The 55,009-nt window shown below is 71.7% G+C and carries 57 protein-coding genes (1 of these 57 only partly in view); 30 read left to right on the forward strand and 27 right to left on the reverse strand.

The annotated features are described in order from the left end of the window. Positions 1–204: 204 nt before the first annotated feature. From pstB to mshD, 11 genes are all read right to left on the reverse strand, one after another. On the reverse strand, positions 205–981 hold the full coding sequence (gene pstB / locus ACWF79_RS02460) for a phosphate ABC transporter ATP-binding protein PstB (protein ID WP_362007802.1): 777 nt from the start codon (positions 979–981) through the stop codon (positions 205–207). 27 nt (positions 982–1,008) lie between these two features. Next, on the reverse strand, positions 1,009–2,088 hold the full coding sequence (pstA, locus tag ACWF79_RS02465) for a phosphate ABC transporter permease PstA (RefSeq protein ID WP_453726195.1): 1,080 nt from the start codon (positions 2,086–2,088) through the stop codon (positions 1,009–1,011). After that, positions 2,085–3,062: a phosphate ABC transporter permease subunit PstC gene (gene pstC / locus ACWF79_RS02470; protein ID WP_453726196.1), complete on the reverse strand. Its 978-nt coding sequence runs from the start codon at positions 3,060–3,062 to the stop codon at positions 2,085–2,087. Before pstC ends, pstA begins: the two co-directional genes overlap by 4 nt. Positions 3,063–3,173: 111 nt before the next feature. Next, a complete protein-coding gene (gene pstS, locus ACWF79_RS02475) occupies positions 3,174–4,310 on the reverse strand; it encodes a phosphate ABC transporter substrate-binding protein PstS (RefSeq protein ID WP_453726197.1) in 1,137 nt (378 codons plus the stop codon). Between the two features lie 210 nt (positions 4,311–4,520). Next, positions 4,521–4,925, reverse strand: a complete 405-nt coding sequence (locus tag ACWF79_RS02480; RefSeq protein ID WP_453726198.1) for an NUDIX hydrolase — start codon at positions 4,923–4,925, stop codon at positions 4,521–4,523. Next, positions 4,922–5,914 (reverse strand): CHAD domain-containing protein, encoded by a 993-nt coding sequence (locus tag ACWF79_RS02485; protein WP_453726199.1) that lies wholly within the window; start codon positions 5,912–5,914, stop codon positions 4,922–4,924. Before ACWF79_RS02485 ends, ACWF79_RS02480 begins: the two co-directional genes overlap by 4 nt. Next, complete coding sequence (locus tag ACWF79_RS02490; protein WP_453726200.1) at positions 5,901–8,234, reverse strand: RNA degradosome polyphosphate kinase; 2,334 nt, start codon at positions 8,232–8,234, stop codon at positions 5,901–5,903. Before ACWF79_RS02490 ends, ACWF79_RS02485 begins: the two co-directional genes overlap by 14 nt. A 280-nt stretch (positions 8,235–8,514) precedes the next feature. Beyond that, positions 8,515–9,483: a hypothetical protein gene (locus ACWF79_RS02495; protein WP_453726201.1), complete on the reverse strand. Its 969-nt coding sequence runs from the start codon at positions 9,481–9,483 to the stop codon at positions 8,515–8,517. Beyond that, positions 9,480–10,334: an ABC transporter ATP-binding protein gene (locus ACWF79_RS02500; RefSeq protein WP_453726202.1), complete on the reverse strand. Its 855-nt coding sequence runs from the start codon at positions 10,332–10,334 to the stop codon at positions 9,480–9,482. The genes ACWF79_RS02495 and ACWF79_RS02500 overlap by 4 nt, the downstream gene beginning before the upstream one ends. Beyond that, complete coding sequence (locus ACWF79_RS02505; protein ID WP_453726574.1) at positions 10,331–10,714, reverse strand: GntR family transcriptional regulator; 384 nt, start codon at positions 10,712–10,714, stop codon at positions 10,331–10,333. Before ACWF79_RS02505 ends, ACWF79_RS02500 begins: the two co-directional genes overlap by 4 nt. 127 nt (positions 10,715–10,841) lie before the next feature. Continuing rightward, positions 10,842–11,768 carry a mycothiol synthase gene (gene mshD, locus ACWF79_RS02510; RefSeq protein WP_453726203.1) on the reverse strand — a complete coding sequence of 309 codons (927 nt, stop codon included), beginning with the start codon at positions 11,766–11,768 and terminating at the stop codon, positions 10,842–10,844. 146 nt (positions 11,769–11,914) lie between these two features. Here mshD and ACWF79_RS02515 point away from each other — a divergent pair, with 146 nt between their 5' ends. Both ACWF79_RS02515 and ACWF79_RS02520 read left to right on the forward strand, forming a co-directional pair. Next, positions 11,915–13,738: a bifunctional metallophosphatase/5'-nucleotidase gene (locus ACWF79_RS02515; protein ID WP_453726204.1), complete on the forward strand. Its 1,824-nt coding sequence runs from the start codon at positions 11,915–11,917 to the stop codon at positions 13,736–13,738. 115 nt (positions 13,739–13,853) lie between these two features. After that, the gene (locus ACWF79_RS02520) at positions 13,854–14,705 is read left to right on the forward strand and encodes a phosphatidylinositol-specific phospholipase C (RefSeq protein ID WP_453726205.1); all 852 of its coding nucleotides are present in this window, start codon (positions 13,854–13,856) and stop codon (positions 14,703–14,705) included. Here ACWF79_RS02520 and ACWF79_RS02525 read toward each other — a convergent pair. From ACWF79_RS02525 to ACWF79_RS02545, 5 genes are all read right to left on the reverse strand, one after another. Beyond that, on the reverse strand, positions 14,670–16,094 hold the full coding sequence (locus ACWF79_RS02525) for a sensor histidine kinase (protein ID WP_453726206.1): 1,425 nt from the start codon (positions 16,092–16,094) through the stop codon (positions 14,670–14,672). The genes ACWF79_RS02520 and ACWF79_RS02525 overlap by 36 nt on opposite strands. Beyond that, positions 16,091–16,819, reverse strand: a complete 729-nt coding sequence (locus ACWF79_RS02530) for a response regulator transcription factor (protein ID WP_453726207.1) — start codon at positions 16,817–16,819, stop codon at positions 16,091–16,093. The genes ACWF79_RS02525 and ACWF79_RS02530 overlap by 4 nt, the downstream gene beginning before the upstream one ends. Before the next feature lie 20 nt (positions 16,820–16,839). Beyond that, on the reverse strand, positions 16,840–17,877 hold the full coding sequence (locus tag ACWF79_RS02535; RefSeq protein WP_453726208.1) for a S1C family serine protease: 1,038 nt from the start codon (positions 17,875–17,877) through the stop codon (positions 16,840–16,842). 116 nt (positions 17,878–17,993) lie between these two features. Beyond that, positions 17,994–19,022 carry a LacI family DNA-binding transcriptional regulator gene (locus ACWF79_RS02540; protein WP_453726209.1) on the reverse strand — a complete coding sequence of 343 codons (1,029 nt, stop codon included), beginning with the start codon at positions 19,020–19,022 and terminating at the stop codon, positions 17,994–17,996. Positions 19,023–19,046: 24 nt separating this feature from the next. Next, positions 19,047–19,844, reverse strand: a complete 798-nt coding sequence (locus tag ACWF79_RS02545; RefSeq protein ID WP_453726210.1) for a response regulator transcription factor — start codon at positions 19,842–19,844, stop codon at positions 19,047–19,049. Between the two features lie 260 nt (positions 19,845–20,104). On the opposite strand from ACWF79_RS02545, the gene ACWF79_RS02550 reads away from it, so the two are divergent. From ACWF79_RS02550 to ACWF79_RS02585, 8 genes are all read left to right on the forward strand, one after another. Further along, positions 20,105–20,908 carry an alpha/beta hydrolase gene (locus ACWF79_RS02550; protein ID WP_453726211.1) on the forward strand — a complete coding sequence of 268 codons (804 nt, stop codon included), beginning with the start codon at positions 20,105–20,107 and terminating at the stop codon, positions 20,906–20,908. A 45-nt stretch (positions 20,909–20,953) separates the two neighbouring features. Then, entirely contained in the window at positions 20,954–21,208 is a 255-nt protein-coding gene (locus ACWF79_RS02555) for a MoaD/ThiS family protein (protein ID WP_453726212.1), read from the forward strand. Positions 21,209–21,218: 10 nt separating this feature from the next. Beyond that, entirely contained in the window at positions 21,219–22,322 is a 1,104-nt protein-coding gene (locus ACWF79_RS02560; protein ID WP_453726213.1) for a hypothetical protein, read from the forward strand. A 97-nt stretch (positions 22,323–22,419) separates the two neighbouring features. Further along, complete coding sequence (locus tag ACWF79_RS02565) at positions 22,420–23,109, forward strand: LmeA family phospholipid-binding protein (protein ID WP_453726575.1); 690 nt, start codon at positions 22,420–22,422, stop codon at positions 23,107–23,109. Positions 23,110–23,745: 636 nt separating this feature from the next. Then, positions 23,746–24,585: a sulfurtransferase gene (locus ACWF79_RS02570; RefSeq protein ID WP_453726214.1), complete on the forward strand. Its 840-nt coding sequence runs from the start codon at positions 23,746–23,748 to the stop codon at positions 24,583–24,585. Between the two features lie 40 nt (positions 24,586–24,625). Further along, entirely contained in the window at positions 24,626–24,913 is a 288-nt protein-coding gene (locus ACWF79_RS02575; RefSeq protein ID WP_356607213.1) for a DUF1416 domain-containing protein, read from the forward strand. Between the two features lie 345 nt (positions 24,914–25,258). Continuing rightward, positions 25,259–26,899 (forward strand): IS200/IS605 family accessory protein TnpB-related protein, encoded by a 1,641-nt coding sequence (locus ACWF79_RS02580; protein ID WP_453726215.1) that lies wholly within the window; start codon positions 25,259–25,261, stop codon positions 26,897–26,899. A 68-nt stretch (positions 26,900–26,967) separates the two neighbouring features. Continuing rightward, positions 26,968–27,234: a DUF3099 domain-containing protein gene (locus ACWF79_RS02585; RefSeq protein WP_453726216.1), complete on the forward strand. Its 267-nt coding sequence runs from the start codon at positions 26,968–26,970 to the stop codon at positions 27,232–27,234. A gap of 3 nt (positions 27,235–27,237) precedes the next feature. On the opposite strand, the gene ACWF79_RS02590 is transcribed toward ACWF79_RS02585, so the two are convergent. Beyond that, positions 27,238–27,600: a DsrE family protein gene (locus ACWF79_RS02590; RefSeq protein WP_453726217.1), complete on the reverse strand. Its 363-nt coding sequence runs from the start codon at positions 27,598–27,600 to the stop codon at positions 27,238–27,240. A 152-nt stretch (positions 27,601–27,752) separates the two neighbouring features. Between ACWF79_RS02590 and ACWF79_RS02595 the strand changes: the two genes are divergently transcribed. The 6 genes from ACWF79_RS02595 to ygfZ all read left to right on the forward strand — a co-directional run bounded on the left by ACWF79_RS02595 (position 27,753) and on the right by ygfZ (position 32,602). Continuing rightward, positions 27,753–28,454: a hypothetical protein gene (locus tag ACWF79_RS02595; RefSeq protein WP_453726218.1), complete on the forward strand. Its 702-nt coding sequence runs from the start codon at positions 27,753–27,755 to the stop codon at positions 28,452–28,454. Positions 28,455–28,462: 8 nt separating this feature from the next. Then, entirely contained in the window at positions 28,463–29,299 is an 837-nt protein-coding gene (locus ACWF79_RS02600; protein WP_453726576.1) for a hypothetical protein, read from the forward strand. After that, complete coding sequence (locus ACWF79_RS02605) at positions 29,296–30,333, forward strand: hypothetical protein (RefSeq protein WP_453726219.1); 1,038 nt, start codon at positions 29,296–29,298, stop codon at positions 30,331–30,333. Before ACWF79_RS02600 ends, ACWF79_RS02605 begins: the two co-directional genes overlap by 4 nt. A 243-nt stretch (positions 30,334–30,576) precedes the next feature. After that, entirely contained in the window at positions 30,577–31,149 is a 573-nt protein-coding gene (locus ACWF79_RS02610) for an FABP family protein (protein ID WP_453726220.1), read from the forward strand. Between the two features lie 39 nt (positions 31,150–31,188). Further along, on the forward strand, positions 31,189–31,626 hold the full coding sequence (locus ACWF79_RS02615) for a Fur family transcriptional regulator (protein WP_453726221.1): 438 nt from the start codon (positions 31,189–31,191) through the stop codon (positions 31,624–31,626). 10 nt (positions 31,627–31,636) lie between these two features. Beyond that, positions 31,637–32,602 (forward strand): CAF17-like 4Fe-4S cluster assembly/insertion protein YgfZ, encoded by a 966-nt coding sequence (gene ygfZ, locus ACWF79_RS02620; protein ID WP_453726222.1) that lies wholly within the window; start codon positions 31,637–31,639, stop codon positions 32,600–32,602. 24 nt (positions 32,603–32,626) lie between these two features. Here the strand turns inward: ygfZ and dtd are convergent, their stop codons facing one another. Further along, on the reverse strand, positions 32,627–33,052 hold the full coding sequence (dtd, locus tag ACWF79_RS02625) for a D-aminoacyl-tRNA deacylase (RefSeq protein ID WP_453726223.1): 426 nt from the start codon (positions 33,050–33,052) through the stop codon (positions 32,627–32,629). A gap of 126 nt (positions 33,053–33,178) precedes the next feature. Here dtd and ACWF79_RS02630 point away from each other — a divergent pair, with 126 nt between their 5' ends. Both ACWF79_RS02630 and ACWF79_RS02635 read left to right on the forward strand, forming a co-directional pair. Then, positions 33,179–33,760 carry an RsiG family protein gene (locus tag ACWF79_RS02630; RefSeq protein ID WP_453726224.1) on the forward strand — a complete coding sequence of 194 codons (582 nt, stop codon included), beginning with the start codon at positions 33,179–33,181 and terminating at the stop codon, positions 33,758–33,760. Between the two features lie 201 nt (positions 33,761–33,961). Continuing rightward, the gene (locus ACWF79_RS02635) at positions 33,962–35,206 is read left to right on the forward strand and encodes a GNAT family N-acetyltransferase (RefSeq protein WP_453726225.1); all 1,245 of its coding nucleotides are present in this window, start codon (positions 33,962–33,964) and stop codon (positions 35,204–35,206) included. Between the two features lie 16 nt (positions 35,207–35,222). Here the strand turns inward: ACWF79_RS02635 and ACWF79_RS02640 are convergent, their stop codons facing one another. Both ACWF79_RS02640 and ACWF79_RS02645 read right to left on the reverse strand, forming a co-directional pair. Then, on the reverse strand, positions 35,223–35,948 hold the full coding sequence (locus ACWF79_RS02640; RefSeq protein WP_453726577.1) for an ABC transporter permease: 726 nt from the start codon (positions 35,946–35,948) through the stop codon (positions 35,223–35,225). A 10-nt stretch (positions 35,949–35,958) separates the two neighbouring features. Next, a complete protein-coding gene (locus ACWF79_RS02645) occupies positions 35,959–36,918 on the reverse strand; it encodes an ATP-binding cassette domain-containing protein (RefSeq protein ID WP_453726226.1) in 960 nt (319 codons plus the stop codon). Positions 36,919–37,029: 111 nt separating this feature from the next. On the opposite strand from ACWF79_RS02645, the gene ACWF79_RS02650 reads away from it, so the two are divergent. Further along, complete coding sequence (locus ACWF79_RS02650; protein ID WP_453726227.1) at positions 37,030–37,797, forward strand: TetR/AcrR family transcriptional regulator; 768 nt, start codon at positions 37,030–37,032, stop codon at positions 37,795–37,797. Positions 37,798–37,918: 121 nt separating this feature from the next. After that, positions 37,919–38,563 carry a GNAT family N-acetyltransferase gene (locus tag ACWF79_RS02655; protein ID WP_453726228.1) on the forward strand — a complete coding sequence of 215 codons (645 nt, stop codon included), beginning with the start codon at positions 37,919–37,921 and terminating at the stop codon, positions 38,561–38,563. Here the strand turns inward: ACWF79_RS02655 and ACWF79_RS02660 are convergent. Beyond that, positions 38,542–39,420, reverse strand: coding sequence for a LysR family transcriptional regulator (locus ACWF79_RS02660; protein WP_453726229.1), 879 nt, complete (start codon positions 39,418–39,420; stop codon positions 38,542–38,544). The genes ACWF79_RS02655 and ACWF79_RS02660 overlap by 22 nt on opposite strands. Positions 39,421–39,492: 72 nt before the next feature. Here ACWF79_RS02660 and ACWF79_RS02665 point away from each other — a divergent pair, with 72 nt between their 5' ends. Further along, positions 39,493–40,422, forward strand: a complete 930-nt coding sequence (locus ACWF79_RS02665; RefSeq protein WP_453726230.1) for a DMT family transporter — start codon at positions 39,493–39,495, stop codon at positions 40,420–40,422. On the opposite strand, the gene ACWF79_RS02670 is transcribed toward ACWF79_RS02665, so the two are convergent. Next, the gene (locus ACWF79_RS02670; protein ID WP_453726231.1) at positions 40,340–40,717 is read right to left on the reverse strand and encodes a hypothetical protein; all 378 of its coding nucleotides are present in this window, start codon (positions 40,715–40,717) and stop codon (positions 40,340–40,342) included. The genes ACWF79_RS02665 and ACWF79_RS02670 overlap by 83 nt on opposite strands. After that, entirely contained in the window at positions 40,714–41,613 is a 900-nt protein-coding gene (locus ACWF79_RS02675; protein WP_453726232.1) for an NAD(P)-dependent oxidoreductase, read from the reverse strand. Before ACWF79_RS02675 ends, ACWF79_RS02670 begins: the two co-directional genes overlap by 4 nt. A 50-nt stretch (positions 41,614–41,663) precedes the next feature. Here ACWF79_RS02675 and ACWF79_RS02680 point away from each other — a divergent pair, with 50 nt between their 5' ends. From ACWF79_RS02680 to ACWF79_RS02700, 5 genes are all read left to right on the forward strand, one after another. Next, positions 41,664–42,017 (forward strand): winged helix-turn-helix transcriptional regulator, encoded by a 354-nt coding sequence (locus tag ACWF79_RS02680; RefSeq protein WP_453726233.1) that lies wholly within the window; start codon positions 41,664–41,666, stop codon positions 42,015–42,017. A 189-nt stretch (positions 42,018–42,206) separates the two neighbouring features. Continuing rightward, the gene (gene rox / locus ACWF79_RS02685) at positions 42,207–43,634 is read left to right on the forward strand and encodes a rifampin monooxygenase (protein WP_453726234.1); all 1,428 of its coding nucleotides are present in this window, start codon (positions 42,207–42,209) and stop codon (positions 43,632–43,634) included. Between the two features lie 149 nt (positions 43,635–43,783). Further along, the gene (locus ACWF79_RS02690) at positions 43,784–44,200 is read left to right on the forward strand and encodes a helix-turn-helix domain-containing protein (RefSeq protein WP_453726235.1); all 417 of its coding nucleotides are present in this window, start codon (positions 43,784–43,786) and stop codon (positions 44,198–44,200) included. A 28-nt stretch (positions 44,201–44,228) separates the two neighbouring features. After that, positions 44,229–44,807 carry a hypothetical protein gene (locus tag ACWF79_RS02695; protein ID WP_453726236.1) on the forward strand — a complete coding sequence of 193 codons (579 nt, stop codon included), beginning with the start codon at positions 44,229–44,231 and terminating at the stop codon, positions 44,805–44,807. Between the two features lie 85 nt (positions 44,808–44,892). Further along, positions 44,893–45,237 (forward strand): DUF2516 family protein, encoded by a 345-nt coding sequence (locus tag ACWF79_RS02700; RefSeq protein WP_453726237.1) that lies wholly within the window; start codon positions 44,893–44,895, stop codon positions 45,235–45,237. Positions 45,238–45,277: 40 nt separating this feature from the next. On the opposite strand, the gene ACWF79_RS02705 is transcribed toward ACWF79_RS02700, so the two are convergent. The 3 genes from ACWF79_RS02705 to ACWF79_RS02715 all read right to left on the reverse strand — a co-directional run bounded on the left by ACWF79_RS02705 (position 45,278) and on the right by ACWF79_RS02715 (position 49,018). Further along, positions 45,278–46,537 (reverse strand): PP2C family protein-serine/threonine phosphatase, encoded by a 1,260-nt coding sequence (locus ACWF79_RS02705; RefSeq protein ID WP_453726238.1) that lies wholly within the window; start codon positions 46,535–46,537, stop codon positions 45,278–45,280. 280 nt (positions 46,538–46,817) lie between these two features. Beyond that, positions 46,818–47,921, reverse strand: coding sequence for an NlpC/P60 family protein (locus ACWF79_RS02710; RefSeq protein ID WP_453726239.1), 1,104 nt, complete (start codon positions 47,919–47,921; stop codon positions 46,818–46,820). 287 nt (positions 47,922–48,208) lie between these two features. Beyond that, complete coding sequence (locus tag ACWF79_RS02715; protein ID WP_453726240.1) at positions 48,209–49,018, reverse strand: class I SAM-dependent methyltransferase; 810 nt, start codon at positions 49,016–49,018, stop codon at positions 48,209–48,211. Positions 49,019–49,306: 288 nt separating this feature from the next. Here ACWF79_RS02715 and mshA point away from each other — a divergent pair, with 288 nt between their 5' ends. From mshA to ACWF79_RS02735, 4 genes are all read left to right on the forward strand, one after another. Further along, positions 49,307–50,650: a D-inositol-3-phosphate glycosyltransferase gene (mshA, locus tag ACWF79_RS02720; RefSeq protein WP_453726241.1), complete on the forward strand. Its 1,344-nt coding sequence runs from the start codon at positions 49,307–49,309 to the stop codon at positions 50,648–50,650. Beyond that, entirely contained in the window at positions 50,643–51,149 is a 507-nt protein-coding gene (locus ACWF79_RS02725) for a YbjN domain-containing protein (RefSeq protein WP_453726242.1), read from the forward strand. Before mshA ends, ACWF79_RS02725 begins: the two co-directional genes overlap by 8 nt. Before the next feature lie 150 nt (positions 51,150–51,299). Beyond that, positions 51,300–52,940, forward strand: coding sequence for a glycosyl hydrolase family 28-related protein (locus ACWF79_RS02730; protein ID WP_453726243.1), 1,641 nt, complete (start codon positions 51,300–51,302; stop codon positions 52,938–52,940). Between the two features lie 36 nt (positions 52,941–52,976). Further along, on the forward strand, positions 52,977–53,765 hold the full coding sequence (locus tag ACWF79_RS02735; RefSeq protein ID WP_453726244.1) for an alpha/beta fold hydrolase: 789 nt from the start codon (positions 52,977–52,979) through the stop codon (positions 53,763–53,765). A 28-nt stretch (positions 53,766–53,793) separates the two neighbouring features. Here ACWF79_RS02735 and ACWF79_RS02740 read toward each other — a convergent pair whose 3' ends face one another. Continuing rightward, positions 53,794–55,009, reverse strand: the 3' portion of a protein-coding gene (locus tag ACWF79_RS02740) for an MDR family MFS transporter (RefSeq protein ID WP_453726245.1). 92 nt of this gene lie beyond the right edge of the window; 1,216 of the gene's 1,308 nt are visible here — the last part of the coding sequence; its start codon lies off the right edge, out of view — the gene reads right to left on this strand; its stop codon occupies positions 53,794–53,796.

Here is a 55,009-nt window from a genome sequence, read left to right on the forward strand (position 1 = left end):
CGCGTTGGTGGTTGCCCCTGGTGGTGGGTTCACACGGGCCGGACGTGTTACCCGGAGCCGTGGTGACCCTGTGCCGGGGGCGTTGGTGGTTGCCCCTGGTGGTGGGTTCACACGGGCCGGACGTGTTACCCGGAGCCGTGGTGACCCTGTGCCGGGGGCGTTGGTGGTTGCCCCCGGTGGTGGGTTCACACGGGCCGGAGTTGTTTATCCGAAGCGGCCGGAGATGTAGTCCTCGGTCGCCTGGACGCTCGGGTTGGAGAAGATGCGCTCCGTGTCGTCCAGCTCGATGAGCTTGCCCGGCTGGCCCACGGCCGCCAGGTTGAAGAACGCCGTGCGGTCCGAGACACGGGCGGCCTGCTGCATGTTGTGCGTCACGATGACGATCGTGAAGCGCTCCTTCAGCTCGCCGATCAGGTCCTCGATCGCGAGCGTCGAGATCGGGTCGAGGGCCGAGCAGGGCTCGTCCATCAGCAGGACGTCGGGCTCGACCGCGATCGCGCGGGCGATGCACAGACGCTGCTGCTGACCGCCGGAGAGGCCGGAGCCCGGCTTGTTCAGGCGGTCCTTGACCTCGTTCCAGAGGTTCGCGCCCTTGAGGGAGCGCTCGACGATCTCGTTGAGCTCGCTCTTCTTGTAGCTGCCGTTCAGCCGCAGGCCCGCCGCCACGTTGTCGAAGATCGACATGGTGGGGAACGGGTTCGGGCGCTGGAACACCATGCCGACCGTGCGGCGCACGGCGACCGGGTCGACCCCGGCGCCGTACAGGTCCTGGTCGTCCAGGAGGACCTTGCCCTCGACGCGGCCACCGGGGGTGACCTCGTGCATGCGGTTCAGGGTGCGGAGGAACGTGGACTTGCCGCAGCCGGAGGGGCCGATGAAGGCCGTCACGGAGCGGGGCTCGACGGTCATCGAGATGTCGTCGATCGCCTTGTGGGCGCCGTAGTACGCGGAGAGGCCGCTGACGTCGATTCGCTTGGCCATATCAATTCACTTCCAGGGTAGCCGCGGTCAGCGGCTGGTCTTGGGGGCCTTCCAGCGGGCGATGCCGCGGGCCACCAGGTTGAGGATCATGACGAAGGCGATCAGGACGAGCGCGGCGGCCCAGGCACGGGCCACGGCGGCGTCGGTGCCGACCGCGTACTGCTCGTACACGTACAGCGGCAGCGAGGACTGGGCGCCTTCGAAGGGGTTGGGGTTGATCAGCTTCGTACCGAACACGAGGAGCAGGACGGGGGCCGTCTCACCGGTGATGCGGGCGACCGCGAGCATGACGCCCGTGGTGATGCCGCCGATCGCGGTGGGCAGGACCACCTTCAGGATCGTGCGCCACTTCGGGATGCCGAGCGCGAGGGAGGCCTCGCGCAGCTCGTTCGGGACGAGCTTGAGCATCTCCTCGGTGGAGCGGACGACGACCGGCATCATCAGGATCGCGAGGGCCATCGCGCCGGCGAATCCGGAGGGCCCGAAGCCCAGCATCAGATTCCAGGTGGCGAGGATGAAGAGGCCCGCGACGATCGACGGGATGCCCGTCATGACGTCGACGAAGAAGGTGACGGCCTGGGCGAGCTTCCCGCCGCCGTACTCGACGAGGTAGACCGCGGTCAGCAGCCCGATCGGCGCGGCGATCAGCGTCGCGATGCCGACCTGCTCGATCGTGCCGAGCAGCGCGTGGTAGACACCGCCGCCGGCCTCGGCGTCGAGGACGCCGTTCATCGAGTGGGTGAGGAAGTACGCGTCGAGGACCTCAAGACCCTTGCTGATCGTGACCCAGGCGAGGGAGAGCAGCGGGATGACGGCCAGGATGAAGCAGACCCAGACGAGGCTGGTGGCGACCCGGTCCTTGGCCTGACGCTTGCCCTCGACCTTGGAGGTGATCGCGTACGTCGCGAGGACGAAGAACAGCGCGGCGATCAGGCCCCACTGGATGCGGCTGTGCCAGCCGGCCGCGAGGCCGAGGCCGACGGCCGCGGCGATCGAGCCTATGGCGGTGGCCAACGGGGTCCACCTGGGGAGCCGGGAGTGGCTGAGCGGATCGTGCTTCACCGCGACGGTCACGGGAGGACGGTCCTGTACGGCGTTGTGGCTCATGCGTTGGCCCCCGAGTACTCCTTGCGGCGACCGATGATCCACCGGGCCGCGCCGTTGACCAGCAGGGTGATGACGAAGAGGACCAGACCGGAGGCGATCAGGGCGTCACGGCCGAAGGCGTCGGCCTCGTTGAACTTCGCCGCGATGTTCTGGGCGAAGGTGCCGCCGCCCGGGTCGAGCAGGTGGCCCGAGAGGACGAAGCTGGGCGAGAGGACGACGGCGACGGCCATCGTCTCGCCGAGCGCGCGGCCGAGGCCCAGCATCGAGGCGGAGATGATGCCCGAGCGGCCGAAGGGGAGGACCGACATCCGGATGACCTCCCAGCGCGTGGCGCCGAGGGCGAGGGCGGCCTCTTCCTGCATCTGCGGGACCTGGAGGAAGACCTCACGGGTCACGTTGGTGATGATCGGAAGGATCATGATCGCCAGCAGGATGCCCACGGTGAACAGGTTGCGGGCGACGCCGTCGCTGGCCTTGTCGAAGATGTACGTCCAGCCGAAGTACTCGTCGAGCCACTTGTTGAGGCCGTCGAGGTACGGGACCAGGAAGATCGCGCCCCAGAGGCCGTAGATGATGCTGGGGACGGCGGCGAGCAGGTCGACCACGTACGCGAGCGGCTTGGCCAGCTTGCGCGGGGCGTAGTGCGAGATGAAGAGCGCGATACCGATCGCGACCGGGACGGCGATGGCCATCGCGATGATCGACGAGACGACCGTGCCGAAGGCGAGGACCGCGATGCCGAACACCGGCGGGGCGCCGGCCGGGTTCCACTCGAAGGTGGTGAAGAAGTTCGTGGAGTCCTTGGAGATCGCGAGGACGGCGCGATAGGTGAGGAAGCCCGCGATCGCGGCCATGATCACCAGAAGGGTGATGCCGGACCCTCGGGACAGCCCGAGGAAGACCCGGTCTCCCGGGCGGGTCGCGCCCTTGGCGCGCCCCTTTTCTATGCGTGGCGTTGGTGTTGTCGTAACCATCTGGTCTCTCCGGTCTGCGGAGCCGTAGGTGTGTACGGCTCCTGGCGGCGGTGCACCGGATGCCGGTGCCGGTCCGTCCCGTGTGGGTGGCGGACCGGCCCCGGCCGGGGATCAGGACAGGGTGGGGACGATCTCGCGGACCTTGGTCGCGATGTCGGCCGGCAGCGGGGCGTAACCGGCCTCGGCGAGGATCTTCTGACCCTCCTCGGAGACGGTGTAGTTGAGGAACGCCTTCAGGGTCGGCAGGGTCTCCGCCTTGTTGCCCTTGTCGCAGGCGATCTCGTAGGTGACGAGGATCAGCGGGTAGGCGCCCTCGGCCTTGGTGGCGTAGTCGAGGGAGAGCGCCATGTCGGAGCCGGTGCCCTTGATCTTGGCCGCGGCGATCGCCTTGGAGGCGTTCTCCGAGGTGGCCTCGACCGGGGCGGAGGCGCCGGTGTTCAGCTTGACCGTGGAGATCTTGTTGGCGGTGGCGTAGGAGAGCTCGAAGTAGCCGATGGAGCCCTCGGCGTCCTTTACCGCGGTGGCGACACCGGAGGAGCCGTTGGCGGCCTGGCCACCCTGGGCCGGCCACGACTTGGCCTTCGGGTCGTGCTTCCAGTCGTTCGGGGCGGCCGTCGAGAGGTACTTACCCAGGTTCTGGGTGGTGCCCGACTCGTCGGAGCGGTGGAACGCCTGGATGTTGCTGTCGGGCAGCTTGGCGCCCGGGTTCAGCTTGGCGATCGCCGGGTCGTTCCACTTGGTGATCTTGTTGTCGAAGATCTTGGCGAGGGTGGAGGCGTCCAGGACCAGGTTGTCCACGCCGTCCAGCTTGTAACCGATGGCGACGGGGCCACCGACCATCGGGAGGTTGACGCCCTTGCCGGTCTTGCAGATCTTCGCGGACTCGGCGACCTCCTCCTCCTTCAGCGCGGAGTCGGAGCCGGCGAACGCGACCTGGCCCTGGTTGAACTTGGTGATACCGCCGCCGGAGCCGATGGCCTGGTAGTTGACCTCGACGCCGTCACAGGCCGCCTGGAAGTTCTTGACCCAGAGGTCCATCGCGCCCTTCTGCGCGGAGGAGCCCGCGGCGAGAAGCTGGCCCTTGGCGCCGTCGCACTTGATGTTCGACGCGGCAGCCGAGGTCTTGTCGCCGTTCGGCGTGGCGCCGCTGTTGTCATCCGAGCCACACGCCGAGAGGACGAGGGCGCCAGAAACGACGAGGGCACCGATCGCGGAGGCGCGAAGCCCGTTCATGCGCGAAAGCTTCACTTTCGGGTGTTCCTTCCAGAAGCCGCCAGCCCGCGGACCGGGTGTCCTGAACGTTTTACGGCGGCGTGTGTCGGGGTTTCGGGTGCAGCGCTGTGCTTGTGCACCTTGTACAGCCGAAATTAGGCAGAACAGGTGAAGCGGCCGACGGGGGAGGGTGAACGGAAAGTGAACCGTGCCGGAAGGCCGGGTGCGGGCCCTTGGGGTGCCGCGTCAGCCGGTGGTCGAGAGGAGCGCGTCCAGGAGGTCTCTGTCCCTCGGCTGGGTCAGGCGGTGGCGGGCCTGGGACGGCTCCAGCCACTCCACGCGGTCGATCTCCCGGGACGGGACGAAGGTGCCGCCCGAGGCCTCGGCCGACCAGTACGTGACCTCCTTCGGGCGGCCGTTCGCGAGGTAGTGGGCCGTGGGGAGGCGGGGGCCCAGGACGCAGGACTGGCCCGTCTCCTCGCGTACCTCCCGCAGCGCGCACTGCTCCGCCGACTCTCCGCTCTTCAGCTTCCCTTTCGGGTGCGACCAGTCGTCGTACTTGGGCCTGTGGACCAGGGCGATCTCGATGCCCTGGCCCGAGGGGGCGGGGCGCCACAGGACGCAGCCCGCCGCGAGGACCGGCTGGGTCACGGGACCGGTGCCGTGGCGTGGTGCCAGGCGTGTTGGAAGGCGAAGCGGGCGGCTTCCACCTCGTGGCGTTGGTCTGCGTGGAGGACGCCCAGGGCGTACGCGGTCGCCGGGGCGATCCGGGGGGTGCGGGCGGCGCCGGCCGCCGCGGCGGCTGCCTCGGAGGCGTCGCGGTGGCGGTTCAGGGCGCGGCCTGCCTCGTCCAGGACCGGGTCCGGCGGGGCGTCGCCCTGGAGCACCTCGCAGGCGTACCGGTGCAGCCGCAGCAGCAGGCGGGTCTGGTGCCAGGGCGCGTCCTGGGTCTCGCCGGTCGCGAGGGCGAGGGCTTCGGCGTTGTACGGGTGGGCCGCGCGGGCCAGCGGCAGGCTGCCCACCGCGTCGAGCAGGCGGCGCTCGACGACCGCGGCCGGCGCGTCGAGGACCTCGACCGCCTGGGCCGCCCCCGCGGGGCCCAGCGGTACCTCGGAGGCCAGCAGCGCGACGGCGTCCGCGACCGCGTGGAAGCGGGAGGAGCCCAGCGCCTGCAGGGCCGCCGAGTGGGCGCGCGTACGGGCCAGGGTGAGCTGGCGTTCGAGGAGGGCGCCGGCCCGGGCGGCGCCGACGGTCAGGCCGGAGCTTTCCGCGCCCCGCGCCGCCGGGACGGGGCCGCCGCCGCTCGACAGGCGGGACAGCGCGTCCATCAGTCGGACGAGCCGTGCCGTGCAGGCGTGCTCCAGGGCGAGCGTCCCGGAGAGCCAGGCCAGCTCCGTGCGCAGCTGGTCGGCCCAGGGGGCGTCCAGGAGCGGCCGGAAGGTGTGCAGCGTTCCGCCGATGCGCCGTGCGGCCGCCCGCAGCGCGCGGGCGGCCTCCTCCGCACCGGTCGTGTCCGCCCCGGCCTCCGTGTGCAGGCGCAGGGCGCGCAGGAAGTCACCGGCCCGCGCCTGGAGGTAGGGGGAGAGAACCTCTCCGGCCGTGACGCCCGCGGTGGCCGAGAGGTGGTCAGGGTTGTGCACGCCGGCGCCTCCGCGCGTCGATGAGCATCTCCTGGACGTGCCGCAGCGGCTGGCCTTCGGGGTCGGTCGCGTGCCGCGTCCAGTTCCCGTCCGGGCCGAGGTGCCAGGAGGAGGTGGTGTCGGACATTCCGGTCTCCAGGAGCCGGGTGAGGGCCGCCCGGTGGGCGGGGTCGGCGACCCGGACCAGGGCTTCGATGCGCCGGTCGAGGTTGCGGTGCATCATGTCGGCGCTGCCGAGCCAGACCTCGGGTTCGCCGCCGTTGCCGAAGGCGAAGATCCGGGAGTGCTCCAGGAAGCGGCCGAGGATCGAGCGGACCCGGACGTTCTCGGAGAGGCCGGCGACGCCGGGGCGGATCGCGCAGATGCCGCGGACCCAGATGTCGACCGGGACGCCTGCCTGCGAGGCCCGGTAGCAGGCGTCGATGATCGCTTCGTCGACCATCGAGTTGACCTTGATCCGTACGTACGCCGGCCGGCCCGCGCGGTGGTGGGCGATCTCCTTGTGGATCCGGGAGACGAGGCCGTCGCGCAGCGACTTCGGCGCGGTGAGCAGGCGGCGGTAGGTCTCGCGGCGGGAGTAGCCGGAGAGCCGGTTGAACAGGTCGGAGAGGTCGGCGCCGACCTGCGGGTCGGCGGTGAGCAGGCCGAGGTCCTCGTAGAGCCGGGCCGTCTTGGGGTGGTAGTTGCCGGTGCCGACGTGCGAGTACCGGCGCAGGACGTCGCCCTCCTGCCGGACCACGAGCGACAGCTTGCAGTGCGTCTTCAGGCCGACGAGGCCGTAGACGACGTGGCAGCCGGCCTCCTCCAGCTTGCGCGCCCACTTGATGTTGGCCTGCTCGTCGAAGCGGGCCTTGATCTCGACGAGGACGAGGACCTGCTTGCCGCTCTCGGCGGCGTCGATCAGGGCGTCGACTATCGGCGACTTGCCGGAGGTCCGGTACAGCGTCTGCTTGATCGCGAGGACGTCCGGGTCGGCGGCCGCCTGCTCCAGGAAGGCCTGGACGGAGGTGGAGAAGGAGTCGTACGGGTGGTGCAGGAGCACGTCCCGTTCGCGCAGCGCCATGAAGATGTCGGGCGCGGAGGCGGACTCGACCTCGGCCAGGTCCCGGTGGGTGCCGGCGACGAACTTGGGGTACTTCAGTTCGGGCCGGTCGAGGGAGGCGATCCCGAAGAGGCCGGTGAGGTCGAGCGGGCCGGGCAGCGGGTAGACCTCGGCGTCGGAGACCTTCAGCTCGCGGACGAGCAGGTCGAGGACGTACGGGTCGATGGACTCCTCGACCTCCAGGCGGACCGGCGGGCCGAAGCGGCGGCGCAGGAGCTCCTTCTCCAGGGCCTGGAGCAGGTTCTCGGCGTCGTCCTCCTCGACCTCCAGGTCCTCGTTCCGGGTCACCCGGAACATGTGGTGGGCCAGCACCTCCATGCCGGGGAAGAGCTCCTCCAGGTGCGCCGCGATGACGTCCTCCAGCGGGACGTAGCGCTGCGGGGAGGCCTCCAGGAAGCGGGAGAGCAGCGGGGGCACCTTGACGCGGGCGAAGTGGCGGTGGCCGCTGACCGGGTTGCGTACGACGACGGCCAGGTTCAGGGAGAGGCCGGAGATGTACGGGAAGGGGTGCGCGGGGTCCACGGCGAGCGGGGTGAGGACCGGGAAGATCTGCTGGCGGAAGAGGGTGAAGAGGCGCGCCTGCTCCTTCTCGGTCAGCTCGGGCCAGCGGATGAGGTGGATGCCCTCGTCGGCGAGGGCGGGGGCGACGTCCTGCTGGTAGCAGGCGGCGTGCCGGGCCATGAGTTCGCGCGAGCGGGTCCAGATGAGTTCCAGGACCTCGCGGGGCTGGAGGCCGGAGGCGGAGCGGGTGGCGACGCCGGTGGCGATGCGGCGCTTGAGACCGGCGACGCGGACCATGAAGAACTCGTCGAGGTTCGACGCGAAGATCGCGAGGAAGTTGGCCCGTTCGAGGAGGGGCGTGTTGGGGTCCTCGGCGAGTTCGAGGACGCGCTCGTTGAACGCGAGCCAGCTGCGCTCGCGGTCGAGGAAGCGGCCCTGGGGGAGTTCGCCGGAGGCGCCGTCGTCCTCGTAGCCGTCGAGGTCGGCGTCCAGGTCGGGGTCGAGGTCGGAGCCGTGACCGGTGGTGTTGACCGTGTGCGGGCGGTGTGCGGCGATGGAGCCGACGGTCGGCTGCGTGGCCGGTTCGCCGTTGCCGGCGGCGCCGATGTCGGCGCTGCTCGCGGGCTTCTTCCCGGACGTCCTGGCGGACGCCTTGGCGTTCTTCGCGGACGGCGTGGCGGACGGCTGGACCGGGACCTCGGCGGGCTGCTTGCTCATGGCCCCATTCTTCCGCGCGAACGGCTGGTCGGGCGCGTCGGAGCGGGCCGTGGGCGCGGGCAGTCTCCCTTTCGGGAGCGCCTGGGCGGGGGGAGGCACGGCGGGCTTCATTGCGTGAGCGTCGCAAGCGCAGCTGAATGGCCGGTGACGGTGACATGACGTACAGGAATCGGGGGCGGGGCCCCTGGAGGGCCCCACCGGCCGGTTTTCCCTGGCCGAATCCGTACGGTACGGCTCCGGGGTGCCTCCTGGCTACGGGGTACGCGGCGCCTTGGAGCGGCTACCCGTGCCGGGTGCGCAGGATGCGGAAGGCGGCGAGGAGGGCGAGGGCGGCGAGGGCGAGGCAGATGCCGGTCTCGACCAGCTGGAGGGGCCAGAAGTGGGTGGAGGGGTGGAAGTCGAAGTAGTCGGCGACGCCGCCGCGCCCGATCATGCACGCACGGCGGTCCCCTGAGGAGGTCTGGCAGGCGTCCCACCCGAGGCGTTCACCGGAGGCGGTGACCATCCCGTTCTCCAGGACCCAGGCGTCGGACACTCGGAGTGACAGTTCGCGGCCGGTCATGGTCTCGATGGGCCAGAGGTCCGGCCGCACCCAGGCCAGGGCCGCCAGCGCCAGCCCGGTGACCATTGCCGCGACGGCCATCGCGACGACGGTGCGGCGCAGGAGCAGACCGACGGCGGTGCCGACGGCCAGCCCCAGGACGGTGTGTGCCAGCGGCACGACGCCGTGCGAGGCGAAGACGTTCGGGTCGTACCAGTACGTGGGGTAGTCGTTGGCGGGGCCCGTCCGCCAGGCCCAGGAGAAGAGCAGGCTCAGCGGCGGGACGACCGCGACGACGAGCGCGGTGGGCACGGTCAGTTTGGCCACGAGCCAGCGTGCCGGGCTGACGGACTGCGTCCACGCCAGTTTGTACGTCCCGGACTCCAGCTCCCGGGCCAGCATCGGGCCCGCGACGAACGCGCCGACCAGTCCCGGCAGGACGAGCATGCCGAGTGCCGTGTACTCGATGAGGTGCCGGGACATCCACATGCCGTCCCAGTACTCGCGCTCGGGCTGGAAGCAGGAGCGGTCCGTGCTGCCGACGGCGCAGCCGGCCGCGCGCAGCGCTTCCACCACGCTGTCCGACCACAGGCGGGAGGTGACGAGCGCCGTCACCGCCATCGCCGCGAGGGCGAGCCCGACCCACAGCGCTCTCCGGTGCTGGCGGGCCGTCACCCAGTACGGGCCCTTCAGGCTGGTCGTGGTCACGCGGAGGCTCCTTCGGGGGTTTTCGCGGCGCGGAGGTGGGCGAGGAGGAGGTCCTCCAGGGTGGGCCGGGTGGTTTCCCACGGGCCCTCGACGCGGCCCTCGCGGCGGACCAGGGCGGTGAGCTGGCGGCCCGTCGTGCGGGCGTCGACGACCGTGTGCGGGGCGAGGTCGGCGACCGGGCCACGCAGGAGTACGTGCGCGGCGAGCAGCTCCTCGATCGGGCCGTCGAGGCGGACGCGGCCGTCGTCGACGAGGACCAGGTGGTCGCAGGCGCCCTCCAGCTCGGTGAGGATGTGCGAGGACATGACGACGGTCGTGCCGCGCTCGGCCGCGTCGGCCATCAGGACGCCCATGAGCTCGTGGCGGGCCAGCGGGTCGAGGTCGGCCATCGGCTCGTCCAGGAGCAGGAGTTCCGGCCGCTTGCCCAGGGCCAGGGCGAGGGCCACGCGGGTGCGCTGGCCGCCGGAGAGGGAGCGGATCCGGGCTCCCGGGTCCAGGGGGCCCGCCTCGACGACGCGTTGCGCGATCGAGTCGTCCCAGCGGCCCGGGTTGAGCTCGCGGCCCATCCGGAGCGTCTCGGCGACCGTGAGCTGCGGGTAGAGCGGCTTGTCCTGGGCGACGTACGCGAGGTCCTCGCGGGCAGGGGTCCGGATCGTGCCCTCGGTGGGCCTGAGCAGGCCCGCCGTCAGGGCCAGGAGGGTGGACTTGCCCGCGCCGTTGGGGCCGACGAGCGCGCAGACCCGGCCGGTGGGGAGCGCGAACGTGCACTCCCGCAGGGCCCAGCGGCCGCCGGCCCGCCCTCCGTACCGCTTGCCGAGGCCCTCGGTGCTCAGGGCCGTACCACCGGTCATGCGTCCCCCTCGAAGAATTCCTTCAGTACGGATGTGAAGAGCGCGGCCACGTCCTCGCGCTCCAGGCCCTCCGCGCGGGCCCGCCGCGCCCAGTCGGCGAGTTCGCCGCGCAGGGGCGACTCGGCGGGGGCGGCTCCGAGCGTCGCGCGGACGAAGGTGCCAAGTCCCCGGCGGGCCTCGACGAGGCCGGCGCGCTCCAGCTCGCGGTAGGCCTTGAGGACCGTGTTCGGGTTGATGGCCGTCGCCTCGACCACCTCGCGCGCCGTGGGCAGCTGGTCGCCGGGGACCAACAGGCCCATACGGAGGGCCTGTTGGGTCTGCTGGACGATCTGGAGGTAGGTGGCGACCCCGCTGCGCCGGTCGATCCGGTATTCGAGCACGCTCTTCTTCACCACCCTTTCACTAATCAAGTAGTGAAAGGGTGGTGCAAGGGAGGGGCGGTGTCAACCCGGCCCGCAGGTGTCCACCGCGGCCCGAGGTGGCAACCGCCCCCTTCCACCGCCTCGTTCAGGACTCCGTGCGGTACATCAGGTCCACCTCGTGCGTGACGAAGCCCATCCCCTCGTACACCCGCAGCGCCGCCGAGTTGTCCCCGTCCACGTACAGGCTCGCCGTCGGCAGCCCCTGTGCCGCCAGGTGGCGCAGGCCGATCGCCGTGAGGGCCTTGCCGAGGCCGCCGCCCTGCGCGTCGGGCAGGATCCCGAGCACGTACACCTCGCCGAGCTGCTCCTCCGCGTGGGTCTTGGTCCAGTGGAAGCCGATCAGCCGGCCCTCCCTCTCCGCGAGGAAGAAGCCCTTGGGGTCGAACCAGGGCTCCGCCGTCCGGTCGTCGAGGTCCCGCTGGGTGAGCGAGCCCTGCTCCGGATGGTGGGCGAAGGCCGCCGCGTTGACGGCCAGCCACGCCTCGTCGTCCTGGCCCGGCACGAAGGTGCGGACGGTGACGCCCTCGGGCAGCACCGGCTCGGGGATGTCGAGCGGGACCAGGGGCCGGCGGAGCTGGCGCAGTTCGCGGAAGAGGGTCAGGCCGAGGACCTGGGCCAGGTGCCGGGCGGCGGACTTGCCGCCGTGCGCCCACACCCGCAGCCGCTTGCCCGAGGCGGCGAGCAGCGTGGTGCCGAGCGCCCGCCCGTGCCCCCGGCCGCGGTGCGAGGGGTGGACGACGAGCTCGGCGGCCGGGGCCTCCACGGGGTCGGTGTCCTCCAGTTGGGCGTAGCCGTAGAGGTGCGGGCCGACGGTGAGCAGGAAGTGCCGTACGCCCTCGCGCCTGCCGTGCCGGAGATAGAGCCGCCCCTGCTCGGACACGGCGTGGACGCCGTCGGCGCGGTCGGCCGCCTCCAGCAGGTCGAGGACGTCGGTCACCTGCTCGGGCGAGAGCTCGTCGAGAGTGTGGATCTGCCGGCCGGGTTCGAGGGCCGGTGCCGCGTCAGGAGTCATGTTCCCGAGCCTACGGAATCAACCTAGTTGTAACCCGGTACCCCCTGTTGCGCTACGCGCGTTGACTCTAGGCTGCGCTGGCTGGATACCAGCCGAACGAGCAGTCGAGTGGCGCCGGGCGACAGGGCGCGGGGACAAGGGGAGCAATGGGAGCGACACCGAAGAAGAAGAGGACAGCAGGGCGGATACTCGCCGTCGGCGCGGGGCTCGCCACCATCGGCGCGTTCGTGGCCGCGCTGCCCGCGGGCGCCTCGGGGACCAAGGACGACCGCGCCGGTCAGGGCCCCGGCCACGGCTACGGGCGCTACGTCGACGTGCAGCTCCTCTCCTTCAACGACCTGCACGGGAACCTGGAGCCGCCGACGGGCTCGGCCGGCCGGGTCACCCACCGCAACGAGGACGGCACGACGAAGACCATCGAGGGCGTCGGCGGCGTCGAGTACCTCGCCACGCACCTGCGTCAGGCCCGTCAGGGCAACCCGTACTCCGTCACCGCCGCCGCGGGCGACATGATCGGCGCCTCTCCGCTGGTCTCGGGGCTCTTCCACGACGAGCCGACCATCGAGGCGCTGAACAAGCTGAAGCTCGACGTGAGCTCGGTCGGCAACCACGAGTTCGACGAGGGCGCGCGCGAGCTGGCCCGCATCCAGAACGGCGGCTGCCACCCGACCGAGGGCTGCTTCGAGGAGGGCAAGCGGTTCGAGGGGGCGCAGTTCCCCTACCTCGCGGCCAACGTGACGAACGAGAAGACCGGCCGCCCGATCCTCGACCCGTACTTCATCTGGGAGCGCAACGGCGTCAAGGTCGGCTTCATCGGCGTCACCCTGGAGGGCACCGCCGACATCGTCTCCGCCGAGGGCATCAAGGGCCTGAAGTTCGGCGACGAGGTCGAGACGATCAACAAGTGGACCAAGGTCCTGGAGCGCAAGGGCGTGAAGTCGATCGTCGCCCTGCTCCACGAGGGCGGCGCGCCGGCCTCGGGCGCGTACAACTACGACTGCGACAGCCCGGGCCCCGGTGACGGCATCTCCGGCCCGATCGTCGACATCGCCAAGAACGTCAGCCCGCAGGTCGACGCGCTGGTGACCGGCCACACGCACCAGGCGTACGCGTGCACCATCCCGGACCCGTCCGGCAAGCCGCGCACGGTGACCTCGGCGGCCTCGTTCGGCAAGCTGTACACGGACACGACGCTGACGTACGACCGTCGCTCGAAGGACATCGTCCGCACGGCCGTCACCTCCGCGAACCACGTCGTCACCCGTGACGTGCCGAAGGCCGAGGACATGACCCGGCTGATCGACCGCTGGAAGACGCTCGCCGCCCCGATCGCGAGCCGTCCCGTCGGCTACATCTCCGACGACATCGACAACCCGCTCGACGCGTACGAGAAGCCGCTGGGCAACCTGATCGCCGACGCGCAGCTGGAGGGCATGGCCCCGGCCGACAAGGGCGGCGCGCAGCTGGCGCTGATGAACCCGGGCGGCGTGCGCGCACCGCTGGTCAAGAAGGCGTCCGGCGGCGAGGGCGAAGGGGTGGTGACGTACGGCGAGGCGTACACGGTCCAGCCGTTCACCAACATGATGACGGCGGTCGACCTGACCGGCGCCCAGCTCATCACCGCGCTCCAGCAGCAGGTCAGCGGCTCGAACCAGGCGGCTCCGAAGATCCTCCAGGTCTCGAAGGGCTTCACGTACACCCTGGACATGACGAAGACCGGCGCCGACCGGATCGTGACGTCCTCGGTGAAGCTGAACGGCGAGGCGATCGACCCGTCGAAGACCTACCGGGTCGCGATGAACGAGTTCCTGGCCGGTGGCGGTGACGGCTTCGCCGTCCTGAAGGAGCACAAGAACAAGCTGGTCGGCGCGTCCGACCTGGACATGTTCACCGCCTACCTGGGCGCCCACTCCTCCGCGAGCGCCCCGCTGGCGCCGCCGGCGACGGGCCGCATCACGGTCGTGAAGTAGTCCCGTAGGCAGTCCTGTTCGAGGGGGCGGCGGATCGTTTCGACGGTCCGCCGCCCCTTTTCCGTGTGGTCCCGCACCCTGTGCTGTTTGACGCGTACCCGTCATACTCCGGGCCATGGACCGACGACGATTCCTCGCAGGCGCCGCGGCGGCCGGCGCCGTCCTCCTGGTCGGAGCCCCGCCCGCGCGGGCGCTCACGACCCAGGACTGGATGGCCGGGCACGGCGACCCCACCCCGCTCCAGCGGCTCACCATCCCCGGCACCCACGACTCCGGCGCCCGCTTCGGCGGCCCCTGGGCCGAGTGCCAGAACACGACCATCGCGCAGCAGCTCGCCGCCGGAATCCGCTTCCTCGACATCCGCTGCCGGGTCACCGGCGGCTCCTTCGCCATCCACCACGGCGCCGCGTACCAGCACATGATGTTCGGCGACGTCCTCATCGCCTGCCGTGACTTCCTGGCCGCCCACCCCTCCGAGACCGTCCTCATGCGGGTCAAGCAGGAGTACTCGTCGGACTCCGACGCCACCTTCGGCGCGATCTTCACCGACTACCTCGACAACCGCGGCTGGCGCTCCCTCATCCGCATCGGCGCCACGGTCCCCACCCTCGGCGAGGCCCGCGGCAAGGTCGTCCTCATCGCGGACAACGGCGGCCTGCCCGGCCTGAAGTGGTGGGACGGCGGTGCCATCGCCATGCAGGACGACTGGAACGCCCTCCCGAACGCCAAGTACCCCAAGATCGAGGCGCACTTCCGCAAGGCCGTCGAGCAGCCCGGCAAGCTGTACATCAACTTCGTCAGCACGTCCGCCTCACTGCCGCCGCGCTGGAACTCCGACAACCTCAACCCGCGCGTCCACAGCTTCCTCGACGGTACGGCGAACAGCTGGAAGGGCCTCGGCATCGTCCCGATGGACTACCCCAACACCCGCTCAGGCCTGGTCGAGTCCCTCATCCGCCACAACTGACGGCGGGGGCGTCGGCGCGCCCGGAAGTCGCAGGACCGCCGCCGTGCCGCCGCCCTCCGCCGCCGCCAGCGTCACCGTCCCGCCCGCCTGCTGGACCGTACGGGCCACGATCGACAGACCCAGGCCCGAGCCCGGCAGGCTGCGGGCCGAGGGGGAGCGCCAGAAGCGGTCGAAGACGTGGGGGAGTTCCTCCGGCGCGATGCCCGGGCCGTGGTCGCGGACCGTCAGCTCCCCGCGCATCAGGGTCACCTCGACGGTGCCCCCGCGCGGCGAGAACTTCACCGCGTTGTCCAGGACGTTCACCAGCGCGCGCTCGAGCCCCGCCGGCTCCGCCCGGACGTACCAGGGCGCCAGGTCCGTGACGAAGGTCAGCTCAGGACCGCGCAGCCGCGCCCGGTCCAGGGCGGAACGCAGGATCGTGTGCAGCGGTACGACCTCCAGCGGCCCCGGCTGCGCCGCGTCCGGGCGCGCCAGCTCCTGGAGGTCGCCGATGAGCGCCCCCAACTCCGTCATCTGCGCCTTCACCGACGCCATCAGCGCCCGCCGGTCCTCGGGCGGCAGAGCGCGTCCCGTCTCCTCGCTGCGGGCGAGGAGTTCGATGTTGGTACGGAGCGAGGTCAGCGGCGTCCGCAGCTCATGGCCCGCGTCCGCGATCAGCTGCGCCTGCCGGTCCCGCGAGACCGCGAGCGCGGCCGTCATCGCGTTGAAGGAGCGCGAGAGCCGGGCGATCTCGTCCTCGCCCTCGGCCGGGATGCGGACGGTCAGGTCCTCCGTCGCGGCCACGTGCTCGACCGCGCCCGTCAGCCGGTTCACCGGTTCGAGCCCGGTCCGCGCCACCCACAGGCCGGCCGCCCCTGCGCCGACGACCCCGATCCCGGAGACCAGGAGCAGGACCCAGCCGAGCGTGGCCATCGAGTTGTCGATCTCGGACAGCGGCCGGGCCACCGACACCCCGAGCCCGATCGGACCCTGCTGCGCGGAGTAGGTGTACACCCGCATCTCGGTGCCGTCGTCGGCCTTCGTCGTGTGCAGCACGTACGACAGCTCCCCGCGCGCCACCGCCAGGTCGCTCGCCTGCGCCGGCACCGGGGACGCCCCGGACGAGCAGACCGTCCCGTTCGTCAGGATGATCTGCACCGTGTACGAGCCGGCCGTCGGCACCGGCGCCTCGCTCCGCTCCCGGCAGGTCGCGAGCAGCGTCTGCACCGAGCCCGCGTCGAGCCGGCTGCTGCGCAGCGACGAGTCCAGCTCCGCCTCCAGCTGCGCCCGCGTCACGAACCAGCAGGCCAGCGAGACCGCTGCCACCGCCACGGCGACCGCCGTCGCCGTCAGCAGCGCCAGGCGCGACCGCAGCGGCCGTGAGCGGAACCACGTCAGGGGACCTCTCACTCCGGACCTCCGCCGCGCAGGACGTACCCCACGCCCCGCACCGTGTGCACCAGGCGCGGCTCGCCGCCCGCCTCCGTCTTGCGCCGCAGATACATCACGTACACGTCGAGCGAGTTCGAGCTCGGTTCGAAGTCGAAGCCCCAGACCGCCTTCAGGATCTGCTCGCGGGTCAGCACCTGGCGCGGGTGCGCCAGGAACATCTCCAGGAGCGTGAACTCCGTCCGCGTCAGCTCCACCGCCCGGCCCGCCCGTGTCACCTCGCGGGTCACCAGGTCCATCCGAAGATCGCCGAAGCGCAAGCCGTCGCCGCCGTCGGCCGGGGCCTCGGCGGCGCTCGCGTACGAGCTGCGGCGCAGCAGCGCCCGGATGCGGGCGAACAGCTCGTCCAGTTCGAAGGGCTTCACCAGATAGTCGTCGGCGCCCGCGTCGAGCCCCGTCACCCGGTCGCCGACCGTGTCCCGCGCCGTCAGCATCAGGATCGGCACGGTCGAGCCGGACGCCCGGATCCGGCGCGCCGCCGTCAGCCCGTCCATCCGGGGCATCTGCACGTCGAGCACGACGAGATCGGGGGCGTACGACTCCATGCGGGCGAGCGCGTCGACACCGTCGACGGCCTCCTCCGTCCCGTACCCCTCGAACGCGAGGCTGCGGCGCAGCGCCTCGCGCACGGCGGGCTCGTCGTCGACGATGAGGATGCGGTCGCCTGCGTTCTCCGGGCCAGTCATGGGGCCAGCCTCGCACGCGTTCAGTTCGAACCGCCGTCGCGGAGGGAGTCCAGGTCGGCCTTGAGGGTGTTCACCGGAATCGCGAATCCGAGGCCGACGCTGCCGGCCGAAGAACCGTTCGAAGAACTCGGTGCGTACATGGCGGAATTGATCCCGATGATCTCGCCGTTCATATTGATCAGCGCGCCGCCGGAATTCCCCGGGTTGAGCGAGGCGTCCGTCTGGAGCGCCTTGTACGTCGTCTTCGACGAGCCCGTGTCCCCGTTGAACTCCTGCCCGCCGAACTCGAAGGGCCAGCCCTGGCGCGGGTCGTACCGCGGCTGCTGGTCCTGGCCGTCGTCCTTGGCGACCGTGACGTCGCGGTCGAGGGCGGAGACGATGCCGCTGGTGACCGTGCCGGTCAGGCCCTCGGGCGAGCCGATCGCGACGACCTCGTCGCCGACCTTCACGTTGTCGGAGTTGCCGAGGGTGGCCGCCTTCAGCCCCGACGCGCCCTCCAGCTTGATCAGCGCGAGGTCCTTGTCGGGGTCCGTGCCGACGACCTTCGCCTGGTAGGTCCTGCCGTTCGACAGCTGCACGCCGATCGAGGAGGCGCCGGAGATCACGTGGTTGTTGGTGACGATCTCGCCGTCGCCCGTGATGATCACGCCGGAGCCGGTGGACTTGCCGGAGGCCGAGGTCGCGGAGATCTCCACGATCGACGGCGAGACGGCCTCGGCCACCCCGGCGACCGTGCCCTTGCTGCTCGCGGAGACGTTCGTGCCGCTGACGCCGGTCGCGGTGGGCGTGGCGTCCGCGGTCAGCTGCTGGACCAGCGTCGCGGTGCCGCCGCCCACGGCCGCCGCGGCGATCGCCACCGCCGCGAGGAGCCCGACGCCCCGCTTGGCCCTGCGGCGCGGCAGGGGGGCGGCCGCGGGCGGGGGAGTGACGGGGGTGGGAGGCACGTGGGCGCCGGACGGCCAGATCGTCGTACCCGGGTCGGTCGTGACCGGCTGCGTGGGGTCGTACGGGGGACGCGGCGGGTAGTACGGCTGCGGCTGCTGCTGGAAGTCCGTCATGGCTACGACTCTCGGAGCCGTAGATGAGAACACGCTGAGGACGACCTGAGAAGCCCGACAGAACCCTGTATGCCCGAAATAAAGGCCCCGAGGGGCCTTGTCGGGTGGGGGTGGGGTCAGCCGCCGTCGCAGCCGCAGGAGCGGCGGACCACCAGGGCGGAGGGGAACTGCTTCACCCGCTCGCGCTTGGAGCCCGCCACCCGCAGCGAGTCGTCGAGGACGAGATCCACCGCCGCCCGGGCCATCGCCGGGCGGTCCGAGGAGACCGTCGTCAGCGGCGGGTCCGTGAGTGCCGCCTCCTTCACGTCGTCGAAGCCCGCGACCGCCAGCTCCGTCGGCACGTCGATCCGCAGCTCACGCGCCGCCCGCAGCACACCGAAGGCCTGGTCGTCGGTCGAGCAGAAGATCGCCGGCGGCCGGTCCGGGCCCGAGAGCAGCTTCAGCGCGACCTGGTACGCGTCGTAGCGGTTGTACGGAGCCTGGAAGAGCCGTCCCTCGATCGAGTGGCCGGCCTCCAGCATGGCCCGCCGCCAGCCCTCCTCGTGGTCCGCGACCGGGTCGCCGACCGCCGGGGTGTTCGGGACACCGCCCAGACACGCCACATACGGGTGCCCGTGCTCCAGGAGGTGCCGGGTGGCGAGCTGCGCGCCGCCGATGTCGTCCGTGACGACGGCCACGTCGTCCAGCGCCTCGGGCCGCTCGTGCAGCAGCACCACGCGCGCGTCCCAGGCCTCGATCTCGCTCGCGGCCCGCTCGCTCATGCCCTGGCTGACCAGGATCAGCCCGGAGACCCGCATCCCGAGGAAGGCGCGGAGGTAGTGGACCTCGCGCTCGTCGCGGTAGTCCGAATTGCCGACGAGGACCATCTTGCCGCGCTCGGCGGCGGCCTGTTCGACCGCGTGGGCCATCTCCCCGAAGAACGGCTGGCGCGCGTCGGGGACGATCATGCCTATGAGGTCCGTACGGCGGGAGGCCATCGCCTGGGCCACCCGGTCGGGGCGGTAGCCCAGCTCCTTGATGGCTGCGAGGACACGCTCGCGCGTGGCCGGGGCGACCGGCCGGGGTCCGTTGTTGATGACGTAACTCACGACCGCGGTCGAAGTCCCCGCCAGTCGCGCTACGTCATCCCGCGTCACCTTGGCCACGCGCGGCAGTCTACGCGGGGTGACCTACCTACCGGCAGGTCGCACTGTGGCCTGCGACACGTTCCTGTCCTCCGAGGGGGTGACATCGCGCGCGGTGGCCTTGACCCGGGCCTCTTCCTTCGCCCGCGCCTCCTCGGCCGCCCGCTCCACCTTCTCCGGCGTGACGAAGCGGTAGCCGACGTTACGGACGGTGCCGATCAGCGACTCGTGCTCGGGTCCGAGCTTGGCGCGAAGTCGCCGTACGTGGACGTCGACCGTACGGGTGCCACCGAAGTAGTCGTACCCCCAGACCTCCTGGAGGAGCTGGGCGCGGGTGAAGACCCGGCCCGGGTGCTGGGCGAGGTACTTCAGGAGCTCGAACTCCTTGAAGGTCAGGTCCAGGACCCGGCCCTTGAGCTTGGCGCTGTACGTCGCCTCGTCCACCGAGAGATCGCCGTTGCGGATCTCCATCGGGGAGTCGTCGGACACGATCTGCTGCCGGCCCATCGCGAGCCGCAGCCGCGCCTCGACCTCGGCCGGTCCGGCGGTGTCGAGCAGCACGTCGTCGATGCCCCAGTCGGCCGTGACGGCCGCGAGGCCGCCCTCCGTGACGACGAGGATCAGCGGGCACCCGGGCCCGGTGGAGCGCAGCAGCTGACAGAGGCTGCGGACCTGCGGCAGGTCGCGCCGGCCGTCGACCAGGATCACGTCCGCGCCGGGGGTGTCCACCAGGGCGGGGCCCTCGGCGGGGGCGACCCGCACGTTGTGCAGCAGCAGGCCGAGCGCGGGAAGCACCTCGGTCGACGGCTGGAGGGCGTTGGTGAGGAGCAGCAGTGAACTCATCGCACCCCACCTGCCCGGATGGCCCACGGGGTCGGCTGGGTCGCCTGGGTCGTCGGTCGGTCGTGCTCGGTTCGCTCGTCCATGACGTCGGTTCCTCCTCGGTCCCTGCGAGGACTACTGCGGCACTTGCTCACTGCGGTCTCACTGATCGCCCTCGCGCCCTGAGAGCTTTTGTTCATCCGTCCGTAACAACGGTCGGAAAACGCAAAAGGACCCGGGGGCTGCGTCGCCCGGATCCTCTGCCAAGCACAATAGCCCACATGAGTTCCGAGGCAGAGGGCCGATTTCACATCGTGGATGTCTCCTCGACCACATCCGGCTTCCAGCGTGCCACTTTGCTCACCGAAGACGGTGTCCGCATCGAAGCTGTTTACGAACCCTGTACACAGGGCGTCACCGACACCGCCGTCGTCCTGGCCCACGGGTTCACGGGCTCGGCCGACCGGCCCGCCGTCCGCCGCGCCGCCCGCACACTCTCCGCGTACGCCGCCGTCATTACCTTCTCCTTCCGGGGACACGGCCGATCGGGTGGCCGCTCCACCGTCGGCGACCGGGAGGTCCTCGACCTCTCCGCGGCGGTCCGCTGGGCCCGTGCACTCGGCCACGCGCGCGTGGCGACCCTCGGCTTCTCCATGGGCGGCTCGATCGTCCTGCGCCACGCCGCCCTGGCCAGGGACACCGACGCCCGCACGGACGCCGTCGCGGCCGTCAGCGCGCCCGCGCGCTGGTACTACCGGGGTACGCCGCCGATGCGCCGCGTCCACTGGGTGATCACCCGCCCCCTGGGCCGCCTGGTCGGCCGCTACGGCCTGCGGACACGCATCCACCACCAGGACTGGGACCCCGTACCGCTCTCGCCCGTCGAGGCGGCCCCGCTGATCGCCCCGACCCCGCTGCTGATCGTGCACGGCGACCGTGACCCGTACTTCCCCCTCGACCACCCCCGGGCGCTGGCGGAGGCGGCCGGGTGCGAGCTGTGGCTGGAGCGCGGCATGGGGCACGCGGAGAACGCGGCGGGCGAGGAGCTGCTGCGCCGCCTTGGGGACTGGCTCACGCGCCGATAGCCCATCATGGACAGCGGCGCGCACACGAACGAAGGGAGCGCCGCCATGACAGCGGGAACCATCCGCTACTGGGCCGCGGCCAAGGCCGCCGCCGGTGTCGCCGAGGAGCCGTACACCGCCGAGACGCTGGCCGAGGCGCTCGACGCCGCCCGCGCGAAGCACCCGGGCGAACTGGTCCGCGTACTCCAGCGGTGTTCGTTCCTCGTCGACGGAGACCCCGTCGGAACCCGCGCACATGAGACCGTACGCCTTGCCGAGGGCGGCACGGTCGAGGTGCTCCCGCCGTTCGCAGGAGGGTGAACCGCACAGCATGAGCAGCGATCAGCAGCAGCCGTACGAGCCGCAAGGCCCGTACGACCCGTACGCCGGGCAGTACCAGCACCAGCAGCAGTACGGGCAGCAGTCGCCCGGGTACGAGGACCCGCACGTCACACAGACGTGGGAGGGCCAGACCTGGGACACGCAGTACCAGCCGGTGCTCCAGCCGCTCGCGGCCGACACGGCGTACCTGCCGCCGCAGCCGGCCGCCGAGGCGGCGTACCCGCTGCCGGACGAGACGCCCGCGGCCGCCCCGGTGACGCCCGCCGCTGCCATGGCCGAGTCCACGCCGGATTCCGCACCCCCATGGTCCTCGCCCACCACCTCCGGCCACACCCGCCTCACCGACGCCCAGCGCGCCCGGGCGGAGGGCCGGTCGCCGATCATCGCGCCCGGCCTCCAGCCGGCCCTGCTCACCGCCGGTCTCGGCATCCTGCTCGCCGGCGGCGCCGCCCTCGGCACCTACGGGCTGCTCGTCCCGCTCGTCCTGCTCCAGGCCGTCACGGCCGCGGGCTGGTTCCGGCTCAACGGCATGTGGCCGGCCCGGCAGGGCATCGCGCTCGCCTTCGCCGGCGGCCTGACCGCCGACGTCGTGCTGCTCGCCGCGGGCCGGGAGAACGCGCCCGCCGCGATCATGGGCACCCTCGGCGTCTGGGTGCTGCTCACCCTCGTCCTCCAGCTGCGCAGCCACGCCGACCCCGACGAGCGGATGTACGGGCTGATGGCGACGGTCGCCTCGGCCGCGCTGACGATCGTCGCGACCGGCCACCTCGGCGCCGCGCCCGACGCCGTCGTCGTCGGCGGCCTCGCGGTCGCCGCGGCCGTCGTGGCCCGCGCCCTCCCGCTGCCCGGAGCGGCCTCGGTCGTCGTGGCGCTCCTGGCCGCCGCGGGCGCCGGCATCGCGGCCGGCGCCCTCACCGACCTGGGCACCTCCGGTGCCGTACTCGGCCTCGGGGCCGGGGTGTGCGCGCTGGTCGGCCTGCGGGTCGCGAGCTACGACTACCCCTCCCGCTTCGTGCACATGACCGCGGGTGTCGCCCTGCCGCTGACCTTGGCCGCCCCCGCCGTCTACCTCCTCGGGCGTGCGCTCGGCTGACCCGCTTGGGCATCTGTTCGGGAACCATCCGGCCCCACGACACGTCGATCTTCGTGTCGGGGGCCGGAGTCAATTCATGGGTGGGGGCGAACAGACCGTGCGAGCACTGCGCATCTTGCTGATCGTGGCCGTCGTGCTCGGCGGGATCTTCGTGGGCGCCGACCGTCTGGCGGTCTCGTACGCCGAGTCGGAGGCGGCCGACCGGGTGCGCCTGGGCCCCGCGCGGGCCGGCTCGACGGAGGTTGACATCAAGGGCTTCCCCTTCCTGACCCAGGTCATGGACAAGCGCCTCGACGAGGTCGACGTGGTGCTGACCGGCGTCGAGGCGACGGCCGGCGACCGGAAGATCCGGATCAGCGAGATGACCGCCGCGCTGCGGGACGTGACGGTGAACGACGCCTTCACGAGCGCCCGCGCGGGCACCGTGACCGGCACGGCTCTGATCTCGTACGCGGACCTGACGGCCGCCGCCGACCGCGACGTGAAGATCGCCTACGGCGGCGACGGCAAGGTGAAGGTCACCGGCGGGGTCAAGGTCCTGGGCCGCACGATCACGCGCAGCGTCCTCTCCTCGGTGACGCTGGTCGGCGGGGACACGATCCGGGTCCGCGCCGACGAGGTCCCGGGCGAGGGCATTCCCGGCCTGGAGTCCCTGATCCGCAAGCGCACCGACTTCGACCGCGAGATCGGCGGCCTCCCGGCAGGCATGAAACTGGACAAGATCGAGGCCCGCGAGGACGGCGTGGCGATCGGCGTGACGGGCTCGAACGTGGCGCTGGCGGGATAGGCCGCGTAGAGGGCCCTCCCGCGGCGGACGGAGTCGCCCGGGGGGCACCCCGTGGGCCTGGACCCCATGGCCTCGGCAACATGGGCTCGGCCAAACTCGGTCACACAGGCATTGGCCGAACTGGGTCACACAGGCATTGGCCGAACTGGGTCACATGGGCACGGCCGACTGGTTCACATGGGCACGGCCGACTGGGTCACATGGGGCTCGCCCCCCTCTCTCGGCCACATGCTGAGACACCCCCGTCCGCCCCTTAGAAACACCGCCCCATCGCCCGTGCTCCCGCCCCGGCGGGACACCCTCTCCCCGTGATCACGTCCCACATCTCGGACGATCGCGTCTCAAAATACGACACACCGGTGACACGGCCGCCTGTCCGTCCCTACGATCGTGGGCATGAAGCGACAGGCGGATCTCACGAAGCGGCGGGCAGTAGACCTGTGCCGCATCGCCGCCATGCTCTGTCGCTCTGTCTGAGCGGGACCACCGAGTCCCGTATTCCTCAGGCCCTTCGACCTCCGGTCGGGGCCACCCGCGTGGAGACCGTACGCAGCAACGACGCGTACCCGCACCACCCTGCGTGACACCCGCAGAACCGCACCACACCGCCGAACACTGCCCCGGAGGAGAAACAGCATGAGCCGCAGCGACGTCCTGGTAGACGCCGACTGGGTCGAGGCGAACCTCGACAACCCGCAGGTCGCCGTCGTCGAGGTCGACGAGGACACCTCGGCGTACGAGAAGAACCACATCCGCAACGCGATCCGGATCGACTGGACCAAGGACCTGCAGGACCCGGTCCGCCGTGACTTCATCGACCAGGAGGGCTTCGAGAAGCTCCTCTCGGCGAAGGGCATCGCGAACGACACCACGGTCGTCCTCTACGGCGGCAACAACAACTGGTTCGCCTCCTACGCCTACTGGTACTTCAAGCTCTACGGCCACCAGGACGTGAAGCTCCTCGACGGCGGCCGCAAGAAGTGGGAGCTCGACTCCCGCGACCTCGTGGCCGAGGTCCCGGTCCGCCCGGCCACCGAGTACAAGGCCAAGGCGCAGGACACCTCCATCCGTGCCTTCCGTGACGACGTCGTTGCCGCGATCGGCGCCCAGAACCTGGTCGACGTCCGCTCCCCCGACGAGTTCAGCGGCAAGCTGCTCGCCCCGGCCCACCTCCCGCAGGAGCAGTCGCAGCGTCCCGGCCACGTGCCGAGCGCCCGCAACATCCCGTGGTCGAAGAACGCCAACGACGACGGCACCTTCAAGTCGGACGACGAGCTCAAGGCCCTCTACGAGGCCGAGCAGGTCGACCTGGCGAAGGACACCATCGCCTACTGCCGCATCGGTGAGCGCTCCGCGCTGACCTGGTTCGTGCTGCACGAGCTGCTCGGCGTCGAGAACGTCAAGAACTACGACGGCTCGTGGACCGAGTACGGCTCCCTCGTGGGCGTGCCGATCGAGCTCGGCGCCAACAAGTAAGACCACCCGGACGCACGGACCCAAGGACAGGACGACAGACATGTGTGGAGCACAGCCCGGCGGCCCCGACGCCTCGACGATCAAGCCCGGTGAGACCACCATCCAGGGCTTCGTGACCAAGGACGGCGAGCCCGTCACCGGTTACGTCCGCCTTCTGGACTCGACCGGCGAGTTCACGGCCGAGGTCCCAACCTCCGCCACCGGCCAGTTCCGCTTCTACGCGGCCGAAGGCACCTGGACCGTCCGCGCCCTGGTTCCCGGCGGCACCGCCGACCGCCAGGTCGTGGCCCAGCAGGGCGGCCTCGCCGAGGTCGCCATCGCGGTCTGACCTCCTGACGCGCCCCTCGCGCCACTCGGCGCCGGGGGCGCCTCACGGGCTTCGAGCCGCTGCGCCGGCCTCCGGCCGCCGGATTCGGCGCGGCATGAAGCCTCACCTACCGGCCGAAGGGCCGCACCTTTTCTGGGGGTTGGACGCTTCCTGAAGCTGAGGTGCGGCCCTTTGGTCTGTCCTCCTTCGTACGAGGATTCGGCCGGGCGTGTGGCCTTTGCCCGCGCGGCTCGTTGACATGTTCGACGGGCTGGTGAGCGGGGGTGGGGCATGGCCGGGCGTTCGGCATCGGGGTTGCGCGTGCTGACCCCGCCTCGGTTGGCCTCCCCGACGGGGGCGATCACCGTGCGGACCCGCCTGCGACTCTCGGCACGCGACGCGCTGATTCTCCGTGAGCTGGCGGAGTACCTGTCCCGGCTCGCGGCCCGTGATCTGGCCGAGCGTGTGGCTCTGGGAAGTCGGCATTCGAATGCCGACTTCGCTCGGCGCAAGCGCGAGTTGACGGCGCTCACCTCGTCGCGCTGGGCCGGGACGATCACCCGCAGGTCGAACGAGCAGTGGCAGTTGGCCCGGCGGGCGCAGGCGGACCATCTCAAAGGCCTTCGTGCGGAGATCGCGGTGATCGAGGCTCGACTGGCCGTGCCGGTCGGTACGCGGGATCCGGGATCTCGCGTCAAGGGCTATGCCACGCAGGCGGTCCGGGCGGCCAAGCAGCGGCGCCTGCAGGCGTTGCGGGCGCGTGCTGCCCAGGTTTCCCGGAACGCTGCCGCCGGGCGGGTGCACGTCGTGCGTGGCGGCAAGGATCTTCTGCGCAGTCGTCTCCATCTCGACCTGTCGAGATGGTCCGTCGATGACTGGCGGGAGCGCTGGTGGGAGGCGCGGACGCGCATTGAGGCCGACGGCGAGGCCGGTAAGACGTACGGGAACCAGTCGCTGTGCGTCGGGCCCGATGGGGGCGTCCTTGTGAAGCTGCCGGTGGCGCTGGCCGAGCGTCATCGGGGGCACTGCGACCGCTTCGGCCGGTACCGGCTGGATGCTCGGTGCGTCTTCGCATATCGGGATGCCGAGTGGCGTTCGCATGTGGCGGCCGACCGTGCCGTGGGGTACGTGATCCGGTTCGAGCGGGGCCGGTGCTACCTGACGGCGTCGTTCACCGCGGCGCGGGGGGTGCTGCCGGAGGGTGGGGACGAATCGGCGTTGATGCGCGCGGCTCTGGCCGGTGGAGTGCTGGGGGTGGACCAGAACGCCGACCATTTGGCTGTGTGGCGTCTGGATGTCCATGGGAATCCGGTGGGTCGTCCTGGTCGGGTCGATGTCGACTTCAGAGGTTCGACTTCGCGGCGCGACGCGCAGGTGCGGCACGCGTGCAGCGCTCTGATTCGGGCGGCCCGGTCGTGTGGGGCGACAGCTCTCGTGATCGAGGATCTCGGCTTCGAGACGGGGCGGGAGCAGTGCGGCTGGACGGGGCGCTCGGGACGGCGTGTGCGTGCGCTGATCGCGGGGATGCCGGTCGCTCGGTTCATGTCCCGTCTTGTGGTGATGGCGCACCGCGCGGGGCTGGCTGTGATCGTGGTGGATCCGGCGTATTCGAGCCGTTGGGGCGCGCAGCATTGGTTGCGGAGTACGAGTACGACGCGTGTGAAGACGTCCCGGCATGAGGCTTCGGCCGTCGTGATCGGGAGGCGCGGCCAGGGGCTGGGCGCGCGGCGCAGGGCAGAGAAGTCCGTATCCCGCGAGAAGACGGAAGCGGCTGGGTGTGCGCGGGTTGCGCGCGGCCGGGCTGATACGGAGACCCATCGCCCGCCCGTGCAGTGCAGGAATCCAGATTCTGTCCCCGCATTGAGGCTCGTTGATCGTCCGGAGGACGGCGTACATGATGCGCTCCGCCAACGGACTGCGTCTGCGGGCCAGGCTTCTCAGGACCGTTCGGAGCGGCCCGTCGGCGTGGGGGCCTTGGTGCAGGATCCTCTCGCGTTCGGCGTGTGAGGAGCGGTTGGACGCCATCCGGGACTTGAGGCACGGCCCTTCGGTCTGTCCGGGCATAACCTGGACGTATGTACGCGCGTCGGCGGCACGCCTACTTCTGGATGATGGGCGCCTGCATCGTGCTCTTCGTCGGTGCCTGGGGCGTCGTGCGGCTCTTCTCGATGCCCGTGGCCATCGGCATGTGCGTCGTCGCCATGGTCATCCCGCCGATCGCCGCGATGATCGCCAACCGGCGGGGCCCGGAGGATCGCTGGTGGGACGATCCGTCCGGGGATCCGGAGTCCGACCAGTGGTGGGACGAGCTCGACGGGAAGAAGCGGCGCGAGGAGCAGTAGGGGTCAGTAGACGAGGGCCTGGGTGTCGGGCGTCATGGCCTCTTGGACGAAGACCTGGGCGCCCGCGATGCGTACGCCGTTCAGGACGTCCTTCTCCGTGATCTCGCGCCGGGCCGCGCACTGGGTGCAGAGGGTGATGCGGCCGGCCGCCAGGATCGAGTCGATGAGGTCCGGGAGCGGGGCCGCGTGCGGGAGTTCGAACTCGGCCGCGCGGCCCGGGAGCGCGAACCACGAGGACTCGCCGGTCAGCCAGAGCGAGACCTCGACCCCGCTGGCGACGGCGACCGCCGCCACGGTGAAGGCCTGGGAGCAGCGTTCGGGGGCGTCGGCCCCGGCGGTCACCTTGATCACGAGCTTCTTCGCCATATACCGAACTGTAATGCGGACCACTGCAACCTCATGCACCCCTCACGTGTCAGCGATGTGCGCGGGTTACGGAATCCGTGCTTCAGGTCTCGTGGGGGGACCCTTTGGAAGCCATAGAAGGAAGCGTCGACGCGCCGCGTCGGCGTCGCACCATGCGGACCGTCGGCCTGATCGCCGTCGCCGCCGTACTCGGCCTCGTCGGCGGCACCGCCGTGGGCTACGGCGTGCAGGCCGAGCGTGAGCCGACTCCGCTGCCCGCCCTGAACCAGCCGGGTCTCGCCTACCCCAAGCCCCTGCCCAAGGGGCAGAAGCCCGTGGCGCTGCCCGCCTCCGAGGACCGCAGGGTCAAGACGGACGGCGACCTCCGCAAGCTGCTGGTGCCGAAGCCGGCCGGCTCGAAGGAGTTCGGTTTCGGCGACGGCTGGTTGACCGTGCCCGAGTACGCCAGGGACTTCAAGAACCCCGGCGGCGCGCTGAGCAACCAGCTGGGCATGGGCGTCCGCCGCATCGCCGCCACGTCCTGGCAGACCGGCAAGTACCGCACGACCTCGATCGTTCTCGTCCAGTACCGCGACAGTGATCAGCTCGGCGCGCAGGACCACGCCGAGGGGCAGATGGACTACATGCCCGACAAGGAATTCGCGCGCTCCGACGGCGAGCCGATCAAGGGCTCCGCCAACGGCCACTACTACGTCTTCCCGGTGGACCGCGAGCCCGGGTACATGGACTCGTACGAGGCCCGGGCGTACTTCCACCGCGGCGACATCATGGTCGCGATCTTCATCAACGACACCAGGAAGATCTCCGCCAAGGACATCAGCTCCCTGGCCGAGAAGCAGCTGGGGCGCCTGTGAGCGAGGAAATGGACACCGTGACCGAGGAAAAGGGCACGGTGACCGAGCCCGTCGCCGAGCCGTCGGCCGAGCCGCCGAAGCCGCGTCGTGCGCGCAGGCTGCTGACCGTCGCCCTGCCCTCCGTCCTCGTCCTCGGGGCGCTCGGCGGCGGCGTCACGTACACCGCCGTCACGGTCGACTCCGCCGACCGCAGCGCGGAGACGATCACCTGGGAAGCGCCGGACATGACGGCGGAGCAGGACGACCCCGCCGAGCTGAGCGTGACCCGCGGCAAGGCCTCGACGCCGCTCAGCAAGCTGCTGCTGCCGGTGCCCGAGGGGTACGTGCTCGGGCCCGACGTCGAGTCCTACGGCAACGACGACGAGCTGGGCGAGCAGGAGGCCCGCGCGCTGCTGAAGCAGGAGGGCAAGGGGCTCTCCGGCAAGAAGCGCCGCGAGTACGAGAAGGACGTCGACAAGCTCGGGCTCAAGGGCATCGCCGTGCGCTCCTTCGCCGCGGAGAACGGCAGCACGGTCGTGTACATCAACATCACGCAGATGAAGGACAAGAAGGAGATCCGTAGCGCCTTCGAGTTGAGCAAGAAGCTGTTCGAGCTCCTCGAGTTCCCCAAGGGGCCGAAGATCGCCGGCCACAAGAACGCCGTCTGCTTCATGCTTCCGCAGGACGAGGACCTGAAGAAGGACGAGAAGGCCAAGCAGCTGGAGGAGATGACCTGCACGGCGTACGACGACGAGGTCTCCGTCACCGTCGCCGTCGCGGGTGCCAAGCCCTTCAGCCAGGCGAAGGTCGCCGAGCTGGTCAAGAAGCAGCTGGACCACATCAAGTCCCCGGGGGAGTACGTATGACGACCGAGCAGCAGACGGAGCCGGAGGCCGCTCCGGCCGCGGCCGCCCCCGAGCCGACGGAGGCCGAGGCCGTTCCCGAGCCGACGGAGGCCGAGGCCGTTCCTGAGCCGACGGAAGCCGAGGCCGTTCCCGAGGCCGTTCCCGAGGCCGTTCCAGAGGCCGCCCCCGTCGTCGTCGCCGAGCCGGCCGAGAGCGAGACCCGCACCGAGCCCGGCACCCCTCCCGCCCCTGCCGTCGAGGTCCCCGGCGAGCAGCCCCAGTCGCCTGACGTCTCCAGGCCCTCCCGCAAGCCGCTCGTCCGGGCCGTCGCCCGCTGGACCGCCGCCGTGCTCGTGTTCGGCGGCATCGGGACCGGGACCGCGCTCGGGATCACCGCCATGGAGCGCACCGACGTGCCCGGTCTCGCGACCGAGAGTGACGGCCGCTGGGCGTACCCGAAGATCAGCCTCCCGGCCCTCCCCGAGGGTGTGCCGAGGCCCTTCACCGAGGCCAACACCGGCGAGGTCCACCACGCCGACCTGCGCAAACTGCTGCTGCCCGCCCCGGCCGGAGCCACGCTCGACCCGAAGCTGAACGGCGGCTGGGTCGGCGTCGACCAGTTCCTGTCGCAGTACCGGGAGGACGACCGGAGCGATCTGTCCGAACCGCTCGCCGAGTCCGCGCTGCGGCACGTCGCGGCCCGGGGCTGGACCATGCCGGACGGCACGACGACCCGGATCCACCTGCTCCGGTTCAACTCGGTGGCCTTCGCGGAGACCTTCAAGGACGACGCCCTGAAGGCCGGCGCCGTCGACGGCCCGCTCCTCGACGGGGTCGAGGGGGTCCAGATCGACGGCGAGTTCCCGAGCGACATCCGGGTGCCGTACACCGTCCCGTACGTCTTCGTCGAGCTGCCGCAGAACGCCGACCAGACCCGCTGGGCCTACATCCAGGCCGGTGACACCGTCGCCGTGGTCACCCAGACCCGTAAGGGCGAGGCCCTCGCCGTGCCGTTCCAGCAGACCGTCGCCCTGCAGAACCAGCTCCTGGGCTGACCGGCGCCGCCGTCCGCGGCGGGAGGAGAACCTCACAGAACGGGCTGTGCCCCCGCAGACTAAGCTGGGGTCCGGCCCGTTCTGCCTTCACGCTCATCCGAGGAGCACCCGTGATCATCTTCTTCGAAGTCCTCCTGGCCCTGGTCTGTGTCGCCGTGCTCGCGTTCACCGGTCTGGCCGTGAAGAAGCTGTACCAGGGCCAGCGCTAATCACCTCGACGTCTACGGAACGACAGAGCTGCTCATGATCGAGATCCCGTCCGACCTCAACCCGGAGCTCGTCCCCCTCGCGTTCCTCCTCGGAACGTGGGAAGGCGCGGGCGTGGCCGACTTCCCCGGTGCGGAGAAGTGCAACTTCGGTCAGTCCGTGACCTTCAGCCACGACGGTCGCGACTTCATCGAGTACCACTCGCACTCCTGGGTCCTCGACAACGACGGCAACCAGGTCCGTCCGCTGGAGAGCGAGAGCGGCTACTGGCGGATCGACAAGGACCGCAAGGTCGAGACCGTCATGGTCCGCGACCAGGGCATCGTCGAGATCTGGTACGGCGAGCTCGCCGACAAGAAGCCGCAGATCGACCTGGTGACCGACGCCGTCGCCCGTACGGCCGCCTCCGGCGCCTACAGCGGTGGCAAGCGGCTCTACGGCTACGTCAAGGGCGACCTGATGTGGGTGGGCGAGAAGTCGACCCCCGAGGTCCCGCTGCGCCCGTACATGTCGGCGCACCTGAAGAAGGTCGTCACGCCCGAGGAGGTCGCCGAGATGGCGCGCAACCTCGGTGACCTGCCGGACGACGGCATCGCCTTCTTCAAGTAGACCCTCGGTATTCCGCCACGCCCTCCTACACTGGGGGGCGTGGTGAGCACCGACTGGAAGAGCGACCTGCGGCAGCGCGGCTACCGGCTGACGCCCCAGCGTCAGCTTGTCCTGGAGGCCGTGGACACCCTGGAGCACGCGACGCCCGACGACATCCTGGGCGAGGTCCGCAAGACGGCCTCCGGCGTGAACATCTCCACCGTCTACCGGACCCTGGAGCTCCTGGAGGAGCTCGGGCTCGTCTCCCACGCCCACCTCGGGCACGGCGCTCCGACGTACCACCTCGCCGACCGGCACCACCATCTGCACCTGGTGTGCCGGGACTGTACGGAGGTGATCGAGGCGGACGTCGAGATCGCCGCCGAGTTCACGGGGAAGCTCCGGGAGACGTTCGGCTTCGACACGGACATGAAGCATTTCGCGATCTTCGGCCGTTGCCGGGACTGTTCGAACAAGGACGCCGGTACGCAGTCGTAGGCTTTACGGCATGAAGAGCCCTCTGCTGTCCCTGCCCGGCGCCGTCCCCGCCGAAGGCCGTGACGAAGGCGTCGCCGCGCACTACGGCGATCTGTTCCGCGAGCAGCGCGCCCTCGCGGCCGGTGACGGTTTCGTCGACCTCTCGCACCGCGGTGTCGTCGCCGTCTCCGGCGACGACCGGCTGAGCTGGCTGCATCTGCTGCTCACCCAGCACGTCAGCGATCTGCCGGTGGGCCAGGCCACCGAGGCGCTGATCCTCTCCGCGAACGGTCACATCGAGCACGCGCTGTACCTCGTCGACGACGGCGAGACGGTCTGGGCGCATGTGGAGCCCGGCACGCGGGAGGAGCTGATCGCCTATCTGGAGTCGATGAAGTTCTTCTACCGGGTCGAGGTCGCCGACCGTACGGAGGACGTCGCCGTCGTCCATCTGCCGGCCGGCTCCATCGCCGAGGTGCCGCAGGGCGTGGTCGTACGTGAGACCCCGCACGGCCGTGACCTGTTCCTGCCGCGTGGGGACCTGGAGTCCTTCGCGGCCACGCACGGGCCGGCCGCCGGGATCCTCGCGTACGAGGCGCTGCGGATCGAGGCGCACCGGCCGCGGCTCGGCTTCGAGACCGACCACCGGACCATCCCGCACGAGCTGGGCTGGATCGGCAGCGCGGTGCACCTGCAGAAGGGCTGCTACCGCGGCCAGGAGACCGTCGCGCGCGTCCACAACCTGGGGAAGCCGCCGCGCCGCCTGGTCTTCCTGCACCTGGACGGCAGCGAGGTGCACCTGCCGGGCCACGGCACTCCGCTCCGGCTCGCGGCCGACGGCGCCGAGGGGCGCCAGCTCGGCTTCATCACCACCTCCGGGCGCCACCACGAGCTGGGGCCGATCGCCCTGGCGATGGTGAAGCGGAACGTGCCGGTGGACGCGGAGCTGATGGCCGGGGAGACCGCCGCCGCGCAGGAGACGGTCGTCGAGCCGTAGGCCCCTGCGGGCCCTCGGTGTGCCCTACACCTCGACGAGTACCGTGAACGGGCCGTTGTTCGTGAGCGAGACGCGCATGCTCGCTCCGAACCGGCCCGTCTCCACGTGTGCCCCCAGCTCCCGCAGCCGCGCGACGACCTCGTCGACGAGGGGCTCGGCGACCGGTCCGGGCGCGGCGGCGTTCCACGTGGGCCTGCGGCCCTTACGGGCGTCCCCGTAGAGGGTGAACTGCGAAATCACCAGCAAGGGCGCATTGATGTCCGAACAGGATTTCTCGCCCTCCAGAATCCGGACGGACCAGAGCTTTCGGGCAAGCTGCGCCGCCTTCTCCGGCGTGTCGTCGTGGGTCACTCCCACCAGCACACACAGTCCTTCGCCCACGATCTCGCCGACCGTCTCGCCTGCGACGACGACGCTCGCGCCGTCCACCCTCTGCACCACTGCACGCATACAGACCAACCTACAGAACGACGCATAGGGGCTGAACGGGTGCAGAGCGCCTGCACGCGCACAGGCAGGAGTGGCACCATGCGTGTCAGGCGGTGCGGCTCCGCGCCGGTCGAGGGGACGATTCACATGAGTGCACCTGGCGCCGGGCAGACGCCGGCCCGATTCGGTTCCGGAGTGGGCGTACGTCCGCCCGTGCAGCGGACGGTCGAGCCCGCGCTGCCGGCGCGGCCGCGGCCGGACATGGCCGCGCTGCGGCTGCCGGAGCTGCGCGCGCTGCGGCGTGACGCGCAGGGCGACGAGGCGGACCTCAGCTACGTACGGCGGATGCTGCAGGGCCGCATCGACATCCTGCGGGCGGAGCTGGCCCGGCGGACGGATCCGGAGTCGCCGGTCCTGGACCGGCTGTCGGAGATCCTCGCCGACGTGCCGTCGCGGCGGGGTTCGTCGGCGCGGCACGTGACGCTGTCGACGCCCCGGAGCGAGGAGTACCGGCGGCTCGCGGCGGAGATGCTCTCGGAGGTCGAGCTGTCCGACCTCGGGGCGCGCACGGACGACGAGTTGCACGCGGCGATGGGCCGCCTGGCGGGGTACGAGCAGCAGGTCTCGCGCCGCCGGCAGGAGCTCCAGCGGACGGCCGACGACTGCAGCGCGGAGATCACCCGCCGCTACCGCGAGGGCGAGGCCCAGGTCGACGACCTGCTGGCGTGAACGCGTCGGCGCCCGCATCCGCGACCGGTTTGAGCGGCGCGCCCGCGCCTGCGGCCGCCCGGGTCGACGGCGCGCCTGCGGCCGCCGCCGGCGTGACCGGCGCCTTTGCGGCCGCAGGGGTCCGAGCCCCGGCCCAAGTCCCGGCCGGCCCACGGAAAACCGGGGTGCGGGCGGCCGGGTGGGCGCCATAGCCTCGTTCGTATGACTCTTGAGGTGCGCCCCGTGGGCGAGTCCGAGTTGGGTGACTGGCTGCGCGCGGTCAGGACCGGGTTCCTCCGGCCCCCCGTCCTCACCGACGACGAGGTCGCGCAGCGGCGACCGTACTTCGACCTGTCCCGGACGCTCGGGGTCTTCGACCGGGGCCGGGTCGTCGCCACCTTCCGTACCTTCACGCAGGAGCTGTCGACCGTCGGCGGCGGCTCGCTCGTCGCCGACGCCGTCAGCCAGGTGACCGTCTCGCCCTCCCACCGCAGGCGCGGTGTGCTCAGCCGGGTGATGGCGGAGGACCTCGCCGCCGCGAAGGAGCGGGGCGACGCCGTGGCCTCGCTCATCGCCGCCGAGTACCCGATCTACGGGCGGTACGGCTTCGGCCCCGCCGCCTGGACCACCGAGTGGTCCGTCGACGTCACCCGCGCCGGGCTCGACCCGCGCCGCACCGGGCAGCCCGAGGACGGCGGCTCGATCGAGCTCTCCGACGGCGCCGAGATCCGCAAGGTCGGCCCCGAGGTGCACCGCCGCATGGCCCGCGTGCGGGCCGGTGTCCCGAACCGCGACACCCAGGGCTGGGAGCGCGGCACCGGCGTCGGCTACCAGACCGAGCCCTGGACCGAGCCCTTCTACGCGGTGTACCGCTCCGCGTCCGGCGACGTCCAGGGGTACGTCGCGTACCGCTCGGACGACAAGTGGGGCGACGGCAAGCAGCCGATCAACACCGCCTCCGTCCACGACCTGATCGCCTGCACCCCGGCCGCCGAGCGGGCTCTGTGGCGGTACATGTGCTCCCTGGACTGGGTGACCACGGTCCGCTCCGGCTATCGCGCACCGGACGACGTCCTCCCGCTGCTCCTGCCCGACCCGCGCGCCGCCAGGGTGGTCAGCCACGCCGACATGCTGTGGATCAGGGTCCTGGACGTCGCCAAGGTCCTTCAGGGGCGTACGTACGCGAGTTCCGGCAGCCTCGTCCTGGAGCTGCGGGACGCCGCCGGACTGGCCGGCGGGCGCTACCGGCTCGACGCCTCTCCGGAGGGCGCCGAGTGCACCCGTACCACCGAGTCCGCCGATCTCGCCCTGGACATCGCCGAGTTGGGCACGCTCTCGCTCGGTGACGAGTCGGTCGTACGGCTCGCGGAGCTGGGTCGGGTCGAGGAGCTGAGGGCGGGTGCGGCCGTCCGCGCGGACGTGCTGCTGCGGGCCTCGCGCCGGCCGTGGTGCCCGGACATATTCTGAGCCGCGCCGTCGCGGGTCACTTCGTCCGGAGCCGGAACAGGGCTCCGGACGCGGTGACCGCGACCGCGAGGATCCCGGCGCACCATGCGAGCGCGATCCAGGGCGTGTTGCCTACCGGCTGGTCGAGCAGCAGCCCGCGCATCGACTCGATGAGCGGGGTGACGGGCTGGTGCTCGGCGAAGCCGTGGAGCCAGCTCGGCATGGTCTCGATGGGGACGAACGCGCTGCTCGGGTAGGGCAGGAACATCATGAAGAAGGTGACCCCGCCCGCCGCTTCGGGGGTGCGGGTGAGCAGTCCGAGCGCCGCCGCGAACCAGGAGATCGCGGTGATGAACGCGACGAGCAGCCCGAGCGCGGCGAGCCAGCCGAGCGGGGTCGCGGTGGGCCGGAAGCCGATGACGAAGGCCACGCCGAAGACGAGCACGGTGGCGACCAGGTTGCGGGCGACGCTGGCGCCGACATGGCCGGCGAGGATCGGCGTACCGCCGATGTCGAGCGAGCGGAACCGGTCGATGATCCCGCCCTTCATGTCCTCGCTGACGCCGACGGCCGTACCGGCGGAGCCGAAGCCGGAGCAGAGGATGAGGACGCCGGGGACGACGTACGTCACGTAGCGGGTGCCGGTGTCGATGGCTCCGCCGAAGAAGTAGACGAAGACGAGCATCAGGATGATCGGCAGCATCATCGACGTGATGACGGCGTCGATGTTGCGGCGGCCGAGGCGGAGCCCGCGGCCGGTCATGGTGAGGGCGTCAGACACGGACGGACTCCTTGTCGGCGAGCTTCTCGGCGTGCTTGTCGGTGAGCGTGAGGAAGACGTCGTCGAGCGTCGCGGTGCGCAGGTCGAAGCGGACGATGTCGGCGCGGTCCGGGTCGAGTTCGTCGAGGAGGGCCCGGACCTGGGCGGCGCTGCCGTCGGTGGCGACGCCGAGGGTGAGGGTCTCGGGCTCGTGGTGGACGGCCCGGTCCGCGAGCCGGAGGTAGGCGTCCTGGCTGCGTAGGACGAGGTCGAGGCGGTGGTCGGCGAAGCGGGCCTTGAGCGCCTGCGCGGTGCCCTCGGCGACGACGCGGCCGGAGTCCATGACGGCGATGCGGTCGGCGAGCCGGTCGGCCTCCTCCAGGTACTGCGTGGTGAGGAAGACCGTCGTACCGCTGTCGGAGAGGGCGCGGACGATCTCCCAGAGCTCCTTGCGGCTGCGCGGGTCGAGGCCGGTGGTCGGCTCGTCGAGGAAGATCACCGAGGTCTCGCCGGGGTCGCGGACCAGGCCGGCGGCGAGGTCGAGCCGGCGGCGCATGCCGCCGGAGTACGTCTTGGCGAGGCGCCGGCCCGCGTCGGAGAGGCCGAAGCGCTCCAGGAGTTCGGTGGCGCGCCGGTCGGCGGCCGGGCGGGAGAGGCCGGAGAGCCGGGCCATCATGCGGAGGTTCTCGGCGCCGGTCTGCATCTCGTCGACGGCGGCGAACTGGCCGGTGAGGCTGATGGCGCGGCGCACCCGGGACCGCTGGGCGGCGATGTCGTACCCGGCCACGCGCGCGTGCCCGGCGTCCGGGGTGGTGAGGGTGGCGAGGATGCGGACGGTGGTGGTCTTGCCGGCGCCGTTGGGGCCGAGCAGGGCGAAGACGGTGCCTTCGTCGACCCGGAGGTCGAGGGAGTCGAGGACGGGGACGGTGCCGTAGGCCTTGCGGAGGCCGGTGGCTTCGACGGCGGGAGACATGGCTGTGCTCCTCGGTTCGGGAGGTCCGCGCGTACTGCGTATGCCTTACGCGTTACTGTGTAAGGGTTACGCATTACTAGGATGGCCGTCAAGCGGCGAAGGGTGAATGCGGTGGCGGACGGCAAGAGCGAGGGTGGCGGGAGCTTCCTGCCCGCGAGCATCGAGGCCGCCTGGGGGCTGCGGGAGCGCCCCTCCAAGGGGCCCAGGCCCGGCCTCACCCTCGACCGGATCGTGGCGACCGGCGTCGCCGTCGCCTCGGCGGAGGGGATCGACGCGCTCTCGATGGGGCGGATCGCCAAGGAACTCGGCGTCTCGACCATGTCCCTCTACCGCTACGTCGGCGCGAAGAGCGAGCTGTACGTCCTCATGCTGGACGCCGCCACGGGCCCGCCGCCCGACACCCCGCTGCCCGGGACGGGCTGGCGCGAGGCGGTGGAGGCCTGGGCCTGGGAGCTGCGCGAGGTCTACCACCGCAACCTCTGGACGCTCCGCATGCCGCTCACGGGGCCGCCCGCTACGCCGAACACCGTCGCCTGGTGGGAGCGGGTCATGGTCGCCCTGGAGGGCACCGGCCTCGACGAGGGCACCAAGGTCTCGGTGGTCATGCTGGTCGGCGGGTTCATCCGGAACGAGGCGCTGATGATGGCCGACATCGGGGCCGTCGTCGGCGCGAGCGGCGAGAGCCCCGAGGAGGTGCTCTCCCGTTACGGCCACACCCTCCGCCGCCTCGCCGACCCCGAGCGCTACCCGGCCGTCGCGCGCATGCTGGAAGCCGGCGTGATGGAGCAGGCCGACGAGCCGGACTACGAGTTCCGCTTCGGCCTCGCGCGGATCCTCGACGGGGTCGCGCTGCTGGTGGACGGGGAGGGGTCCCGGTGAGCGGGCTGCGCGAGCGGCGTCCAGGGCGTGCCGGCGCCTGACGACCGCTCAGTTCGCCGGACGGGTCGGGCCTTCGGGCTGGGCGGACCCCGCCCGGGCTTCAAGATCATCAACGTGCAGAATGACCCGTATGTCGATGACGAACACCCCGCAGACGGCAACGATCGACGACGCACCCCTCGTCGGCCGCACCCTGACCCGCGCCTTCGACGGCGACCCCATGATGCGCTGGTTCTTCCCCGACGACGCCTCGCGCGAGGCCTCGCTCGGCCGCTACTTCACGACGCTCTTCACCCGGCAGTACGTCCACCACGCGCTGTGCGAGCGCACCGCGTCGGCGGTCTCCTTCTGGGTGCCGCCGGAGGCGGCGGCCAAGGCCGTTCCCGACGCGGAGACCATCGCGGAGCTCACGAGCATCCTGGGCGACCGGGCGCCGTTGTTCGGGGCCGCCGTGGAGGAGGCCGGCAAGCACACGCCCCAGGAGCCGCACTGGTACCTCGCCCTGATCGGCGCCGACCCGGCCGCCCAGGGCCAGGGGCACGGGGCCGCCCTGCTCCGCTCGGGCCTGGCCCAGGCCGACGCGGCGGGGATGCCCGCCTACCTGGAGTCCTCCAAGCCCGACAACCTGGCCTTCTACCAGCACTTCGGCTTCACCGTGCGCGAGGAGCTGGAGCTTCCCGGGGGCGGGCCCACGCTGTGGGCGATGTGGCGCGAGGCGCCCGGCCGCTTCGTAGCGGCGGCGGATCAGGACCCCCAGGCCTCCTGAAGCGCCGTCAGGAGGCCCCGTACGGCGGGCAGGGCGAGTGAGGACTCCCGTACCGCCGCGTGGATCGAACGGACCGGTTCCGGGGACCGGAGCCGCCGGACGACCACGTTCGGATGGCGGCTGCCCAGGCCCGTCAGCGGGACCAGGCTGATCCCGAGGCCCGCCGCGACGAACCCCTGGGCGGTCGCGTACTCCTCGCACTCCACCGCGATGTCCGGCGTGAACCCGGCCGCCGCGCACGCCTCCAGGACGGCGTCCAGGCAGGGGCCGGGGCGCTCGCTGCCCACCCACGGCTCGTCGGCGAGTTCGGCGAGGTCGACGAGCCGGCGGTCGGCGAACCGGTGGCCCTTGGGGAGCACGGCGCGGTACGGGTCGTCGGCGAGGTGGACCAGCCGGAGACGGTCCTCGGCCCGTGCGCCCCGGGGCCGTACGACCAGGGTGACATCGGCCTCCGGGTCGGGCCGCGCGCCTTCGGCGATCCTCAGCTCCACCCGTACGCCCGGGTGTTCGGAGCGGAACCGGGCCAGGGCGGGAGCGACGAGATCGGCGCCGGCCGTGGCGAAGTACCGCAGGGACACCTGGCCGGTGCGCCCGGCCCGTAGATCGGCGAGCGCGGTCTCGGCCTCGGCGACCTGGCGGCCGATCACGGCCGCGTGCTCGGTGAGCAGCAACCCGGCTGCGGTGGGCCGCACGCCCCGGCCGAACCGTTCGAGCAGCGCGATGCCCGCCTCCTTCTCCAGGACGGCGATCTGCTGGCTCACGGCGGAGGGGGTGTAGCCGAGGTGCGCGGCGGCCGCGGTGACGGAACCGCTGGTGACGACGGCCCGGAGCACCTGCATGCGTCTCACGTCCAGCATGTAGCACAGCTTAACGCCGGGTCCATGATTCTTCGCTTGTCCTGTCGAGTGGCGGCGAGGACCGTGGAGGCCATGACTTCCGCGATACGGATGGGCGTACTGGCTCTGCTCTGGGGCTCCGGCTTCCTGTGGATCAAGCTGGCCCTCGACCACGGCCTCACGCCCGGGTGGATCACCTTCCTCCGGTGCCTGCTCGGGGCGGGCGTGCTGCTGGCGCTCGCCTACGCGGCCGGGCAGCGGCTGCCCCGGGACCGGCGGACCTGGGGGCGCCTGGCCGTCGCCGCCTTCTTCTGCAACGCCCTGCCGTTCCTGCTCTTCAGCGTCGGCGAGCAGACCGTCGACAGCGGCGTCGCGGGCGTCCTGAACGCCACCACCCCGCTCTGGTCCCTCCTCATCGGCGTGGCCCTGGGCTCGGAGCGGCCCCTGTCCGCCGCCCGGCTCGTCGGCCTGGTCCTCGGCTTCGCGGGAGTCCTGGTGATCTTCGCGCCGTGGAGCGGGGAGGCGGGGCTGCTGAGCGGGGGCGCGCTGCTGCTGCTCGGCGCCTCGGCGAGCTACGCGGTGGCCTTCGCGTACATGGCCCGCCGACTCACCGGCGGGGGCACCGCGCCCCTGGCCCTGTCGGCGGCGCAGCTGCTGGCGGCGACGGCCCTGAGCGCGCCCGCGCCGGTCGCCATGGCCGGCGGTGCGGCGGAGATCGGTGCCCTCGGGATCGTGGCGGTCGTCGTCCTCGGGGTCTTCGCGACCGGGCTGACCTTCCACCTCAACTACCGCATGATCGCCGAGGAGGGCCCGACGAGCGCCGCGACCGTCGGCTATCTGCTGCCGGTGGTGTCGGTGGCGCTCGGGGCCCTCGTGCTCGGCGAGCCGTTGACGGTCCGGGTGGTGGCCGGGATGGCGGTCGTCCTGGCCGGAGTCGCCCTTACGCGACGGGCGCCGCGACCCGCTCGGTCGCCCGCTTCCCGCCGTGGCGCCGATCGCGCTTCGGCTGCCGCGGGACGGTGAGGGCGACCGCGAAGGCGGCGACGAGGAGACCGGCGCCGACGCCGAAGGCGAGGTGGTAGCCGCTGGTCAGGGCCTCGGCGGCGGGGCGCCCCGCCTCGGTGAGGGACTCGGTGCGGGCGGCGGCCAGGGTGGAGAGGACCGCGATGCCGAGGGCCATGCCGATCGAACGGACGGCTTGGGCGTGCCCACCGAACGGACGTCCTGGGGGCGTGCCCGCCGGGCGGACGACGTGAGGGGGCGCGCCCGCGCGGGCCGCCTTTGCGGGGGCGGCACGCGCACGGGCGCTCAGGGTCACCCTCGCTTCCTGTCCCGCTCCAGGAGGTCGGCGATCCGGAGGAAGCCGTCGCCGCCGTGGCCTTCCTCGATGGCCCGGCGGGCCAGGCCCTCGGCCGCGCGCATCACGCCGGCGTCGATGCCGTGCGCGTCCGACGCGTGGACGATGTGGGCCATGGTCGAGGCCGCCGAGGTCAGCGGGTTGCCCTCGCCCGAGAAGGTGCCACTGTCGACGTCCTCGCCGCTCGCCTCGAAGATCGGCGGCAGGATCGCGCCGATGCCCCCCGCGAACGGCGCCAGCTCCCGCGCGCTGATCCCCTCCGCCTTCGCGACCGCCAGGGCGTGCGCGTACCCCGCCATGGCGGTCCAGAAGATGTCGAGCAGCGCGATGTCGTACGCCGCCGCCCGGCCGGGGTCCTCGCCGAGGTGGGTGTGGGTGCCACCGAGCGCCTCCAGTACGGGGCGGTGTTCGCGGTGGAGCTCCGCGGGGCCGCTGAGGAGGAAGACCGCGTCCGGGGTCCCGATGGTGTAGGTGGGGGTCATGATCGCGCCGTCCAGGTAACGGACGCCGTGCTCGGCCGCCCAGGCTGCCGTGGACCGCGCCCGCTCCGGGGTGTCGGCGGTCAGGTTGACCACCGTCCGCCCCTTGAGCGCGCCGGTGACCGCCTCGCGCCGCAGAACGGCGTCCGACGCGTCGTAGTTCACGACGCAGACCACGGTCAGCCCGCTCGCCGCGACCGCCTCCTCGGCGGACCCGGCGCCGATCGCGCCCCGCGCGACCAACTCCCGTTCCCGGCCCGGCGTCCGGTTCCAGACGGTGGTACGGACCCCGGCGTCCAGAAACGCGCCCGCCAGGGCCCGGCCCATCGGCCCGAGGCCGAGTACGGTGACGGAGGGCTGCTCGGTGGGTGAGGGCATGGTTCAACTCCCGTAGACATAAATGATGATCGGTAGGAAAAGGGGCGGGGATGACGCGAGGTCGGGCCCAGGACACGGAGGTCTGTGGAGTGACCGCCGCGATCGCGGTCATCGACGGCAAGTGGAAGACGGCACTGCTCTGGCTGCTGGAGTCGGGCCCCCGCCGCCCGGGCGAGCTGCGCCGCCTCCTGCCCGGACTCAGTGAGAAGGTCCTGACTCAGTCGCTGCGCGAGATGGAGACCGACGGGCTGGTGCACCGGCAGGTGTACGACACGCTTCCGCTGAAGACCGAGTACTCCCTGACGGAGTTCGGCGGGGAGCTCGCGACGGCGCTCGCGCCCCTCTCCGAGTGGGGACATCGCCGCCTTGAGAAGCTCACCGAGATCCGCTCGGCTGCCTCCTGACGCATCCGCACCGCCGCACCTCCCACCTCGCTCGTCGCCCGGCCCTCCACCAGGGTCGTCGCTCCGGTGACCACCGCCAAGTACCCACAAAAAAGTGGCTACATAAGGTGTGCAGGTGCGGTCGGGAAGCGCTGAGCCAACAGCGACGTACCGGCCGGCCGTTGTTCACCATTGCTCTTGGGGGATCTCATGATGGACGTCATCGTCGTCGGCGCCGGACCGACCGGTCTGATGCTGGCCGCGGAGCTGCGGCTGCACGGCGTACAGGCTGTCGTGCTGGAGCGGGACACGGAGCCGACCGAGGTGGTCCGCGCGCTCGGCCTGCACGCGCGCAGCGTCGAGGTCATGGACCAGCGCGGTCTGCTGGAACGGTTCCTCCCGCTCGGCCGGCAGCACCCGCTCGGCGGCGGGTTCTTCGCCGGTATCGACAAGCCCGCGCCGCAGCTGGACACGACCCACCCGTACGTCCTCGGCATCCCGCAGCCCACCGTCGACCGCCTGCTGGCCGAGCGCGCCGTCGAACTCGGCGCGGACATCCGGCGCGGCTGCCGACTGGTCGGGCTCAGCCAGGACGAGGACGGTGTGACCGCCGAACTCGCCGACGGCACCCGGCTGCGCTCGCGCTACCTCGTCGCCTGCGACGGTGGCCGCAGCACCGTACGCAAGCTGCTCGGGGTCGCCTTCCCGGGCGAGCCCAGCAAGGTCGAGACGCTGCTGGGCCAGATGGAGCTGACCGCGTCACCGGAGGAACTGGCCGCCGTGATGACCGAGGTCCGTAAGACGCAGAAGCGGTTCGGCGTCGTGCCCTTCGGGGAGGGGGTGTACCGCGTCGTCGTGCCCGCCGAGGGGGTCTCCGAGGACCGGGCGGTCCCGCCGACCTTCGAGCAGTTCAAGGCGCGACTGCGGGAGGTCGCCGGCACGGACTTCGGCGTGCACTCGCCGCGCTGGCTCTCCCGCTTCGGCGATGCCACCCGGCAGGCCGAGCGCTACCGGGTGGGTCGGGTACTGCTGGCGGGCGACGCGGCGCACATCCACCCGCCGGCCGGCGGGCAGGGCCTCAACCTCGGCATCCAGGACGCGTTCAACCTGGGCTGGAAGCTGGCGGCCGAGGTCACCGGCTGGGCGCCGGAGGGCCTCCTCGACACCTACGAGGCCGAACGGCACCCGGTGGCCGCCGACGTGCTGGACAATACGCGGGCGCAGATGGAGCTGATGTCCCTGGAGCCGGGCGCCCGGTCGGTGCGTCGGCTGGTGGCGGAGCTGATGGACTTCGAGGAGGTGAACCGGTACCTGCTGGAGAAGGTCACCGCGCTCGGCGTCCGCTACGACCTGGGTGAGGGCCACCCGCTCCTCGGCCGCCGCCTGCGGGACGTGCAGCTGAAGCAGGGTCGCCTGTACGAGCTCACGCGCACCGGCCGAGGCCTGCTGCTCGACCGGACCGGCACGCTCTCGGCGACGGGCTGGGCGGACCGCGTCGACCACGTCGCCGACACCGGCGAGGAACTGGAAGCCCCCGCGATCCTCCTCCGCCCGGACGGCCACGTGGCCTGGGCCGGCGACTCCCAGAAGGACCTGCTCACCGCCCTGACCGCCTGGTTCGGCCCGGCGACGGCCTGAGAGCCGGGCCGCAGCCTGACAACTCGGTGACGGCTTGACGCCCCGGCCACGGCCTGACGGCTCGGCCGGGGTCCGGCCCCCGTGGTGAGGCGCGACGCTATTGCAAGCGGGTGCTTGCAATAGTTAGCGCGGGGTGGCAAGGTCGCAGCATGGCATCGCTCAACGTCGGCAATCTTGGCGAGTACCTCCGCGAGCAGCGGCGCACCGCGCAGCTGTCGTTGCGGCAGCTCGCGGAGGCCGCCGGGGTGTCCAATCCCTATCTGAGCCAGATCGAGCGCGGCCTGCGCAAGCCCAGCGCCGAGGTGTTGCAGCAGGTCGCCAAGGCGCTGCGGATCTCCGCCGAGACGCTGTACGTGCGGGCCGGGATCCTCGACGAGAAGGAGCGGGACGAGCTGGAGACGCGCGCCGTCATCCTGGCCGATCCCTCGATCAACGAGCGGCAGAAGCAGGTACTGCTCCAGATCTACGACTCCTTCCGCAAGGAGAACGCCGCAGAGGCGGCCGCCGACCAGGCCGCTGCCGGCGGGGACGACGCCGGTCCCGATGCCGAACCCACCGCGAGCTAGTACGTACACATCCGGGAGGACCACCACCATGGCCATCATCGAAGAACTGCGTACCCCCCTCTACTTCGCCGCCGGTACCGCCGACCTCGCCGTCCAGCAGGCCAAGAAGGTCCCCGGTCTTATCGAGCAGATCGCCGCCGAGGCGCCCGCGCGGATCGACGCCGTGCGCAACACGGACCCCAAGGTCGTGCAGGAGAAGGTGACCGGCCGGGCCAAGGAGGCCCAGGCCACCGTCCAGTCGAAGTTCGCCGAGGTCGTCGGCAGCCTCGACACCGACCTGAAGAAGCTCGGCGAGACCGCCCAGGACCTGGCCCTGCGGGGCGTCGGCGTGGCCGCCGAGTACGCGGTCAAGGCGCGCGAGAAGTACGAGGAGGTCGCCGCCCACGGCGAGGAGGCCGTCAGGGCGTGGCGCGGCGAGATGGCCGAGGACATCACCGAGATCGCCGTCGTCGTCGAGCCGGAGCCGGAGCGCGCGCCCGAGACGAAGGCCGAGGTGCCGGCCCAGGACGCCGCGGCCGACGAGACCGCCGCGAAGAACGCCTCCGCCCGCCGGACCACGGCCCGCAAGACCCCCGCCAAGAAGAACGTCACCGCCACCGAGAAGTAACCGGGGCACCAATCAGGGTGACCCGTGCGTTGTAGCGGGTACCTTGGCCGCGAGGCGCTCCACCCACTCACGAGGCGGTTCAGACATGTTGCGCGAAGGATTCGACTCCATCATCTGGCTGGTGATCGGCCTCGTCTTCATCGGCATGGCCGTCGCCGCGCTCGTCTTCGCGGCCATGGCACGCGAGGACGCGTACCGGGCCGCCGACAAGCAGACCAAGAAGTTCTGGCTGATCCTTCTGGGCATCAACCTGGCGCTGAACCTGCTGCTGCCCATGCTCTTCCTGCAGATCGCCGGGCTCATCGCCGCGATCGTCTTCATGGTCGACGTCCGGCCTGCCATCAAGCAGGTCTCCGGCGGCGGTGGCGGCGGCCGACGCGGCGGATCCAGCAGCGACGGGCCGTACGGTCCCTACAACGGCGGCCGGTAGAGCCGTAGGGCGTGCGGGGGAACCTCTCAGGGGCCCGGGGTCATCCCCGGGCCCTTTCCAGTGCCAGGACCGCCACGTCGTCCGTCAGCTCGCCGCCGTTCAGCGAGCGCACCTCCGCCACGGCCGCCTCCAGCAGGTCCTCGCCCCGCAGGCCCTCCGCCAGCTGCCGGTTGATCATCTCGACCATCCCGTCCTGCCCGAGCCGCGGCGAGCCCGGGCCCGCCGAGCGGCCCTCGATCAGGCCGTCGGTGTACATCAGCAGGCTCCACGCCCCGCCCAGCTCCACCTGGCGGCGCGGCCAGCGGGCGCGCGGCAGCAGGCCGAGGGCCGGGCCGCCGTCCTCGTACGGCAGCAGGCGCGCCGGGCGGCCCTTGCGGGCGATCAGCGGCGCCGGGTGGCCGGCCAGGCAGAGGCCCGCCCGGCGGCCGTCCGGGGCGATGTCGACCGTGCAGAGCGTCGCGAAGATCTCCTCGCTCTCCCGCTCGTGCTCCAGGACCCGCTGGAGCGTGGAGAGCAGCTCGTCCCCGCACAGGCCTGCGAAGGTCAGCGCCCGCCACGCGATGCGCAGCTCCACGCCGAGCGCCGCCTCGTCCGGGCCGTGCCCGCAGACGTCGCCGATCATGGCGTGGACGGTGCCGTCGGGCGTACGGACGGTGTCGTAGAAGTCGCCGCCGAGCAGGGCGCGCGAGCGGCCGGGCCGGTAGCGGGCGGCGAACCGCAGGTCGGAGCCCTCCAGGAGCGGCGTGGGCAGCAGCCCGCGCTCCAGGCGGGCGTTCTCCTGGGCCCGCAGCCGCGACTCGGTCAGCTTCACCTGCACCGCGTCGGCCCGCTTGCGCTCGACCGCGTACCGGATCGCCCGGCTCAGCAGTCGGCCGTCGAGCTCCTCGCGGAAGAGGTGGTCCTGGGCGCCGACCCGTACCGCCTCCGCCGCCAGCTCCGCGTCCGTCGAGGCCGCGAGTGCCAGGACGGCGTGGCGCGGGGCGAGCCGCAGGATGTGGCGCAGGGGCGCGAGCGGGTCGTCACCGGCGGCGCGGGGGTCGGGCAGGGCCAGGTCGACCAGGACGCAGTGGACGTCGTCGGTGAGCAGCCGCTCGGCCTCGGTGAGGTTGCGGGCGGTACGGATCCGGACGCGGGTCCCGTCGCCGGCGTCGAGCATCTCGGGTACGGCGAGGGCACCCGCCGGGTCGTCCTCGACGACCAGAAGGGTGAGGTCGTTGCCGCCGGTGCCGGTCGCAGCGGTGACAACGGCGCCGGGCGCCGCAGCAGAGACGATTCTCTGGCGCGGTACGGGTACGGGCATCGGTCGCGGTTTCCTTCCCTCCCCCCGAGGGCGCGGCGGGGCGACGAACGACGTCCCGCCAGACGGGGACCATAGCGGTACCGCGCGGGGGAGCGGAATGGTGATCACGGTACGAGCACGGAGGAGCCGTTGGCATATGCCGCGCATGGGGAGGTTGTTGCCCTCGGGGCCATGACGAACATCACGCCGGGGCGGTACGCGGAAGCCTCCGCTCCGGGCGGACGACGTGAACGGCGTCACGTGCGTCCGGCGACTGCCGCCCCCGCCCCCGACCCCGGCGTCACTGCGGGCGGACCACGCCCAGGATCTCCATCGAGCCCGCGCCCGCGAGCGTGACGTCCCGGCCCGGGCGCGGCGCGTGCACCATCGCCCCGTTCCCGACGTACATGCCGATGTGGCTGGCGTCCTTGTAGTAGACGATCAGGTCGCCCGGCCGCATGTCCTTGATGTCCACCTTGGGCAGCAGCCGCCACTGCTCCTGCGAGGTGCGCGGGATGGGCCGGCCGGCCACGCCCCAGGCCCGCTGGGTCAGCCCCGAGCAGTCGTACGAGTCCGGGCCCTCCGCGCCCCAGACGTACGGCTTGCCGATCTGCGCCGTCGCGAACTCCACCGCCCGCTTGCCCTGCGGCGTGGCCGTGGTGTTCAGGCCCTTGAGGACTCCGGTGTCCACCCAGGCGGTCTGCAGGCGGTACTGCTCCTGCTCCTCAAGGCGCCGCAGCCGCTCCAGCTCATCGGCGGCCAGCTCGGACTCCAGCTTCTTCGCCGCCGCTATCTTTCCGTCGATGTCCTTCTTCGCCTCGGCCTGCTTGACGCGGTTGGCCTCCAGCTTGGTCCAGTTGGTGCCCGCGTCCTTGGCGTAGACGGTCAACTGGGCCTGGGTCCGGGTCATTTCGGCCAGCAGGTCCTTGGTGGCCTTCTGGCCCTCCTTGAACCGGCCGGCGTTGTCGAGGAAGAGCTGCGGGTCGTCGGTGAGGACGAACTGCGCACCGTCGGGCAGGCCGCCGTTGCGGTACTGGGCGCGGGCCGCGGCGCCGGCCTGGGCCTTGAGCGCGTCGATCTTCTCGTTGCCGGCCACGATCATCTGCGCAAGCCGCACGATCTCGGCGGACTGCTCCTTGGTCTGCTCCTCGGCGAGGTTGTACGCGTCGGTGGCGGCGGCGGCCTGCCGGTACAGGCCGTCGATCTCCTTGCGTACCTCTTCGAGGGTCTTCTTCGGCGCGGTGGGCGGCAGCGGGGCGGCGGGGGCCTTCGGTGCGGCCGGTGCGTTCGGGGCGGATGGGGCCGACGGGGCCGCCGAGGCCTGAAGGGTCAGCGCGGGTGAGGCCAGCACCGTCAGGGCACAGACCACGGTGATCGCGGCGTTGACACAGCGGCGTCGGTTCACAAACTCCCCCTCGTACGGCCCGCACCGGTATCTGATTTACCGTCAGTAACTTGGTGGCGACCTTGGCGATAGTGCCATGCGTGACGTGAAAGCAACAGGGGATACCGGGCCCTGTCGGGTCACTCTCCCCCAGACGGGACGGGCGGGGAGGGGGTTGCGTTCCCGATCGGGTGGGAATTCACCGGCAATTGGCCCGCGGCTGTCCCCGCGGCGGGTGCAGGTGGCCGACCGCGCGGCCTTGCCGTCCGCGCTGCCGTCCCCCCGCGCTGCCCTCCGACCGCAGTCGGCTACGCGCGAGGAGCGAGTGCCTCCCAGCGCACCGTCACCTCGCCCTGGCGCCACCGCCGGTATCCGTCCGTCAGGGGCCAGTCCGCCCCCAGGTCGCGTACGGCCCGGATCCAGCGCTGCCGCGCGCCCAGCGAGGCGTACGGGGCGGCCGCCGCCCATGCCCGGTCGAAGTCCCGCAGGAACGCGTGGACCGGCTCACCGGGCACGTTGCGGTGGATCAGCGCCTTCGGCAGCCGTTCCGCGAGGTCCGAGGGCCGGTCGAGCGAGCCGAGCCGGGTCGCGAAGGTCACCGTCCTCGGGCCGGACCGGTCGAGTGCCACCCACACATGGCGCCGCCCGATCTCGTCGCAGGTGCCCTCGACGAGCAGCCCGCCGGGCCCGAGCCGCGCGCACAGCCGCACCCACACCGCCGCGACCTCGTCCTCGTCGTACTGCCGCAGCACGTTCGCGGCCCGGATCAGCGCGACCTCGCCCGGCACCGGGACCTCGAAGCCGCCGTGCAGGAAGGTGAGGCCCTCGCGCTCGTACGGCTTCGCGGCGGCGACCCGGGCCGGCTCGATCTCGATGCCGACGACCTCGGTACGCGGATCGGCCGTGCGGAGCCGGTCCAGCAACTCCACGGCGGTCCACGGGGCGGCCCCGTAGCCCAGGTCGACGGCGACGGGCGGCACGGGGGAGCGGCGCAGGGCCGGCCCGTGCGTGGCGGCGATCCAGCGGTCCATGCGCCGCAGGCGGTTCGGATTGGTGGTCCCGCGGGTCGCCGTGCCGACGGGGCGGGCAACGCCGGGGCGGGTGGTGCGCGGGGCCATAGAGACGAGGGTACGGCCCGGGGCGGGCGGGGAATGCCACGCCGTCCGGCACGGCAATGAATTGGTAAAGCGGAAATGGATGGTGCGATTCCGGTGTTGTGCGGCGTGGAAGGTGCCCAGAGCGCCCGCCTTGTTGTGCCCGCAGTACCCGCCTTGTTGTGCCCGCAGTACCCGCAGTTCCAGCAGCACCCGCCCCACCAGCAGGACCCGCCCCACCAGCAGGACCCGCCCCGCCCGTAGAACCCTGCCGTGCCCGCTAAGCACCCACCCAGCGGAAGGACCGTCGACGTGAGCCAGTACGTCTCCCGGCTCGCCGGCTCTCTGGCGACGCCTTCCCGGCTTCGGCTCCCCGGACGTCACCGGAGTCCGCGCCGCGTGGCCATGCTCAGCGTGCACACCTCGCCGCTCCACCAGCCGGGCACCGGCGACGCCGGTGGCATGAACGTGTACATCGTCGAGCTGGCCCGGCGGCTGGCCGCGATCAACATCGAGGTCGAGATCTTCACCCGGGCCACCACCGGCGGCCTCGCCCCCGTGGTCGAGCTCGCGCCGGGCGTTCTCGTACGGCATGTGGACGCGGGGCCGTACGAGGGGCTGGCCAAGGAGGAGCTGCCGGCCCAGCTCTGCGCCTTCACGCACGGCGTGATGCAGGCCTGGGCGGGCCACCGCCCCGGCCACTACGACCTGGTCCACTCCCACTACTGGCTCTCCGGCCACGTCGGCTGGCTCGCCGCCGAGCGCTGGGGCGTCCCGCTCGTCCACGCCATGCACACCATGGCCAAGGTCAAGAACGCGGCGCTCGCCGAGGGCGACACGCCGGAGCCCGCGGCCCGGGTGATCGGCGAGACGCAGATCGTCGACGCCGCCGACCGGCTGATCGCCAACACCTCCGAGGAGGCCGACGAACTCGTCCGCTTCTATGACGCGGACCCGGCCAAGGTCGCCGTCGTCCACCCCGGCGTGAACCTGGACCACTTCCGCCCGACCGACGGCCGTGCCGCCGCCCGGGCCCGCCTCGGGCTGCCCGCCGACGCCTTCATCCCGGTCTTCGCGGGCCGGATCCAGCCGCTGAAGGCCCCCGACATCCTGCTGCGGGCCGCGGCCCAGCTCCTGGAGCGCGATCCGTCGCTGCGCTCGCGCATGGTCGTCCCGGTCGTCGGCGGGCCCAGCGGCAGCGGCCTCGCCAAGCCCGAGAAGCTCCAGAAGCTCGCCGCCCGTCTCGGCATCGCGGACATCGTCCGCTTCCACCCGCCGGTCGGCCAGGACCGCCTCGCGGACTGGTTCCGGGCGGCGTCGGTGCTGGTCATGCCCTCGTACAGCGAGTCCTTCGGCCTGGTCGCCATCGAGGCGCAGGCGGCCGGGACCCCGGTCGTCGCGGCGGCGGTGGGCGGCCTGCCGGTCGCCGTACGGGACGACGTCACCGGCTTCCTGGTCCAGGGCCACGACCCGGCCGACTACGCCCGCGCGCTCGGCCGCTTCGTCGCGGACCCGGCGCTGAGCGACCGGATGGGCGCGGCGGCGGCCCGGCACGCGGAATCGTTCGGCTGGGACACGGCGGCCTCGGGCACGGCGGACGTGTACACGGCGGCGATGCACGATCACCGCCGTCGCGTACGCTCGCATCATGGCTGAGCGAGCTGGGCGAACCGAGGACGTACGGCGGGTCATCGAGGACACCTTCAAGGACGCCGAACTGGAGTGGGAGTCCCCCGAGCCGGGCTCGTACGTGGTGAAACTCCCTGGCACCCGCAAGCTCTTCACGACGCTCTCGCTCAAGGTCGGCCGTCACTCCCTCTCGTTGAACGCGTTCGTCATCCGCCACCCCGACGAGAACGTGTCCGGCGTCCACCGCTGGCTCCTGGAGCGCAACCTCAAGCTGTACGGCGTGAGTTACGCGGTCGACGGCCTCGGCGACATCTATCTGACCGGCAAACTTCCGCTGGCGGCCGTCACTCCGGAGGAGCTGGACCGGCTGCTCGGTTCGGTGCTCGAAGCGGCGGACGGTTCCTTCAACACGCTTCTGGAGCTGGGTTTCGCGAGCGCGATCCGGCGCGAGTACGAGTGGCGGGTCTCGCGCGGCGAGTCGACACGGAACCTCGACGCGTTCACACATCTGACCAAGAAGCCGTAGAAGCCGTAGGAGTCGTAGGAACGCCCGCGCGTCCGAACCCCTCCGAACCTTCTGCCTTCCATCACACCCCCTTCCGTACCCGCCCCGGCCGTGCCATGCTCGCCGCCGTCGCACATCTGAATGACGTTCACATCCATGAAAGGCGGGCTCATGGGAATCAGCAGGAGACAGTTCGTGTCCGGTGCGGTGGCCGTCGGGGTGGCGGCGACGACGACGGGCTTCCGCCCCACGGGATCGTCACGGCTGTGGGACGAGTTCACCGGCGCCCCCTACACCCACCCCCAGATCCCCTACGTCGGCCGCGCCGGCGCCCGTAGGGGCGCCACCCGGCTCGGCCGGCCGCCGGTCGTCGCGAACGTCCTCTCCTACGGCGCCGTCCCCGACGGCTCCGCCGACTCGGCCGCCGCCGTCAACCGGGCCCTCGCCGAGGCGGGGGAGCGCGGCGGTGGCACGGTGCTCGTCCCGCCGGGTACGTACCGCATCGACGACTTCCTCCGCATCGGCCACAGCGACGTCGTCCTGCGCGGCGCGGGCTCCGGCCGTACGAAGCTGATCGCGACGAAGAACCTCACCGAGCTGATCGGCACGTACGGTTCGCGCTACGGCGGCGACAAGTCCGCCTGGTCCTGGGCCGGCGGCCTGATCTGGCTCGCCCCCAAGGCCCGGCTCGACTCCCTCGTCGCGGCGATCCGTGCCAGGGCCTGGCCCTTCGAGGGCTGGACCGGCAACAAGCGCGACGAGTGGCAGACCCTGACGACCGTCCGCTCGGCCCGGCGCGGCGACTGGTCGGTGACGGTCGACGACCCCTCAGCCGTACGCCGGGGCCAGGTGGTTCTGCTCCGCGTGGCCGACGACGCCGGCCACACGCTCCTGGAGCACATGGCGGGCGGCGGCGCCGGAGCGGAGTCGTACCACTGGGACGACAAGACCAAGCTGACGAGCTACGTCCCCTACGAATGGCCGGTGCGCATCGCGTCCGTACGCGGCCGGACGGTGACGTTCGAACGCCCCCTCCCGCTCGACGTACGCCCGGAGTGGGACCCGCGCCTGACCACGCTCGCGGAGCCGCTGACGGGGGCCGGGGTGGAGAGGATGACGCTGGAGGCGGTCGAGACGCCCCAGTCGGCCCACCTCCTCGACAGGGGCCACAACGGCGTCACCTTCCAGTGCGCGTACGACTGCTGGGCCGACGACGTCGTCGTACGGCACGTGGACAACGGCTTCGGTCTCGTCGCCGCCTCCGCCTGCACCCTGCGCCGTACCCGGGTCGAGGGCCGGGGCTCCCACCACCCGTACTTCTGCCGCGAGGGCGCGCACGACAACCTGATCGAGGACTTCCGCATCGCGGCCCGTACGGTCCCGGCGCCTGCGGGGACGCAGCTCCACGGCATCAACGTGGAGGGGCTCTCCAGCCACAACGTCTGGTCGCGCGGGGTGATGGAGATGGGCACCTTCGACACGCACCGGGGCATGCCGTTCGCCAACGTACGGACGGAGATCACCGTCGAGAACAACGGGCGGCACGGCGGCGACGCCTCGGCGGGCCCGCTGTACGGCGCCCGCTTCACGCACTGGAACGTGACGGTGACGAACGGCCGGGCCGGCCTGGTCAAGATCGACACGATCGCCCCGTACAGCGCGACGGTCGGCATCAGTGAGGTCACCGAGTTCGACCAGATCGACGTACCGGACTTCACGGGCGAGCTCCACGCGCGCGTGGAGGCGTACGGAAGCCCGGGGGCGATCCGCCCCCGCAACCTGTACGAGGCGCAGCGCCTGCTCGGGCGCTGACCGGCGGCGTCCGACGGGCGGGCCTACCCTGAAGCCATGGCGACGGTGCACGTCAACGGGGTGGAGGTCGCGTACGACCGCGTGGGTGCGGGGCCGCCCGTGGTGTTCCTGCACGGGGCGGCGGAGGACGCCCGCATCTGGCGGCCCCAACTCGACGGGCTGGCGGACGCGTTCACGGTCGTGGCCTGGGACGAGCCGGGAGCGGGGCGGTCCTCCGGCATCCCCGAGACCTTCGGCCTCGCGGACTACGCGCACTGTCTGGCCGCGGTCGTGGAGTCGCTGCGGCTCGGTCCGGCGCACATCGCCGGTCTGTCCTGGGGCGGCACGGTCGCCCTGGAGTTCTACCGCCACCACCCGGACCTCGTGCGGACACTGCTCCTCGTCGACACCTACGCGGGCTGGAAGGGTTCCCTGCCGGCCGAGGAGGTACGGGCCCGGGTCGAGGGCGCGCGCCGGATGCTGGCCGCGCCGCGCGGTGCGTTCGACCCGACCCTGCCCGGCCTCTTCGCCGGCGCGCCGCCCGCCGCGTACGTACCGCTGCTGGACGCGATGGCGGCCGTCGTACGCCCGGAGACCATGCGGACACAACTGCACCTCATGGCCGAGACGGACCAGCGGGATCTCCTGCCCACCGTCTCGGTGCCCGCCCTGCTGCTCTGGGGAGAGCTGGACGCGCGCTCGCCCCTGGCCGTCGCGCGGCAGTTCCAGGACGCGATCCCGGACACCGAGCTGGTCGTGATCCCGGGCGCGGGGCACGTCAGCAACCTGGAACGGCCCGAGGAGTTCAACCGGGTCGTACGCGACTTCCTCCGCGCCCACTCCTGAGCCGGGCGGTACGTGGCGAGCCGGTGCGTTACGAGGTCGCGTCCTGGGTCTCGGCCTCGCGCGCGGCCCGTGGCGTGCCGTCGGCGGCGGTCTTTCCGGGCAAGGGGTCGTCCGTCGGGCCGTCGTCCGCGAGGGCCTTGCGGAGCCGGGTCGTGTAACCGATGGCGGCGAGAGCTCCGATGGCGGCGGTGCCCATCCAGAGGAAGTCCGGACCCGGCCCGTCCACGACCCATCCGGCGAGGATCGGGGCGAGGAAGCCGGACAGCGCCCAGGACATGCCCATGACGCCCTGGTAGCGGCCGCGGGCGTGTTCGGGGGCGAGCTTGGCGGTGGCGGCGGCGTTCGTCGGGACGTGGACCATCTCGCCGATGGTCCACACGACGACGGTGACCGCGAACACCAGCGGCGTGCCGGCCAGCGCGGTGGCGCCGGTGCCGACGGCGAAGAGCAGCGCGGAGACGGTGAGCAGCATCGCCGGCGAGCGCTTCTCGGTCACCTTGTTGACCAGCAGCTGGAAGGCGACGATCACGACACCGTTGACGGCGATGACGGCGCCGTACGCGGAGGGTTCGAGCCCCGCCGCCGCCATGGAGAGGGGCAGGCCGACCCAGGGGGCGGTGAAGACGAGGCAGACGAGGAGGTTGAGGAGGACGAGCGTACGGAAGGGGGCGTCGCGCAGAACGTCGAGGACGCTGACGCGGTCCTTCTCGACGAGCTCGCCGGCGGGGTTCCGCCTGGCTTCGGGCCGGGTCTCGGGCAGGCGCAGGAAGACGATGAGGGCGCAGAGGGTGACCGCGACGGCCTCGACGAGGAAGAGGGTGCGGTAGCCGAGGAAGATCGCGGCGCCACCGCCGAAGGCGGCGACGGCGAAGCCGAGGTTGAGGGCCCAGTAGTTGAGGGCGAAGGCGCGGCGGCGGTCGTGCTCGGGGACCATGTCGGTGATGGTCGCCTGGATGGACGGCCGGACGGCCTGCATGGAGACGCCCATGAGCAGGACGACGGCGGCGACACCCCAGGCGGTGGTGACCACGGCGAGGGCGGTGGCGCAGGAGGCCGTCACCAGGTGCATGGTGACCATCGTGGGACGGCGGCCCCACTTGTCGGTGAGGGTGCCGCCCAGCGGGGAACCGGCGACGCCGCCGAGGCCGTGCAGGGCGACGACGAGCCCGGCGTACCAGGCGGAGTGGCCGAGCTCCTCGGTCAGGTACAGCGACAGGAACGTCAGGACGAAGGCGCCGGTCCGG

It is taken from the genome of Streptomyces sp. NPDC054975, from assembly GCF_053609105.1.

Coding starts and splice junctions, on each gene's coding strand:
- ACWF79_RS02660 (WP_453726229.1), bottom strand. CDS start 39,420: ATGCTGGACGTGAGACGCATGCAGGTGCTCCGGGCCGTCGTCACCAGC.
- ACWF79_RS02645 (WP_453726226.1), bottom strand. CDS start 36,918: ATGTCTCCCGCCGTCGAAGCCACCGGCCTCCGCAAGGCCTACGGCACC.
- ygfZ (WP_453726222.1), top strand. CDS start 31,637: ATGAAGAGCCCTCTGCTGTCCCTGCCCGGCGCCGTCCCCGCCGAAGGC.
- ACWF79_RS02570 (WP_453726214.1), top strand. CDS start 23,746: ATGAGCCGCAGCGACGTCCTGGTAGACGCCGACTGGGTCGAGGCGAAC.
- ACWF79_RS02590 (WP_453726217.1), bottom strand. CDS start 27,600: ATGGCGAAGAAGCTCGTGATCAAGGTGACCGCCGGGGCCGACGCCCCC.
- ACWF79_RS02675 (WP_453726232.1), bottom strand. CDS start 41,613: ATGCCCTCACCCACCGAGCAGCCCTCCGTCACCGTACTCGGCCTCGGG.
- ACWF79_RS02585 (WP_453726216.1), top strand. CDS start 26,968: ATGTACGCGCGTCGGCGGCACGCCTACTTCTGGATGATGGGCGCCTGC.
- ACWF79_RS02600 (WP_453726576.1), top strand. CDS start 28,463: ATGGACACCGTGACCGAGGAAAAGGGCACGGTGACCGAGCCCGTCGCC.
- ACWF79_RS02680 (WP_453726233.1), top strand. CDS start 41,664: ATGACGCGAGGTCGGGCCCAGGACACGGAGGTCTGTGGAGTGACCGCC.
- ACWF79_RS02550 (WP_453726211.1), top strand. CDS start 20,105: ATGAGTTCCGAGGCAGAGGGCCGATTTCACATCGTGGATGTCTCCTCG.
- ACWF79_RS02490 (WP_453726200.1), bottom strand. CDS start 8,234: ATGAGCAAGCAGCCCGCCGAGGTCCCGGTCCAGCCGTCCGCCACGCCG.
- ACWF79_RS02515 (WP_453726204.1), top strand. CDS start 11,915: ATGGGAGCGACACCGAAGAAGAAGAGGACAGCAGGGCGGATACTCGCC.
- ACWF79_RS02595 (WP_453726218.1), top strand. CDS start 27,753: ATGCGGACCGTCGGCCTGATCGCCGTCGCCGCCGTACTCGGCCTCGTC.
- ACWF79_RS02605 (WP_453726219.1), top strand. CDS start 29,296: ATGACGACCGAGCAGCAGACGGAGCCGGAGGCCGCTCCGGCCGCGGCC.
- ACWF79_RS02630 (WP_453726224.1), top strand. CDS start 33,179: ATGAGTGCACCTGGCGCCGGGCAGACGCCGGCCCGATTCGGTTCCGGA.
- ACWF79_RS02555 (WP_453726212.1), top strand. CDS start 20,954: ATGACAGCGGGAACCATCCGCTACTGGGCCGCGGCCAAGGCCGCCGCC.
- ACWF79_RS02690 (WP_453726235.1), top strand. CDS start 43,784: ATGGCATCGCTCAACGTCGGCAATCTTGGCGAGTACCTCCGCGAGCAG.
- ACWF79_RS02575 (WP_356607213.1), top strand. CDS start 24,626: ATGTGTGGAGCACAGCCCGGCGGCCCCGACGCCTCGACGATCAAGCCC.
- ACWF79_RS02655 (WP_453726228.1), top strand. CDS start 37,919: ATGACCCGTATGTCGATGACGAACACCCCGCAGACGGCAACGATCGAC.
- ACWF79_RS02640 (WP_453726577.1), bottom strand. CDS start 35,948: ATGACCGGCCGCGGGCTCCGCCTCGGCCGCCGCAACATCGACGCCGTC.
- ACWF79_RS02560 (WP_453726213.1), top strand. CDS start 21,219: ATGAGCAGCGATCAGCAGCAGCCGTACGAGCCGCAAGGCCCGTACGAC.
- pstB (WP_362007802.1), bottom strand. CDS start 981: ATGGCCAAGCGAATCGACGTCAGCGGCCTCTCCGCGTACTACGGCGCC.
- ACWF79_RS02530 (WP_453726207.1), bottom strand. CDS start 16,819: ATGACTGGCCCGGAGAACGCAGGCGACCGCATCCTCATCGTCGACGAC.
- mshD (WP_453726203.1), bottom strand. CDS start 11,768: ATGACTCCTGACGCGGCACCGGCCCTCGAACCCGGCCGGCAGATCCAC.
- ACWF79_RS02700 (WP_453726237.1), top strand. CDS start 44,893: ATGTTGCGCGAAGGATTCGACTCCATCATCTGGCTGGTGATCGGCCTC.
- ACWF79_RS02735 (WP_453726244.1), top strand. CDS start 52,977: ATGGCGACGGTGCACGTCAACGGGGTGGAGGTCGCGTACGACCGCGTG.
- ACWF79_RS02545 (WP_453726210.1), bottom strand. CDS start 19,844: ATGAGTTCACTGCTGCTCCTCACCAACGCCCTCCAGCCGTCGACCGAG.
- ACWF79_RS02520 (WP_453726205.1), top strand. CDS start 13,854: ATGGACCGACGACGATTCCTCGCAGGCGCCGCGGCGGCCGGCGCCGTC.
- ACWF79_RS02635 (WP_453726225.1), top strand. CDS start 33,962: ATGACTCTTGAGGTGCGCCCCGTGGGCGAGTCCGAGTTGGGTGACTGG.
- ACWF79_RS02725 (WP_453726242.1), top strand. CDS start 50,643: ATGGCTGAGCGAGCTGGGCGAACCGAGGACGTACGGCGGGTCATCGAG.
- ACWF79_RS02610 (WP_453726220.1), top strand. CDS start 30,577: ATGATCGAGATCCCGTCCGACCTCAACCCGGAGCTCGTCCCCCTCGCG.
- ACWF79_RS02535 (WP_453726208.1), bottom strand. CDS start 17,877: ATGACGGACTTCCAGCAGCAGCCGCAGCCGTACTACCCGCCGCGTCCC.
- ACWF79_RS02695 (WP_453726236.1), top strand. CDS start 44,229: ATGGCCATCATCGAAGAACTGCGTACCCCCCTCTACTTCGCCGCCGGT.
- rox (WP_453726234.1), top strand. CDS start 42,207: ATGATGGACGTCATCGTCGTCGGCGCCGGACCGACCGGTCTGATGCTG.
- dtd (WP_453726223.1), bottom strand. CDS start 33,052: ATGCGTGCAGTGGTGCAGAGGGTGGACGGCGCGAGCGTCGTCGTCGCA.
- pstA (WP_453726195.1), bottom strand. CDS start 2,088: ATGAGCCACAACGCCGTACAGGACCGTCCTCCCGTGACCGTCGCGGTG.
- pstC (WP_453726196.1), bottom strand. CDS start 3,062: ATGGTTACGACAACACCAACGCCACGCATAGAAAAGGGGCGCGCCAAG.
- ACWF79_RS02665 (WP_453726230.1), top strand. CDS start 39,493: ATGACTTCCGCGATACGGATGGGCGTACTGGCTCTGCTCTGGGGCTCC.
- ACWF79_RS02705 (WP_453726238.1), bottom strand. CDS start 46,537: ATGCCCGTACCCGTACCGCGCCAGAGAATCGTCTCTGCTGCGGCGCCC.
- ACWF79_RS02500 (WP_453726202.1), bottom strand. CDS start 10,334: ATGACCGGTGGTACGGCCCTGAGCACCGAGGGCCTCGGCAAGCGGTAC.
- ACWF79_RS02730 (WP_453726243.1), top strand. CDS start 51,300: ATGGGAATCAGCAGGAGACAGTTCGTGTCCGGTGCGGTGGCCGTCGGG.
- ACWF79_RS02715 (WP_453726240.1), bottom strand. CDS start 49,018: ATGGCCCCGCGCACCACCCGCCCCGGCGTTGCCCGCCCCGTCGGCACG.